This window comes from Silvibacterium sp., assembly GCF_047605705.1.
GTDB lineage: Bacteria > Acidobacteriota > Terriglobia > Terriglobales > Acidobacteriaceae > Silvibacterium.
On the sequence record NZ_JASGFD010000030.1, the window covers coordinates 1 to 57,671 of the forward strand.

The window sequence follows — 57,671 nt, forward strand, 5'->3', positions numbered from 1 at the left end:
GCTGCTACCATCCTCCGCCTCAGCGGAGGGTTACAGCGGCGGACCATCTCATTAGTCGGGATAACTAGAGCGTGGGAGAATCGTCACCCAGCATTGCGTGGCGAACGATCTTGATCGGCGCTCCGCCCTGCTTCATGAAATCGTCATGAAATTTCTGGAGTGAGAACGCCGCGCCTTCCTTCTTCTCCACATCTGCACGCAGCTTCAGGATCTGCAGCTTGCCAAGCGTGTAGTAAAGATACGTCGGGTCAGAGGTGCCGCGCTTGGTCTCCACATCGCCGATCGAGCGCGACTGGTAGCCTTCCTTCACGAAGAAGTCGATGGCCTGCTCCTGCGTCATCTGTCCGGTGTGCATCTTGATGCCGACGATGAAGCGCGCATCGCGCAGCAGCGCATCCTGTAGCTGGCCAAGGCGGATCAGCTTCGCTTCGCGCGCATCGGTGGCGCCCGCGCCCGGCTGGCCGTAGCCCTGGTCGAGCATCATCTGCTCGCAGTAGTGCGCCCAGCCTTCCACGTTCGTGTTCGAGGTCACCAGTTTGCGCACTTCGCTCAGGCTGCCGTGGTTCACCCACAGGAACTGTACGTAGTGGCCGGGGAAGGCCTCATGCACGCTGGTGCTGACGATGGTGCCCACGTTGAAGGCGGCCATGTAGTCGGCCGTGTGCTCCGGCGTCCAATCCTTCTCGGGCAGCGTCACGTTGAAGTACGCCGTCGTCGAGTGCTTCTCGAATGGGCCGGGCGAATCCATCGAAGCCTGCGTGGTCGCGCGCATGAAGGGCGGCGTCTCTTCGAGCGTCGGCTGCACGTCGCTGGGGATGGTGATGATGTGGTGCGAGCGGATGAAGCCGACCTCGCTGTCGAAGCGGTCATGGAAGGCCTGCAGCAGCTTGTCCGGAGCGGGATGGATCGTCGCCAGCTCGGCCAGCACTTCGCGCGGCGTCTTGTTCGGATCGACTTCCTTCGCGATCTCCTGGAATTTCGCCTGGTTCTTGTGCAGGTCGGCATACGCCACGTCGAGCAGGTGGTCGAGCGGCAGATCCACCATCTCGTCATACTGCAGCTTCTTCTGGAAGGCATCGGCGCCGATGCGGAAGTCGCCATTCGAGCGCGGCAGCAGGTCGGTCTTCACCCACTGCTCGTACTCGCCGAGCGCCGCGATCACAGCGGCATTCGTCTTGTGGAACTCGTCGATGGTGTGCTGATCCTTCGCGTCCTTGAAGGCCTCGGGCACATCGTGCTGGAAGAAGTCGATGAGGCCGGGCAGCTGTTCGAGCGCGATCTCGGTGTAGATCTTCGGCGGATTCGTGAGGTTCTTCTTCGCCTCGGCAAAGACCGCGGGCATCTTCTTTTCGCGCTCGACCAGCGACTTCAGCCGCTCGTCCTGCGAGGCGAAGTTGCGCTCCATGAGCGAGAAGGCGCTGCCGGTGATGCCGCTCGAGTAGGTGTCCGGATTCTTCTGCCACGGCTTGATGACTTCGAGCTCCAGCAGCGTACCGCGGATGTTGTTTTTCACCATCGCAAGATCGCCCTGCGTGCTCTCATCGAGCTGCGAGGCGTCGACGGCGTCGAACTTCGCCTCCCATGCATGCAGCGCAGCGGTTTCGCGTTCCACTTCGGCCTGGCTGTAGTCCTCGAGCAGCCCGTCGTACTGGTGCAGGCCCGCGGAGGTGCCGGCGGTCGGCGAGAAGTGGAAGGTCACGTCGGTGAAGTACTGGCTGGCCAGCGAACGGAAGTGCTCGGCGGCCGCCGGGGCTGGAGGAGTCGCGAGCGCGTGGAGAGCGGTTGTGGTCATCAGGCCTCCGAGCAGGACAAGCGGTGCAATGCGACGATTCATACGGTCTTCCTTGCGTGAAGTGAATATCTATGCGGTGACGGTCGTCAGTTCCAGCTGCTCGAGCAACATACGGATCTCGATCAGCACATCGTCCGGCTTCGAGCCCTCGAGCGGATACTTGAGCACGCCCTGCGGAGTAAATTGTGCGCCTCGTTTGGCTGCGCGCGCTACCAGCTTCATCAGGCGGCTGGGATCGATGGCCGCGCTCTCCTTGAAGCGGATGTGCAGCATGTCGCGCTTGCGGTCGATCTGCGCCACGCCGATCTTCTCGCAGTCGAGGCGCAGCTGCGCCGCATCGAGCAGGTGCCGCACCGAGTCGGGAATCGGCCCGTAGCGGTCTTCGAGCTCGGCACGCGTGTCGGAGAGCGCGCCCTCGTTCTCCAGCCCGGCGATGATCTTGTACATGCGCAGGCGCTGGTTCTCTTCCTCGATGTAGCTCTCGTCGATGCGCAGGCCGATGCCGAGCGAAAGCTGCGTGGGTGCGCGTTCGGCGCGCTCCTCGCCCTTGAGTTTGCTCACCGCCTCTTCGAGCATCGTGGTGTAAAGCTCGAAGCCGACCGACTCGATGTGGCCGCTCTGCTCGCCGCCCAGCATGTTGCCCGCGCCGCGCAGTTCGAGGTCGAGGGCCGCGATCTTGAAGCCTGCGCCCAGGTCGGAGAATTCTTTCAGCGCCGCAAGCCTGCGCCGCGCAATCTCCGTCAGCTCCTGCTCCGGAGGGATCAGCAGGTACGCATAGGCGCGCCTGTTCGACCGGCCTACGCGCCCCCGCAGCTGGTAAAGCTCGCTCAGCCCGTGGCGGTCGGCGCGGTTGATGATGATCGTGTTCGCCAGCGGAATATCGAGGCCGTTCTCGATGATCGAAGTCGCCACAAGAATGTCGTATTCGTGGTTCATGAAGCCGAGCATCACCTTTTCGAGCTCGCCTTCGCTCATCTGCCCGTGACCCACGGTGATGCGCGCGCCCGGCACCAGCTCCTGGATCTTCGCCGCGATTTCGTAGATGGTTTCCACGCGGTTGTGCACGAAGTAGATCTGGCCGCCGCGCTCGAGTTCGACCTCGACTGCCGAGCGGATGAGCTTCTCATCGAACTTTGCCACGATGGTCTGGATCGCCATGCGGTCCTTGGGCGGCGTCTCGATCACGCTCATGTCGCGCAGGCCCACCAGCGACATATGCAGCGTGCGCGGGATGGGCGTGGCCGACATGGTTAACACATCAATTTCCCGACGCATCTGCTTCAGTCGCTCTTTATGGCGGACGCCGAAGCGCTGCTCTTCGTCGACAACGAGCAGGCCCAGGTCCTGGAACTTGATGTCCTTCGAAAGCACGCGGTGGGTGCCGATGAGGATGTCGATCTGGCCGGCCTCGGCCTTTTCCAGAATCACTTTCTGTTCTTTCGCCGTCCGGAAGCGCGAGATCATCTCGATGTTCACCGGAAACATCTTGAAGCGCTTCTTGAATGTCTCGTAGTGTTGGAAGCTGAGCACAGTGGTTGGCGTCAGCACGGCCACCTGGCGTCCGCCCTGCACGGCCTTCATCGCCGCGCGCATGGCCACTTCCGTCTTGCCGTAGCCTACGTCGCCGCATAGCAGACGATCCATCGGCAGCGTCGACTCCATATCGCGCTTGATGTCGTTGATCGCCGAGAGCTGGTCGTCGGTCTCGTTGTAGTCGAAGGCGTCTTCGAACTCGCGCTGGAACTCGGTGTCGGGCGCGAATGCATGGCCCTGCGCGGACTTGCGCTGAGCGTAGAGCTTCAGCAGTTCGTCGGCCATATCGGCCATGGCCTTACGTACGCGCGCCTTGGTCTTTGCCCACTGCTGCGAACCGAGGCGATTGAGGATCGGCTGCGGTCCGGCGTCCGTCGAGCGGTACTTCTGGATCAGGTCGAGGCGCGTGAGCGGCACATAGAGACGCGCCTGCTCGGCGAACTCGAGGATCATGAACTCGATGGAGAGACCGTCCTGCACGATCTCCTTCAGGCCCATGTACTGCGCGATGCCGTGCTCCACGTGCACCACGTAGTCGTTGATCGTCAGGTCGCGGAAGTCGGAGACGAAGGCCGCGGTCTTCGACTTCTTCGGTGCCACGCGCGCCGTCACATCGGCGTCATCGGAGAAGTCGTTCGCGCCGAAGATGGTCAGGTTTGCGTCGACCAGACTTACGCCGTAGGAGAGGCTGGCGCGCACGATGACCGGCGCCTTCACGCTGCCTGCGAGGTAGCTCGATTCGTCGTGGATGTTCTCGCTGCCGGTGTGCTGGTGGCGGCTGCCGAGGCGATAGGGCACCTCGTACTCGCGCAGCAGGTTGGCAAGCCGCTCGACCTCGCCCTGGTTGGGCGCGACCAGCAGCGTGCGCTGCTCCTGCTGCATCAGCTGCTTCACCTGCTCCACAAACGCGGGGATCGACCCATGGAAGCGCAGCGTGGGCCGCGAATGGAAGGCGATCTCGCCGAGCGTGTTGTCTTCGTCCAGCACATCCACCGCGCCCAACTGGTCGAGCTCAAGGCCGGGATGCGATTGCAGCTTGGCTTCGAGCAGCTCAGGCCGCTCGTAGATATCTTCCGGGAGGATCAGCGAGCCGATGCTCGCGCGCTCGTGGCGCTGCTCGATCTTGTTCCACCAGCGGTCGAGCTGGTTCTTCACCATCGCCGGCTCGTCCACGAAGAGCAGGCTCTTGGGCAGCAGATCGATCAGCGTGCCCTTGGCTCCGGCCACGCTGGCGAAGAACTCCCATCCGGGGAAGACGCTCACGCCGCCTGCGGCCATTGCCTGTTCCACAAGATCAGCGTCGTCTCCCGCCTCAATGCGCGCGCCGCTCAGCCGCGTGTGGACTGAGGCCAGCAGGCGCTCGGTCACCGGCGTCTCGGTCAGCGGCAGCAGCCGGGCTTCTTCGAGTGCGGAGGAAGACCGCTGTGTTTCCGGATCGAACTTCTTGATGGTCTCGATCTCGTCGCCGAAAAACTCGATGCGCACCGGCCGGTCGGCCTCTGGGGAATAGACGTCGAGGATGCCGCCGCGCCGCGTGTACTGCCCGGGCATCTCGACGATGTCCATGGCCGTGTAGCCCACGCTTTGCAGGTGCTGGATCAGCGTTTCCACGTCGACCTCTTCCCCGCGGCGCAGTGTCTGCGCCAGCCCACCGTAGAACGGGGCGGGGAAGAGCTTCATCGCGGCGGCTTCCACCGGTGCGATCACGATGGAGGCCGCGCCGGTCGCCATCTTCCACAGCGTGGCGGCGCGCGCTTCCTGGATTTCCGGATGCGGCGAGAGATTCTCGAAGGGCAGCACGTCATGCGCCGGCAGTTTGAGCACGCGGTTCGGCGCGATCGCGCCGGTCAGATCGCAGCCCGCCTGCAATGCGACCTGCAGGGCGTCGGCAGCTTTATTGTCCGGGACCACGATGACGATCGGGACGTTGGCCGCGCGAGCGAAGAGCGGGATGTAGAGGGCGCGGGCCGAGGAAGTCAGCCCCGAGACACGACGACGCCCACGGCCGAGGGCCAGATGCCGTCGCGCCTGTTCGAACGCAGGAGAAGTCTCCAGGTCCGCAAGTAATTCACGGACAAAAGGGAGGATCATGCGGCTTCAGTTTACCAGCCACTGCGCGTGGGGCGGCTCGCCTACGGCCCTCGCTCCTTCTGGTCGCGGGACTTGCCGCCGACGGTGGCCCATACAAGCCTGTCGTTGGCTTGTGTGGGGAAGCGTGCATCCTGGATTCATCGCAGAGGACACACAGGGCACAGAGGTTCTTCGCGCTGCGGGATGCCTTTCTAACGTAAAGATGCAAAGCCGATCCTTGCTTCCCGCCCAAAGCGAAGCTTGGACGGGCCACCCGCATTCTTTCCAGAAGAGAGAACCGCAGCTCCCTCCACTGCGCTCACTTCGTTCGGAATGACAGCTTTTAGAAAAGAGGAAAGATAAGGAAGAGCCCGGCACGGGACGAGTGGCCGTTTCCTGCACCCCATCCCCTGCACTCTGTCCTAATCCCCCAGCTTCAGCACCAGCAGGGTCATGTCGTCGTGCTGGGGAGCGCCGCGGGTGAAGGCGTCGGCATCGTGGAAGAGGTGGTCGAGGATCTCCCCGGCACTCTTGTCCCAGCAGCAATCGGCGGCTTCGATCAGCCGGTCCTCGCCCCATTCCTCGTCCTCGGGGGTCATCGCCTCGCTGATACCGTCGGTGTAGAGCAGGACCAGGTCGCCGGGTTCGAGCGTCACGGTCTGCTCGGTATACGGCGCGAAGGGCAGCAGGCCCACCACCGGGCCACCAGCTTCGAGGCGGATGACCGTATGCGCGCCGTTCGCCTCGGGATTGCGCCGGATAATCAGCGGCGGATTGTGTCCGGCGTTCACGCACTCGAGCCTGCGCGTCGCGGGATCATAGGCGGCGAAGAAGAATGTCGCGTAGCGGTTCGAGGCCGATGCTTCGTAGACCAGCCGGTTCACCTTGTCCATCAGCCGGGCGAAGTCGCGCGGATTGTCTAGCGTTACTCCGCGCAGGCTGGCGCGGAGGCTCGCCATCAGCAGCGCCGCGGCGATGCCCTTGCCGCTCACGTCGCCGATCGCAAGACCCGTGCGGCCGTCCGAGAGCGGGAAGACGTCGTAGTAGTCGCCGCCCACGCCGAGCGCCGGGCGGCAGTGTCCGGCCAGGGTCGCGCCGGGCAGCTCCGGCATGGTCTGCGGAAAGAGCCGCTCCTGCACCTCGCGGGCGATCTCGATTTCGCGGTTCACGCGCTCGCGCTGCGCGGCCTCGGTAGCCAGCGAGCGGGCCAGTTCCGAAATCTCGATGGCGAGGCCGGTCTGCGTGGCCACGGCCTGCAGCAGATGCATATCGGTGCGCGTATAGGCGGCCTCGGAGCGTTTGGGGCCCAGCGCCATGACGCCCATCAGGCGGTTGCGGCCGGGCAGCGGCAGCAGCAGCTCGGCGTTCATCCCGTTCAGGGCGTCGCGCTCGGCCATGCCCGCCATCAGGTACCAGGCGTCGGGATCATCGCGATAGAGTCGCGCCGGTTCGTTCGTCGAGGCGAGATAGCGCACGCTCGAGGCCTGCGGTGAAAGCGCGAGCGCGCCAGAGGTGGAGATGCCGATCGACTGCTGCAGCTCGAAGAGCTCGCCGCGCCGCAGCAGGACGGCCACCTGGCCCACGTGCAGGGTCTCGGCGATCTTGCGGGCTACGGTTTCAAGCAGCGGGCCGGTCTCGGTAAAACGCCGCACCTGGTCGGAGAGCTCGTTGAGCACCACCTCGGCGTTGTAGGCCTCGCGGAAAAACCTGCGGTCCAGCCACGCCTGCGCGCGGTCGCGGAGGACGAAGCGCAGGAAGAGGATGAGCCCGAGGAAGATGAAGACCCCGATCAGGTCCGCGGGCTGCGGCTGTTTCTTGTAGAAGACAGGCACCAGCAGCCAGGTGACCGCCAGCGAGATGAGCACGATGCGCAGCACCAGCAGGAAGGCCTTCGCCAGCAGGTACCGTGTGCCCGCGCGCAGGATCACCCGCACGTCCATGGCGCGCTGTACCAGCACCACGTAGGCCAGGGTGAAGGGCGCGACCATGAAGACGGCAACCCCCGCAAAGCGTACCCAGAAGGTCGTCAGCGAGGGGTTATTGCTGTCGGCTATCCCGAAATGCGGCAGCAGAACCAGCACCAGCAGCAGCGCGAACAGGCCCGTGCCCATGCCGGTGATCATGACCCGCAGGCGGCGGCGCGCATCCGCGGTGGAGGCCGAGCGCAGCTTGTCCAGCGCGAAGACCAGGAACAGGATCACGCAGGCAAGCAGGAGGAAGTTCATCGCTCGGACCACGCTGATGGCCAGGCGCAGATGCAGGAGCGGGCCCACGAAGTATTCGTGCAGCAGGGCCGGATAGTAGAAGGCTGCAAACGCCGTGATGGGCGCGACGATGATCCACTTCAGCCAGGGCAGCCGCTCGTCGATCCGGGAGCGCTCCGGAAAGTAGATGCCGAAGAGCAGCAGTGCGGGGGGCGCGCCCAGCTGCGGCACCATCGCCCAAAGGCTGCGCAGGATGATCCCCAGCCCGTAGGCGTGCGTCACCGATTCGAGCATGGTGCTGGGGAAGCTGAGCATCAGCAGCACCAGCCATGCATTCTTGTCCTGCGGCTTGGCCATCGCCACCCAGCAGCCGATCCCCAGGCATACCAGCGGCAGCGCCAGGTTGAGGAGAACCTCGCGCAGGAATAGAACCCAGTTGGCCACGCCGGGATTTTCCCGTTCGAGCGGGGTGAAGGCCAGTGTCGCCATGCTGTGCGAGCCGTCCGTCCGGTCGAACTCGACGTCCAGTGTGTCGCCCGGCCGCGCTGTTTCCTCGATCTCCGTCCATTGCGAGAGTCCGGAGTAAGGTGCGCCGTTAAAACCGGTGATCCTGAGCCCGATTCGGAGCCCGGCCGACTGCGCTTCCGGCCGCACAGAATCAATCAGCAGCGAGTCGTCATCGAAGTCGAGCGGCTGGGCCACGTGACGGTCGCGGTGGAGCCGGTATTCCCACGAATCGGAAGCGAACGCGAGCCAATACCCGAGCCCGGCGAGAACGAACAGCGCGATCAGCACCCGCAGCACGGCAGGGGAGAGGCGTGATGAGCGGGGTGGACGTCGCTTGGGCATCAGGTTTGGGGTCCATAGTATCGTGCCGGGGGCGGCCGAGAGTCAGCGGGCAGTGAAGTTGTAGATTCCGGGCAGACACAACTGCAAGGAAGCGGATACATTGGGAGCGCTCCGGAGCTCTGCCATGCGAACACCCCTGATCTCGCTCACGCTGTTTCTCTCCTCGTTTTCGTCGTTCGTTGCGATGGCGCCGGCGCAGAATTCCGCCCGTCCGGCGATCACCGGAATCTCGCACATCGCGGTCTATGCTTCCAACCCGGCCAGCGCCGAAAGGTTCTACGTCCACGACATCGGCCTGGAGAAGCGGGGCGATCCTGAAAATCCTGCGGGCGCGCGTTATTACGTCAATGCCACGCAGTTTGTCGAAGTGCTGCCCCTGCCTGCGGGGAGCGGCAACTCCCGGCTCGATCACCTTGCCTATAACGTCGCCGACGCCGAGGCGCTGCGCGGCTATCTTGCGGCGCACGGCGTTCATGTTCCGTCCTCGGTCGAGAAGGCTTCGGACGGCAGCCTCTGGCTCGACGTGAAGGACCCCGAAGGCAACACCGTGCAGTTCGTGCAGCCGCCGGATGCGTCCCGCGATGTTGCCGGTGATGCCGGCTCCAACCCTATCGGGCGGCGCATCATCCACGTCGGCATGCTGGTGCACAGCCGTGGCGCGGAGGATGCTTTCTATCGTGGCTTGCTCGGGTTTCGCCCGTACTGGTTCGGCGGCATGAAGCCCGGCACCGTGGACTGGGTCTCGCAGGAGGTGCCGGATGGCCATGACTGGCTGGAGTACATGCTCACCAGCGGACCATCGGGCAGCGGCATTCAGGATGTCTCGCAGAAGCAGCTTGGCGTGCTGAATCACTTCTCCATCGGCGTTGTGAACATGGAAAAGGCCGTGACCACTCTCGATGCCGGAGACCGCATTCACGGGGAACATAGCCCGATGCAGCTCGGCAAGGACGGCAAATGGCAGTTCAACCTCTTCGATCCTGATGGCACCCGCGTCGAGCTGATGGAGTATGAGCCGGTCGAAAAGCCCTGCCGCTCACCCTTCACCGCGCCGAACCCGCCGGTTCCCGCGGAGTAGCGCCGATGCTTTCGCGGAGGCTTTTTCTGGAGGCGGGCGCGCGGTATGGCCTGGGAGCGGGAGTGGGCGTAGGAATGGGCGCGTGGCCGGGCCCGGGTGAGGCGCAGCCCGGCGTCGCCCGCCCTGTGCTGGCCGGGCGTATCCGCCAGTCCGTCTGCCGGTGGTGCTATGCGCAGCTTTCCGTCGACGAGCTCTCGGCCATGGCCGTCCGCCTCGGTCTTCTCGGCGTCGATCTGCTGGAGCTGGAGGAGTACGAGATTCCGCGCCGCCACGGCCTCATCTGCACCATGGGCTATGCCGGTGGAGGCACCATCTCCGATGCCCTGAACCGCGTGGAGAATCATGCGGCCATCGAGGCCGCTTTCCGGAAAAACATCCCGCTTGCCGCGAAGGCCGGTGTCCCGAACGTCATCACCTTCTCCGGCAATCGACGGGGCATGTCCGACGAGCAGGGAGCGGCGAACACCGTTCTCGGCCTCAACCGCGTAAAGGCAATCGCCGAGGACCATGGCGTCACCATCTGCCTCGAGCTGCTCAACAGCAAGATCAATCATCCCGACTACATGGCGGACCGCACCGCGTGGGGCGTCCGCGTGATGGAGGAGGTCGCCTCCCCGCGGGTGAAATTGCTCTACGACATCTACCACATGCAAATCATGGAAGGAGACCTGATCGATACCATCCGCAACAGCATCGGATCGATCGGCCACTTCCACACCGGCGGCGTTCCCGGCCGCCACGAGATCGGCCCCGAGCAGGAGATTCAGTATGAGGCCGTCATGCGGGCCATCGCGGCCACCGGCTTCCAGGGCTACGTGGCGCACGAGTTCCAGCCCACCGGCGATGCGGAGACGGCTCTGCGCCAGGCCGTGGCGATCTGCAATGTTTAGCCGTACGTTTGCACCCTGTATATGGCATTCTGGGAAGAACTCCCGGTACGCGGTTATTTCTTAGAGGGAACGGAATCGGAGGCAGGATGCGGAAGGTTGCTCGGCTTGCAGGAATCATGGGAATGGCGGCGATGCTGTCGATGGGCGCGGGTTACGCGCATGCGCAGTTCGTACCGGGCCAGCAGGCGCAGATCTATCCCGATCCCTCCGGCGCGTCGAGCGAGCTCGCAGCCGCCATCAAGAAGGCGCATGCCGAGCACAAGAACATCATCCTCGACTTCGGCGGCAACTGGTGCGGCGACTGCAAGGTGCTGAACATCTACTTCCACCAGGAGCCGAACCTCTCGCTGCTCGATAAGAACTTCGTGCTGGTCGACGTGAACGTGGGCCACTTCGACGCCAATACCGATATCGCCGAGCGTTACGAGATCCCTCTCCACAAGGGCGTGCCCGCGCTGGCGGTTCTCGATGAGAACGGCAAGCTGCTCTATAGCCAGAAGAACGGTGAGTTCGAGTCCATGCGCCGTATGGATCCGTCTTCGGTGACCGAGTTCCTCAACCAATGGAAACCCAAGCGGTAGCTTCCAGCCGATTGCGAAACAGCGATTTCACGCCGGTAAAGCTCTTTCACCACCTGCGCCGGGCAGCGTGGAGCGCGTTTTCCCATAGCGCCTTCACGAACGCCAAGGCCGCGGCCTATTCGGCGATCCTGAGCCTTTTTCCGGCGATGCTGGTGCTTACCACCCTGCTCGCGCTCAGTCCGGAGACGGACAGCTTCCGGGGCGACCTGCGCCAGGGGCTCTCCGAGCTGCTGCCCGCCGACACCATGAGCCTGGTGCAGTCGTACTTCCAGTCGAACCATGCGCGTTCGATCCGGCTGGTATGGACCTCGTCGACGGTGATGCTGGGCGCCTCCATGGGCATGATGCTCTCGCTGATGGAGTCTTTCCGCCGCGCCTACCGGCTGCCGCGCAACGAGTGGGGCTTCTGGCATGAGCGGCTGGTCGCCGCGGCGCTGGTTCCGGCCACGCTCGTGCCCATGATCTTCGCCTCCGGACTGGTAGCCTTCGGCCATCTCATCGAACTGTGGATGATCGACAACGCCGATCACACCTTCCAGTTCTACGTGATCCTGGCCGGCCGGATCCTGCGCTGGGCGATCGCGCTGGCCACCAGCATCATGGTGCTGGGCGTCATTTATCACTTCGGCACGCCGCGCCGCCGGCGCTGGCGGCACGTCGTCCCCGGGGCGATGCTGGCCACCTTCACCTGGTTCCTGGCCACGCTGGTCTATGGCTGGTACCTGACCCGCTACGCGGACTACTCGGTGGTCTACGGATCACTGGGGGCCGGGGTGGCGACGCTGGTCTGGCTCTACATGGTGTCGTTCATCATCCTGCTCGGAGCCGAGTTCAACGCCCAGATTTATCCGCTGGTCCCGCCCCGGGATGGCGAAGCTTAACCGGCCGTTCTTAACCCATCGGCGATGCATTGTTAAAATAGACAGGGTTTCGCCCGCTGCAAGGGTGAAAGCGTAATCGGGATTAGAAATCAACAAACACACATTGCAGTTGGGGGATGGATGAACACTTCAGTAACGGGGTTGGGTCTGCCGCTTGAAGGGCAGCCGCGACGCGCGAAGATCGTCGGTACGCTTGGACCGGCCTCGAATCAGGAATCGGTTTTTCGGGGACTGGTGCGGGCAGGCCTGGACGTCGCCCGCCTCAACTTCTCGCACGGCATTCACTCGGAGAAGCAGGCCCTGATCGACATGGTTCGCAAGGTCGCCGCCGAGGAAGGCCGCTCGATCTGCATCCTGGCCGATCTGCAGGGTCCGAAGATCCGCACCGGCAAGCTTGAGAACCGCACGCCGATCACCCTGGTGGCCGGCCAGCCGCTGACGATCACCCCCCGCAACATCCCCGGCAACACGCAGGTGATCTCGACGACCTTTGTGACGCTGGCCGAGAACCTCGAAGCCGGCGCCCGCATTCTGCTTTCCGATGGCCTCATCGAGCTGCACGTGACCGCGGTCAAGGGGGAGGACGTGGAATGTACCGTCATCAACGGCGGCGTGCTCGGTGAGAACAAGGGCATCAACCTGCCCGGCATCCCCGTGAAGGTGCCGGCGCTGACCGAAAAGGACGCGGAAGACCTCGACTTCGCCATCAAGGCCGGTGTCGACGCCATCGCCGTCTCCTTCGTGCGTACCGCGGAAGACGTTCGCCTGGTCAAGGACCGCATCGCCGGACTCGGCTCCGACGCCTGGGTTGTCGCCAAGCTCGAGAAGCCGCAGGCCATCGATAATCTCGACGAGATCATGGAAGTGACCGACGGCATCATGGTCGCCCGCGGCGATCTGGGCGTGGAAGTTCCGCCCGAGAAGGTGCCCGCGATCCAGAAGCTCATCATCCGCAAGGCCTCGTCCTGGCGCAAGCCGGTCATCACCGCGACGCAGATGCTCGAGTCGATGATCGAGAATCCGCGCCCGACCCGCGCCGAAGCCAGCGACGTCGCCAACGCGATCTATGACGGCACCGATGCCGTGATGCTCTCGGCCGAGAGCGCCGCCGGCAAGTACCCGGTCGAAGCGGTCAAGATGATGGCCAAGATCATCGTCGAGACCGAATCGCACCTGAACGACATCCCGGCACACCAGAGCCGTCCTGAAAACGTGCGCCTGACGGTCTCCGAGACCATCTGCGAATCGATGGCTCACGCCGCCCAGGATCTCGACGTGCGCGCGATCGCCGTCTTCACCGAGACCGGCACCACCGCCCGCCAGCTCTCGAAGTATCACCCGGTTCCGCCGATCTTCGCGCTCTCGAGCACGGAGACGGTCATCAACCGCATGAACCTGCTCTGGGGTACCACCCCGCTGCTGTGCGACAAGGCCGCGACCACCGAAGAGATGGTGGCCATGGCCGAGCGCCTGCTCGAGGAGAAGGGCTACGCGCGCTGCCAGGACATCATCGGCATCGTCGCCGGCACCCGCACCAAGACCGGCTCGACCAACTTCCTCCGCCTGCACGTCCTGGGCGACCAGGTAGCTCAGGAAGCTGAAGAGCTGGCAACGGCCTCGGCAAAGTAGTTCGGTTCCTAAGGCATGACAGGAAAGGCGGCTTCGGCCGCCTTTCCGCATTTGTCACGGATCTGAGGGTGGCCCATTCAAGCTCGATTTTGACTTGAGTGGGGGACGTGGATGCCTGCTCGAGCCCCGCATGGGATAAAACAGAAGTCTTCAGCTTTTGTAGGAGAACGATGGGCCGCATTCGCATTCTTTCCGACCAGGTCGCCAACCAGATCGCCGCGGGCGAGGTGGTCGACCGACCCGCCTCCGTCGTCAAGGAGCTGCTCGAGAACGCGCTCGACGCCGGGGCCACGAAGATCCGCGTCGAGGTCGAGGGCGGGGGACGCAAGCTCATCCGCATCGTCGACAATGGCCACGGTATGGAGCGCGACGACGCGCTGCTGGCCTTCGAGCGCCACGCGACGTCGAAAATTCGCACCTCCGACGACCTGCTTTCGATCTCTACGCTTGGCTTCCGCGGCGAGGCGCTGCCGTCCATCGCCTCCATCGCGCGTCTCGAGCTCGAAACCCGCGCCGCCGATGAGGCGCACGGCACCCGGCTCGAGATCGTCGGCGGCAAGCTGATCCGCGTCGAAGACGCCGGTTTGCCCGCCGGAACCACCTTCACCATCCGCGATCTCTTCTTCAATACGCCCGCGCGCCGCAAGTTTCTGCGCAGCGAGAATACCGAACTCTCGCACGTGACCGCGCTGGTGACGCATTACGCCCTCGTCCATCCGGACAAGCACTTCGAGCTGCACTCCGCGAGCCATGCCCTGCTGATCGCGCCGCCGGTGGCGAAGCCCTCCGAGCGCATCTTCCAGATCTTCGGCCGCGATATGCTCGACCAGCTTATGCCCACCGCTGCCGAACGCTCCTTCGATCGCGCGGGCCTGCCCGAGCCGCCGCCGTGGCGTCGCGACGAGGACTGGACGCCGCCCGATCCCGGCATGCTGCGTATGACCGGCTTCGTCTCGAAGCCTGAGCTGCAGAAGCTCAATCGCAACTCCATCTATGTCTTCGTGAACCAGCGGCTGGTGCGCGACCGCCTCATCCTGCACGCGGTCAGTGACGCCTACCGTAACGTCATTCCGCCTACGTCCTTCCCGGTCGTGCTGCTCTTCCTCGAGATGCCGCCGCACGAGGTTGACGTGAACGTTCACCCGGCGAAGACCGAGGTGCGCTTCCGCCAGCAGGCGGCTATCCACGACTTTGTGCGTGATTCCATCCGCACCACGCTGATGCAAGCGCGTCCGGCGGCCAGCTTCCTCTCCGCGCTTACTGCGAATCCGCACGCCTCGCCCTCGTTCCTGCCGGCGACGTCGCCCTTGCCCGGCAGTCCCGAAGACGGAAATACAGGAGACGGTAGCGAGCCGCAGGCGAATGACGACACTCTGCGTGCCGAGAGTGTTCCGTTTCAGCTCACAGAACCGGAGCTGCCGGCTCAGCCAGTCCATCTACCCTTCGCGCAGGCCGAGAAGGTGGTGATCGCTGCGCTGACGGAAACGAGCGCGTATGCGGTCTCCCCGGCGCTGGCGGATGCTGCGAAGACGCAGATCCGGACACAGCGCCACAGCTGCGAGCTGCCCCCGATTGACGATCTAGGCGAAGGCGAGCCGGTCGCCAGCCTGCATTCGCTGGCTTCGCTCAAGCCGCTCGGCCAGCTGCGCGAGTCCTTCATCGTCGCCATGAACGACGAGGGGCTCTGGATCATCGACCAGCACGTTGCCCATGAGCGCGTGCTCTTCGAGAAGATCCTGCGCGAGCGCGAGGTGGAGAAGGTCGAGCGCCAGCGCCTGCTCATGCCCCTGCTCATCGATCTCCAGCCGCACCAGATGGTCCTGTTTTCGACCATCGCCGAGGAGCTGGAGCGCAATGGCTTCGAGGCGGAGCCCTTTGGCCCGCAGACCATCGCCATCAAGGCCGCGCCTATCGGTCTCGAGGGCAAAAAGCTCGAGAGAATGCTGGCCGAGGTGCTGGAACAGGCCGGGGAGCGCGATCAGCGCGAGAATCTCGACGCCATGCGCACCCGGATCGCCGCTTCCATCGCCTGCCACGCCGCCATCAAGGTGAACATGCCGCTGGACATCCAGCGAATGGAGTGGCTGCTGGCCGAACTGGCCAAAACGGAGCATCCGACCAGCTGCCCGCATGGCCGCCCCATTGCTTTGCGATATTCTTGGAAAGACATCCAGCGGGCTTTCCAGCGTATTTAGAGCCAGACCAGATCGGCTCCATCGCGCATCCCGCTCGACTCAGAAGAAGGTCCTCTTTGACATCCGAACAGCTTCAGGCGGCCCGGCGCGAACGTTGGCGCCAGTCCGCAAACCCGTTATTGACCGCAGAAGATGCCCGCGCGTGGCTCGACTGGGCCGGTCTCTGCCTTTATCTCCCGCGCCGCGTACATTTTCAGGCTCCCGCTCCCTCCTTCGTCGAGGCGACCATGGGCGAGCCGAATGAGACGCCCGGCCGCGAAGCCATCGAGAACGCTGCCGCGCTCATGCGCCGCCTCGTCGCCGATGGTCACGCTGTCCCTCTGAACCTGTTCGGTGGACCCTCCGAGACGCCCGATTTCCTGGCCTCGAAGGAGACCTTCCCCTACGTCTACAGCCTCCGTGGCACCCGCGACTGGAAGTCCGAGCCGGGCGGCCTGACGCCGCCGATGATGATCGGCCTCTGGAAGCTGCTCGAGAAGGACCAGACCCTGACGGTGGAAGAGCTGCAGGGCGCCATGGGCCGCCAGATCACCGAATCCGCCGTGCTGCGCGGATTGCTCGATCTGTGGGGAAGCCTGCGCGTTCTGCCGACCTACAAGACCGAGGAAGAGACCGGCTGGAGCCAGACCCAGAAAAAGTTTAAGGACCAGCTCGCCGCCTCCGGCCGCCTCTCGCAGACCGCCGCGCTCTCGGCCATGGTGTCCATCTATCTCGAGCAGGTCATCGCCGCCGAGGACGAGGAGATCGAAATCTTCCTCTCGCCCCTGACCGCTCGCTCGAAGGTCCGCGAGACCGTGAACGGCCTCACCGCAACCCGCCAGCTCTCGATGGCCCCGGCCGGCACGCAGTCGGTGCTCTACATCGCCGGCACGCTGCCCGAGTTCCCGGATGTCGAGCCTGCGGCGGAAGTGAAGGCCGAAGGCGCTGCCGAGGGTGCTGAAGGCGCGGAAAAGCCCGCCCGCAAGTTCGAAGGCAAGCGCGAATTCAAGCCGCGCGATGGCAAGTCCGGCGGCTTCGACCGCAAGCCTGCCTTCCGCCGCGATGCCGATGGTGGCAAGCGTCCGCCGCGCCGCGCCGGTTTCGGCGAAGCCGAGCCCTGGAAAAATCGCGAAGAAGGTCAGAACCGCGAAGCCGAGGGTGGCGAGCAAGCTGGTGAGCGCTCCTTCCGTCCCCGCCGCGAGGGCGAAGGCTTTGCCGCAAGAAAGAGCTTCGGCGACCGCAAGCCTGGCGGCTTCGGGCCGCGCAAGCCCGGTTTCGGCAGCCGTCCTGCATTTGGCGACCGTCCCAGGTTTGGGGATCGCCCCGGCGCCGGGGATCGTCCCCGTTTCGGCGGCAAGCCTGGGTTTGATCGCAAGCCCGGCGGCTTCCAGCGCCGCGAGGATGGGGACCGTCCAAGCTTCCGCCGTGAAGGCGAAGAGGGTGGCGAGCGCCGTGGCGGCTTCCAGCGTAAGCCCGGCTTCGGTGGCCGTCCTGCATTCGGCGATCGTCCCAAGTTTGGCGACCGTCCGAAGTTCGGTGGCAAGCCTGGTTTCGATCGCAAGCCCGGCGGCTTCCAGAAGCGCGATGGCGGCGATGGTGAGAAGCGTCCGTTCTTCCGCGATCGTGGCGACCGCCCGCAGTTTGGTGGCAAGCCCGGCTTTGACCGTAAGCCCGGAGGCTTCGGCGACCGTCCGAAGTTCGGTGGCAAGCCTGGGTTTGATCGCAAGCCCGGTGGCTTCCAGAAGCGAGAAGGCGGCGATGGCGAAAAGCGTCCGTTCTTCCGCGATCGTGGCGACCGGCCCCAGTTTGGCGACCGTCCGAAGTTTGACCGCAAGCCCGGTGGCTTCGGCGATCGTCCCAAGTTCGGTGGTAAGCCTGGTTTCGATCGCAAGCCCGGTGGTTTTCAGAAGCGTGAAGGCGGCGATGGCGAGAAGCGTCCGTTCTTCCGTGACCGTGGCGACCGTCCCCAGTTTGGCGACCGTCCGAAGTTTGACCGCAAGCCCGGTGGTTTCGGCGACCGTCCGAAGTTCGGTGGCAAGCCTGGTTTTGATCGCAAGCCCGGCGGTTTCCAGAAGCGCGAAGGCGGCGATGGCGAGAAGCGTCCCTTCTTCCGCGATCGTGGCGAGGGCCGTCCGCCCCGCCGTGAAGGTGGAGAAGGTGGCGAGCGCGGCGGCTTCAAGCCCCGTGGCGAAGGCCGTCCCTCCTTCGGTGGCAAGCCGGGTGGTTTCAAGTCGGGTCCGCGTGCGGGCGGCCGGCCGGGTGGCTTTAAGCCCGGCGGCAAGCCAGGTTTCGGCGCGAAGCCCGGTGGTTTCAAGTCCCGTCCCGGCGGTAAACCGGGTGGCGGCTTCAAGGGCAAGCCGGGTGGCTTCAAGCCGCGTCTGGGTGGTTTCAAGCCCCGCCGTGAGGGCGGGGAATGAGCCGTCGCCTCATCGTTGCCATTGATGGACCGGCGGGCGCGGGCAAAAGCACCGTCGCCCGCCACCTGGCCGCGCACTTCGAGCTGCTGAATCTGGAGACGGGCGCAATGTATCGCGCCTTCGCTCTCAAGGCTCTGCGGACCGGCACGTCTCTTGACGAGGCCGCGGCGCTGGAAACGCTGGCCTCCGGCACGCGGATCGGCCTCGAGCCGACGCCTGCCGGCAATCGCGTTCTGCTCGATGGAGAAGACGTCACTGGGCAGGTGCGCGAGCCAGAGGTCACGCAGGCGGCCTCGAAGGTCAGCGTCCATCCTGCCATCCGCACCTGGATGGTCGAGCTTCAAAGGCAATTGGGCTCTGCCGGTGGCGTGGTGATGGAAGGCCGCGATATCGGGACGGTAGTGTTCCCGGATGCCGACCTCAAGTTCTTCCTCGATGCTTCACCGGAGGCTCGCAGCCAGCGTCGCTACGAGCAGACAGGTGGCGCGACCGCGAGTGAAGTGACGCCTGAGGCTGTGCTGAAGGAGCTGCGCGAGCGCGATCAGCGTGACCGCAACCGCGCTGAGTCGCCGCTGCGTCCCGCAGACGATGCGATCCTCGTCGACTCCACCAGCCTCACCCTCGACCAGGTGCTCGCCCGCATCGAGTCGATTGTGCAGAAACGCGTCGCCGATCTGGCGAAGGTGTAAGCAGGTGGGTAGGAAGTAGAGAGGCCGCATCGTTCGCGATGCGGCTTTTTTCTATGCGGAGAGCATCTCGATCTGCCGCCGGCTCTCTGCGGCTCCGGCTTCTATGCCGCAACCTTTGTACAGCGCGCCTGCCTCGCTCCATAGCGATGCGGCTTCGCTTCTCTGGCCCATATTCGTTTTGAGCAGGGCATAGCCGCGCAGCAGATTTGCGAGGTCGAGGGGCGGAGTGTCCGGGTTCGAGCGATAGAGCGCCAGTGCTTCCGCGTAAGAGGCTTCCGCTGCGGCAGTATCGTCGCGGTGCCGCAGCACATCCGCCAGGTGCCGTATCGTGTGCGCCAGCCGCAGGGGTTCGTCGATCTGGCGCAGAAGAGCAGAGGCCTCTTCGTAACATCGTTGCGCGTGCTCGTTCCGTCCCTCATCGCGCTCGATCTGGGCAAGGCCATTCAGGGAGCGAGCCAGATCCTTCTGCGTGTGCGGACTGACCCGGCTGAGGGCCACGGCCTGGGCGAAGCATTGGCGGGCATCCTCGAGACGGTCATCGCGCCGCGCCTCGTAGCCGTTCGTCATCAGTTCTTCGACGCTCGCCATGGCCGGCATTCTTGCACGATTTGTAATGCGCTCTCAAGCCCTGAAACGTCTGCAAGGAGTGGTTCGTGCTTCCCCACTCAAGCCAACACCGGGCCTGGGTGGGCCATTGTCGACAAACTGCGAATCCCACGTCTCAAGGTCGAGACGTGGGGCACCCGGGGTTCTTTCGTCGACAAAGACAAACTGTCATTCCGACCGAAGCGGCCGCAGGACGGAAAACGTCTCGCTCCGGTCGGAATGACAGATGCCTTTTCGCGGCCAGCGGGAGCGGAGGCCGAAGGCGGATCGCCCTGCGCGCAGCAGTTATTGCACCTGCCTGACCAGCACTGAGACGCCGTACGCGGCACCGCCTGCGATCGCCGAGGTCTCGGCTGAGACGGTCACCGGTTGCCCGGCTTCGATGTGCAGTGTGCACGGGCCGGCGAACTGCTGCGTCGAGCCTGCTGTCAAAGATACGGCCGCGCTGGTCGCGCAGCTCTGCATGCCTGCGCCCGGAGCGGTGACGACGGAGACCCGCACGGCATCGAGACGGCCGGATGCACCCACGGTCGAGGCCCGAGCATTCAGCGTGATCTCATAGGTCCCGGTGCGCGGCACGGTGCAGACAGGCTGCTTCGCCAGCGGGGACGTAAGGCCGTCGCGATCGAAGCTGCATGCCGTGGCATTGCCGATGGCTTTGCCATTCGATGCTCCCTGCAACGGGCTGCCGTTCAGGCGGACATGCCCCTGCCCATTTTCATCGGTCACGGAGAAGGTGCTGACCCATGCCTTGCCATCCCAGCGGTCGAACTGCCATCCCGCTGTCGCGCCGGGGCTGCCTGTCAGGCAGAAGCGGTGCGCCGCGTGCGGACTTTGCGGCGTGCCCGTGTCGAACCAGCAGGAGGAGCTCGCGAACTGGTGACCCTTTGCCGAATCGCTGCCCGGGTTCGTACCCAGCTCGCCATCGATGGTGGAGACCGCCTGCTCATAGAAGCCGTGATAGGTGTTGATCCACCCGGCCGCATCGGGGCGCGAGAGCACGACCTGCGCGGTGTCGCCGTTGGGATAGGTTGCCGCATGCACGAGTGGCAGCAGGCCCGTCTCGCCTTCCACGCCATGCAGCACGGAGCTGGTCTGCAGGCGGAAGGCTGCCCCTTCCGGCGCGCTCAGGATGTTGAGGACCGCGCTGGAGTGCGCCTTGATGAACCCCATGCCCAGCGGCTCCGGACCGCCGGTGAAGAAGGTATTGCCGATCAGGGTGAGCAACGCCTGCCCGGGCGCTGTGGCTGAGTTCGTCTTCTTTGCGCCGCTGAAGAAATAGCCATCGGGAATCACGCCCGCGATGATGCTGCCGCAGGTGTTCACGCCGCTGTCGTCGCACTGCGCGGCGTAGCCCTTGCCGCCGGGGACGATGCCGCTGAAGTGATTGGTCAGCAGCGTCAGGCCGCTGCCATAGTTCAGCGTGTTGTCGATCATGTGCACGATCGAGCCGGCCGGCCAGGTGACTCCCGCAGGTGCGGTCGAGGCCAGCGGCCCCGTGGCGATATGGCGCTGGGCAAAGTACATGCGGCCGTCGCCTGCCATGCCTGCCACGCATGCCTTTTCGTACTGGCCGCGCGCCACTCCCGGCACGGCGGACGACGGCGAGGAATCGCCCCAGACAAAGTCCGACGGCATGATCCATTCCTGCTCGTAGCAGGTGTCGCCGAGGAAACGCTTCACATCGCCGGGCTCCGAGGCATAGTCGGGGAACCAGCTCGTATCCTCCACAGCGGCGGAGCATCCGGAGGCGCAGTCGGCTGCGAGAGGCGCGGAGAGCTTGGTCGAGGGATAGACACCGCCCACGATCACGCCTGCGTTCAGCACCGGGCGATCCGCGTGCGGAAAGTCCTCGAAATAGAAGTTGGCGATGGTATTCGCCTCCGAGATGGCGACGTGGAAGGCGGGCTGATACTCGAGCGTCTTAATCGATCCACCGTAAAAGGCGACATCGGCGCCGCTCATCCACACCGCGCCATGCGGATCCGGGCGGATCGGCGTGGGGTGGCTGGCGTTCGGCTCGGGAAAGCGGCCGTCGACGCAGTTCACGTTGAAGCAGTAGCCATCGGCGGCGATGCCGGGGTCTTCGATGTTGGTCTTGTAGAAGTGATCTTCGTTGGTGTTGACCGTCATCACGATCGGCCAGCGCACCGCGTCGATCTCGAGGTTGTTGGACTCGATGCGTTCGGAAGAGCCGAGTAGCGCCAGTCCGCGTCCGCCGGAGTTGTACAGCTTTATGTTGCTGAGCCGGTAGCCGGGCGCGTCGATCACCTCGAGCAGCGTGCCGGTGTTTTCGTGGCCGCTGCCCGCGATCATCAGGCCGTCGATGCCGCCCGAGCAGAGGAATGGGTCCGGGCTGCCGTGTGCGGGCGGATAGACGGTGATGGCGTTCGTGCGTACACCCGGGGCCAGCGTGAGCGCCGAAGCCGTAGGGCCGTCAGTGAGCACCTGCAGGCTGTAGGGCAGGCGCAGGCTCTTTGTCAGGCGATAGTTCCCGGCCGGCAGATAGACCGAGGCGAGCTGGCCGCCGATCGTCCGCGCATCGGCGTAGTCGATGGCCGCCTGGAGCGCGCAGGTCGAGTCCTGTATGCCGGTTGGGTCGGCGGCGTTCGGGCAGGAGGATCCGAAGTCGCGGTGCAGCACATTCACGCGGGGAAATTTGCTGATCGGGGCGGAATCGGACTGAATCCGGGCCTGCGACAGTGCAATTTGCGCACCGTCCGGAGATTGCGCGAGCAGGGTTGCGGGCGCGAGGAGCGCGGCCAGAAGCAGCACGGCCAGAAGCAGCCCCGGGATGGCCGGACGAAGAAGGCGCATGGAGTGAATCCTCCTGCCCAGTGTAGGTGCGGGTGACATCTGTCAGACGCTTTTCATGACCAGACTCTCTGCCGCCTGGAGGCTCTTCGGGGCGATGCTGAAGGCAGATCAGGAGGGCATGGCAATGGACAGGATCCATGAAGTTCCGCTGGCAGAGCAGGAGGAGGGGCTGTTGAACCGGCTGGCTTACGCGGTGGGCGTGGCGCTGATCGCCGTCGGCGCGATAACGCCGCACGGCACGCACTGGACGGTCTGCGGGGTTGCGCTGGTGGCTTTCGGCTACGTCTTCTAAAGCGCCGCGCCCGCCCGGCTGAGGGCGGCGCGGGCGCAGGATGTCCGGAGTCAGTGCAACAGGCGGCTTAAGGGGGTCAGAACCGCATCCAAACTTTGCGTCGGCAGTGAAAAAGGAGAAGATCGAATGTTCTCAGTACGTTGGAAGACCCCGCAAACGGCAGGATTGCAGAAAACGCGGCTGCGCGCCGGAGGCGTGATGCTGGCCGCCATGCTGGTCCTGACTGTAGGCCTGTCCGGCTGCCACAAGAACGATGCAGCAAAAAGCAGCCCGGCTCAGCCCACCGGCGCGGCTCAGGACTCTGTGGCCCAGCAGGAGGCCAGCAATACGCTGGCAACTCCCGGGCAAAATGCAGCTCCGGCTGCGCAGGCGGGTCAGCCTGCTCCTGCGGCGTCGGCTGCTCCTGCTCAGCCGGTGCCCGCTCCACCTGCCGCCTCAGCGGCCGCTCCCTCGCCCGCACCCGCGAATCCTGCCGTAGCCCAGCAGCAGGCTCCGCCGCCGCCGGCCCCGGCTCCCGTGCCGGTGGTGAGCGTGGCCGCCGGAACCCCGCTGCGTATCCGCCTCGACCAGACCATTGATGTGAAGCACGCCCATGCCGGCGACCATTTCCACGGTGTGATCGCTGAGCCGGTCATCGTGGACGGCGCAACCCTCATCCCCACCGGCTCGCTGGCCAGCGGTGAGATCCTCGAAGCCCATCGCCGCGGCCACTTCAAGGGCCGCTCCGTGCTTGAACTGACGCTGGTCGGCATCGACGTCAACGGCCACCACTATCGCATCGCCACGGCCACGGATGTGCGCACCAAGAAGGGCAAGGGCAAGCGGAGCGCGGCCTTTATCGGCGGCGGCGCGGGCCTGGGCATGCTGGTGGGCGGCGTAGCCACCGGCGGCGTCGGTCTCCTGGTGGGCGGATTGGCTGGCGGTGGAGCCGGAACCCTCGGCGCGGCCTTCACCGGAAACCGGGATATCAAGATCCCGGCCGAGACGGTCATGACTTTTCGTCTGGCGCATTCCATCCAATTGCAGTGAGCGGAGTCTAACTCTCAGAGCGGCCACCGGGACAACAATGGCGGTGGCCGCTTCATCCCGCAGCCGGAAGTCGCATCGCGTCAGATACAATGAGAATCTGGCGCAGGCGTCTGTCGGCCGGAATGTTTCTTGAGAGAACTGAGAATCCGAAGAATGAATTGGCAGTGGTTGAGGCGTAGCAACTGCGCGCGATCCGGAAAGCGGCACGCGGGCCTGGCTTTGGCGGCATGGATGATCTCAACCGGACTGGGTCTGGGCTTTACGGCTCAGGCGCATGCCGAGACACGGCTTCAGGTCTCTTCGGCCCGGGAAACCGACGACAGCGGCAAGTCCAAGCTGGTCTATACGGCACGCGTGGCTGAGGCCACCGGAGACAGCGTCTCCGGCGGCACCGTGAGCTTCGAAACGGCCAAGGGCTCGCTCGGCTCGGCGGTTGTGACCGATGGCGAGGCGTCCATCAAGGTCGATAGCCTGCCCCCGAAGACCACCAGCATCAACGCGGTGTACCACGACTCCACCGGCGCGGCTGTCTCCTCGCAGAGCATCTCCGTGTCGCCGGCCGACTCCTCCGGAGTTGCCGACTTCACCGTGACCGCCAGCCCCTCGTCGTTGTCGACGACCGCCGGCGATTATGTCACCACCACGGTGACCGTCACCCCCGAGAATGGCTTCTCCGAGATCGTGACGCTCTCCTGCTCCGGCCAGCCTGCGACGACGACCTGCACCTTCAGCCCGTCGACGGTCACGCCGACTGGCACGACGGCTGTGACCAGCACGCTGCAGATCCAGACCACCGCGGCTTCGGGCAATTTGTCCCGCCTCGGTGCCCCTGGTTCGTCGCAGCGCACGGTCTGGGCTTTTGCCGGGCCTGGAATCCTGGCACTGGCCGGTCTTGGCGCGCTGCGCCGCCGCAATGCCGGGTTCTTCCGCATGGTGGGCGTTTTCGCTCTGCTCGCAGCCGGCTCCTTCGGCCTGACTGCCTGCTCGGCTCGCTATGCCTATCTGAATAAGGGACCGTCGCCCACCGGTGGTACCGCAGCCGGTACCTACACCATCGCCATCGAGGCCGTCGGCAACAACGACAGCACGGTGACCACGCACTCCGTGGACGTGACTCTGACGGTGAAGTAGCGCTCGGCAGTAAAACAGCCTGAAAACAGAAAGCGGCTCCGGATTTCCGGAGCCGCTTTGCTTTTGTTTTGCTTCCGCTTACGCCAGCTTCGAGCATACGTGGGGCGCCCTAAGAACACTGCAATCCCACGTCTCAACGTCGAGACGTGGGGCACCCAGCTGCTGCGCGCAAGGCGATTCGCCTTCGGCCTCCGCTCCCTTTGGTCGCGCTCCGGCTTACGCTTCTATTTGAGCCTTGAGCCCTGTTTACGGCAGCCGGCAGACTTGTGCGGCGATGTTCCGGTAGGGGCAGTCGAAGCCGGTCGGGGTGTGGATCGGCAGCAGCAGCCACTGCACGCCGAAAGGCCGCAGCCGTGCGAGGCGCTCGGCGTCGGTCATGCTCTCGATGCCTTCCTGGGCCGCGTACTGGCGATGCCAGGAGTCGGCGAGTTCGGGGAAGACGACCGCCACGCCCTCATCCTTGTAGTCGGCGAGGAGGCTGCGCCGGGCCGCGGCGCGGAAGCTCTGGGTGTCTTCTCCGGGCAGGAGGACGAGATCGGGATCGGAGGCGAAGACCGCATCCCTGGGCGTGTTGTGCGCGATCCAAAGGAAGGCCTGCGACCAGGGGTTGCGCGGCTTCAGGCCCGGCCATTCGATGTGCGCAGAGAAGGGCATGGTGCTGCGCTGGCTTTGATAGAAGATCGAAGCCACCACGGCGACCAGGATGAAGGCCATGGCCCGTGCCCGGCGTCCATGCACGGACGAAAAGCTCACGTGGCCCAGCAGCCCGCCCAGGAGCAGCACTCCGATGGCGTACAGCAGGTGGAAGCTGCGCAGCGGCTGGAGCCGGACCAGCAGCATGGATCCCGCCGGGTGCACGAAGAGCACGCTGAGAGCGACAAATGTAACCGCGCTGAGCACGGCGGTGCCGCAGAGGCGGCGAATGCCGGGTGATACCTGAGAATTGCGGGCGGCCAACAGGAAGAGAATCACGGGCATTACCAGACCCAGCCATTCCCACGGCTCCCAGCGGGATGGCAGCAGGTAGACACGGCTGCCCACGGCCTGGTGATAGGCGGCTGTGGCATGGGTGCGAAGGCTGATGAGGAACAGGATCAAGGCGCCTGTCACGTATTCCGCCGCCAGCAGGATCGCTCCGCGCGGGAAACCGAGCTCGACCAGCGCGAGCAGGGCGAGGAACGTGACCGCATACAGGCCCATCAGCGGATGCAGCAGAATGGCCAGCACCAGCAGCAGCGCCGCTCGTCCCCAGCGATGCCCGAGGATCGCCGCCAGCGCGAAGAGGCTGAGCGGAGTCGAAAACGAACGCGCCGTGACGTAGGGGTCCATCAGGAACAGCGAGGTGCCCGCAATGGGAAGCGTGAAGCATGCAGCGGCCAGCGCAGTGGCGCACCACACTTCCGCTGTGCGTGCGAAGAGCCGCTGTGCGACCGCACGGCAGGCCAGCAGGAAGAGCACGATCGAGACCAGGTGGGTCACGAGCAGGAGCAGCGGCAGCGGCAGGTGTGTCCATGCGGCCAGCGCGGCCAGCACATGCGCGAAGAGCGAGAGATGCGTGTGCGCGGCGACGAACTGCGCGTCGGGGCGATACAGCTCCGGGTGCATCAGGTGCAGGATGCCGGCGTCATAGATGCCGGCATCGTCCGCCCAGGGATGCCAGCCATGAACCAGGAGGACAGCGAGCGTCAGCAGGGCAATGCCGGCCCAGATAGCAACGGGACGCGGAGCGACCTTCGCATGAAATGCCTGACGGGGCCGGGCAACAGCGGGTGGAGCGGGAGCGGAGGCGATCAGAAGAGAAATCAAGGAAGCCCGAAAAAGTGAAAACTTATTCTAACCCGCACTGACTGGGGGACCTCCGGGCGGACTGACTTTTAGACGCGATGGCAGGGGGCTTTGGACGCAGCGGGCCCAAAAGGGGTCCGCACCAAATTTGCCTTCGAAGTGTCATTCCGACCGAAGCGACCACAGGGAGCGCAGTGGAGGAACCTGCAGTGAGTCCGCTCGCTCCAGAAGCCCTTGATAAGCGAACGAAACTGCAGGCTCCTCCACCGCGCAAGACGGTAAAACGGTCTCGCTTCGCTCGGAATGACTGGCTTCTTTTAAGAATCCTGCCCAGTGCAGGCATGCCGAAGACAGCCAGGGAACGATTCCAGGGAAAACAGCCCAAAAGAAAAGCCCGGCCTCCGCGAGGGAGACCGGGCCGGTGTGTGCGTTCCGGTTAGAACTTCTCGGGAAGCTGTGCCGTGCTCCAGCCGCCGCCGAGCGCCTTGATGAGCGACACGCTCGCCGCGAACTGCCGGGTCACGATGTCGGTCTGGGTGCGCTCGTTCGAAAGCTGCGTGGTCTGGGCGGTCAGTACTTCGAGGTAGGTCGTTACGCCGCCCTTGTAGCGATTCGTGCTGAGCTGCAGCGAGTGCCGCGAGGAGTCGACGGCGCGGGTCTGCGCCTCCGCCTCGTCGTTCAGGATGCGCAGCGCCGCCAGCTCGTCTTCTACTTCCTGGAAGGCGTTGAGCACCGTCTGACGATAGGTCGCGGTCTGCTGGTCGTAGGCGTCACGCGCCGACTGCGTCAGCGCATGGCGCCGTCCGCCGTCGAAGAGCAGTTCCGTCGCCGAGGCGCCCAGCGACCAGAGCGCGCTCGGTCCTTGCAGCCAGTTGCCCGGCCGCGTGCTCTCAAATCCGCCCGCGCCGTTCAGCTGGATCGTCGGATAGTAGGCCGAGATGGCGATGCCGATCTGCGCGTTCGCCGCGTCGGTCCGGCGCTCCGCGGCGGAGATATCCGGACGCCGTTCCAGCAGCTCTGTCGGCACGCCGGTGGGAACCACGGGCAGCGTCAGGTCGAGCGGCGAGAAGGGCAGGGTAAAGGTGGAAGCGGAGACGCCGATCAGCGTGGCGATCGCGTGCTCATACTGCGCCCGCGCCACGCCGATGTCGATGTCCTGCGCCTTGACCGTGTCGAGCTGCGTCTGCGCCTGCGCCACGTCCACGTCCGTCGCCACGCCGCCCTTGAAGCGGACCTGCGTCAGCTTCAGGTAGTCGGTGTCGGCGTTCACGGTGTTGTCGAGCAGCCGCTTCTGCGAATCCAGGCCACGCAGCTCGAAGTAGTCCATCGCCAGCTCCGAGCGCAGGCTCAGCTCGGTGTTGGCCAGGTCCGCAGCCGAGGCCTGCGCGGTCGCCCGCTGCTCCTCGACGGTGCGCCGCACCTGCCCCCAGAGATCCGGCTCCCAGCTCGCCTGGCCCGCAATGGTGAAGGTGTTGTACTGGTAGCTCGTCTGGCCGGGAACGGTGTTGGGCTGGTGGTAGGACTCTTTCGTGCGCGAGACCGACGGTCCGGCGCTCAGCGTCGGATAGTACGCGGCCCGGGCCACGCTCACCTGCTGGCGCGCCTGCTGGTACTGCTCATAGGCGGCCTTGAGCGTCTGGTTCGAGACGGCAACCTTCTCCTCGAGCCCGTTCAGCTGGGAGTCGTTATAGATTTCCCACCATTTGCCCTTCGCCATGGCGTCGGCAGGGGTGGCCTGTTTCCAGTCGCCGCCCGGGGGATTCGGCGGCGGCGTTTCTTTATAGGCCGCAGGCGCCGGAGGCGCGGAGGGCCGCTGATAGTTCGGGCCCACCGAGCAGCCGGCCAGCGCCATGAGCGCCAGGCTGGCTGCGGTGAGCAGGCCGCGGGATGGAATGGATGCGGGGTTGCGCATGACTACTTCCCGCCTCCCTGGCCACCGGTCTGGCTGCTGGTTTGGCCCTGGCCCGGGTTCTGCTGCTGCTGTTGCGGGCCCTGTTTCTGCTGCTGCACCTGTACCGTCTCACCGTCGATCAGTGAGTCCGGCGGGTTCTGGATCACTTCGCTGTCCGCCTCCAGCCCCGAGATGATCTGCACCGTCTTGCCGTCGTCCTGGCCGATCACGACCGGCACCAGCTTGGCCTTGTTGCCCTGCACGATGCCCACACGCAGGCCCTCGGAGCGGAACATCAGTGTCGAAACCGGTACGACCTGGGCCTTCTGCGCGGCCGGGATCTTGAAGTGGACCTGCGCGTAGCCGCCCGGATAGAGCGTGCCCTTGCGGTTGTCCACGTCCACTTCCACCAGCAGCGTACGGGTGGTCAGGTCGATGGCCCGCGCGGTGCGCACGATCTTGCCTTCGAAGTTCTGGCCGGGAAATTCGGTGAGCGTCAGCGTCGCTTCCACGCCGGGCTTCATCGCAGGCTGGTAGACCTGCGGCACGTTCACGTAGACGCGCAGGATGTGCTCATCCGATAGGTGGAAGAGCTGGCTGCCGGGCGTGGTGCCTGCGCCCTCGTTGATCAGCGAGCCGGTATCCACGTTGCGCAGCGTGACCGTGCCGGAGAACGGCGCGTAGACCTTCTCGAAGCCGACCAGCTGCTCATAGTGCTGCACATTGGCCTGTGCCGACTCCACCTGCGTGTTGGTCGACTTCTCCTGCGTGGTGAAGGTGTCCGTATCCTGCGCGGAGACGGCGTTGGCCTTGAGCAGGTCCTGGTAGCGGGCCGACTGCACCTTGGCGTTGCCGGCGTTCGCCTGCGCGGTGGCCAGCTCGGCCTTGGCCTGCGCCAGCTCCTGATCCACTTCCGGGCTGTCGATGATCGCCAGCAGCTGTCCCTGCTTCACGTGAGCGCCGATGTCGAAGTACCACTTCTGCAGGTAGCCGTTGGTGCGCGCGTAGATCGGCGCATCCACGTAAGCCTGCATGTTGCCGGGCAGGATGACTTCGTTGATCGGCTTGCCGGGCTGCGGCTTATCGACCAGCACGCTCGGCGCAGCCAGGTCCGTGGTCTCCTTCTGCAGCTCCTTTTCCGCATGGAGCCGCGGCAGGATACCGGTGACGACGAGGACGGCGGCCACAACAAGAAGAATGAAGAGCAGCAACAACGCCTTACCGCCGGAAAGCGGGGGCCGGGAATGTTCTGTAGTATTCGCAGGTTGATTCATCACTGGTTCTCCGCCGTCTCGGGCTTCTTGGAATGTTCGCGCGCTTCGCGCTCGCGCTTTTTCTTCTCCGCGCGGCCATGCAGGACGCTGAAGAAGGTAGGTACGAAGAAAAGGGTCGATACCGTGGCAAAGAGCAGACCGCCGATGACGGCGCGTCCCAGCGGCGCATTCTGCTCGCCGCCGTCGCCCAGTCCCAGCGCCATGGGCACCATGCCGATGATCATGGCCAGTGCCGTCATGATGACCGGGCGGAAGCGCACGAAGCCGGCGCTCAGTGCCGCGGCTCGCGCATCCCCGACCGTCTCCTCCAGCTGCTCGCGGGCAAAGCTGATGACCAGGATCGAGTTCGAAGTCGCCACGCCCATGCACATGATGGCGCCGGTCAGAGCCGGCACGCTGATGTGCGTGTGCGTGAGGAACAGCATCCAGACGATACCTGCAATCGCCGCGGGCAGACCCGAGATGATGATGAACGGATCCATCCACGACTGGAAGTTCACCACGATCAGCAGGTAGACCAGCAGGATCGAGAAGACCAGTCCGGCCATCAGGCCGAAGAACGAGGTCTTCATCGTCTGCACCTGGCCGCGTACTGCGATTGTCGAGCCGCGCGGCACCTTGCTCTTGTTGTTCGCCAGGATTTTCTCGATCTGCTTATCCACGCTGGCAAGGTCGGTGTTCACGACGTTGCCGTAGATATCGAGCACCGGGGCGATGTTGTAGTGCGTGACCGTGGCCATTTCGTTGCCCGGATTGATGGTAGCCACGTTGCCCAGCACCTGTCCCGGATTGGCCGCGGTCGGGGCGGTCGTCGAAGCTTCAATGACCCCGTTCGGCTGCGGCGCAGGGGAGGCCGAGGTCGTGGAGGCTCCAAGCACGGGAATGTTCCTGAAGTCGTTCATCGAATCCAGGTTGTACTGAGGCGACTGCACGGCAATTTCATAGCTGGCCCCGGTGGTCGGGTCCATCCAGAAACTGGGCGCGGTCTGGAAGCTGCCGCTGGTGGCCGTCAGCAGGCTGTTGGTGACGTTCTGCTCCTGGAGGCCAAGCTGCTGGGCCTTCGTGCGGTTGACATTGACCGTGAGCACCGGCTGATCGAAGGGCTGCTGGATGCGCATGTCCGCGGTGCCCGGCACCTGCTTGATCTGGTTAAGCAGCTGCAGCGCCAGAGCATGGTTGGCCTGCAGATTCTTGCCCGTGACCTGGATATCGATCGGCGCGGGCAGACCGAAGTTCAGGATCTGCGTCGTCATGTCCACCGGCAGCGTGTAGAAGGTGACGCCGGGGAAGCGACGGTTCAGGATCTTGCGCAGCTTCTGCACGTAATCGTCGGTCGGATGATGCTTCTCGGTCAGCGAAACCGAGATGTCCGCATCTTCCGGACCGATGACCGCGTCGTTCGCGTACGAAGTGTTGATACCGCTGTAGGGCAGGCCGATGTTGTCAATGATGGTGACCAGTTCGCTCTTCGGCACCACCTCGCGGATCGTGCGGTCCACCTGGTCGCAGAGGTCCGCCACGTTTTCGATACGCGTGCCGGTCTGGGCGCGGACGTGGAACTCGAACTGGCCGCTATCGACCGACGGGAAGAAGTCTTCACCGAGGAACGGGTAGAGTCCTGCCGCTGACACGATCGCCAGGATCAGGAAGACGATAAGGAAGATCGCCGAGTGGCCGAGGCAGAACTCGAGGATGCCGCGATAGCCGACGCGCAGCTTCTCGAAGTAGTGCTCAAAGCCGAGCTGCAGGCGCACCAGAGGATTGCGGCTGCTCTTCTTGCTCTCGGCCTCATGCTCGTCGTGCTCCTTGAGCAGGTACTTGGCCATCGTCGGCACAACCGTACGCGAGAGCAGGTAGCTGGCCATCATGGCGAAGCAGACCGCCTCGGCCAGCGGCACGAAGAGGTACTTCGATACGCCGGTGAGGAAGAACATCGGCACGAAGACGATGCAGATGGAGATGGTGGCGACCAGCGCCGGAACCGCGATCTGCGCCGCGCCATCGAGAATCGCCTGCTCGATCGCCTTGCCTTCTTCGAGGTTGCGGTTGATGTTCTCGATTTCGACCGTCGCGTCGTCGACCAGGATGCCGACGGCCAGCGCCAGGCCGCCGAGGGTCATCAGGTTGATCGTCTCGCCGAGCGCCGCCAGCAGCAGCAGCGAGGAGAGAATCGAGAGCGGAATCGAGACGGCGATGATCAGCGTCGAGCGCCAGCTGCCGAGGAAGAGCAGGATCATGACCGCCGTGAGGCAGGCGGCGATGATCGCCTCACGCACCACGCCGAAGACGGCCGCGCGGACGAAGATCGACTGGTCGCCCAGCGGGGTGATCTTCAGTGCCGCGGGGAACTGCGGCTGAATGTCCACCAGCTTCTCGCGGATGCCCTTCACGATGGCCAGCGTCGAGTTGTTGCCGGTCTTGATGATCGAGAGCAGCGAGGCTCTCTGTCCATCGACGCGCACGATGTTGGTCTGCGGCGGGAAGCCGTCGCGCACGTGGCCGATGTCGTGCATGTAGACCATCGCGCCATTCACCGAGCGAATGGGCAGATCGTTCAGCTCCGAGATCGCCAGCGGTGCAGCATTGGTCTCGATCTGGTATTCGAAGGTGCCGATCTTGATGGTGCCTGAGGGCAGAATGATGTTCTGCTGGCCCATTGCGGTGGAGACGTCACCCGGTGTGACGCCCTTGGCCTGCATCAGCTGCTCGTTGAGATCGACCTGGATCTGGCGCTGCTTGCCACCGTACGGATACGGAATACCCGCGCCGGGAATGGTGACCAGCTGCACGCGGATGAAGTTCAGGCCGAAGTCGTTCAGCTGCTGTTCGCTGAGTCCCTGGCCGGAGAGGCCGAGCTGCAGGATCGGCACGCTCGAAGCCGAGTACTGCAGCACCAGCGGCGGCGTCGTGCCGCTCGGCAGCTGTTTCAGCTGCGTCTGGCTGATCGCGGTGATCTGCGCCACGGCATTGCCGATGTCCACGCCCGGCTGGAAGTAGACCTTGATCACGCCGATGCCGTACATGGAGTTCGACTCGGTGTGCTCGATGTCGTTGACCGTCGTCGTCAGCGTGCGCTCGCTCTGGTACACGATGCGGTTGGCCATCTGCTCGGCCGACAAACCGGTGTACTGCCACACGATCGAGACGACCGGGATATTGATGTTGGGGAAAATATCCGTTGGCGTGTTGAAAACCGCCAGCGGCCCGAGAATCATCAGCAGAAGCGCAAGGACAGCAAAGGTGTAAGGCCGTCGTAGCGCGAGGCGAACAATCCACATAACGTTTCAGCGACTCCGAGATCGGTGAAGCGGACATTCCAGGCAGGGCGCGCAGCGGTTGCGGCGACGGCTGCCTCTGGTCCGCGAAGGACTACGCAAGCTGAAGAGACGTTTCCTCTGAGGACGGCAGCGGTGGACGCCACGTCCCTTATCGGAATTGCCCTCCAGTACGTTCGCGATGCAAGCCAACAGGCTGAAGCCGCGGCAGGCACGGGAACATGCCTGACCCGCTCCGGCCGGAGCAAACAACAAGACCCGAAGCCGGAAAGGTGAGAGCCGGATGCCCCGGGCAGGGATAGCACCAAAATACAACTAGACGAAGAAGGGGAAGCGAAAGACGCCCATTCGTCTCTGCCGCCGTGGCAGCGGAAGAAGGCGCAGCAACGGTAGAGATTTGGATGACGGGGTGTGGACGAGCGATGCGGAGATTCTGACGAAAATGGCTCTGCGGCGATATTTCAGGAAGTAGTTCTAGCCCACGTCTCAAATCGAGACGTGGGGCACCCGGGGTTCTTTTCGTCTTAACAATAAGGTTGTCGTTCCGACCGGAAAGGCAGATGGCCGTGGAGTGGAGGCACCTGCAGTTCTCCCTGAACAAGCGAAGATGCGGGTGCCCCATCCAAGCTTTGCTTGGGTGGGAGGGTAAGGCCATCCGCAGTTTTCCCTATCCAGCGAAGAACCGCAGGTTCCTCCACTGCGCGAGACGAAAGACGCCTCGCTTCGGTCGGAATGACAAATCTGCTTGGAGTTAGTGCTTCCCCACTCAAGCCAACTGCAGGCTTGAATGGGCCACCGTCCAAGTTGATGCTCTATCTGAGCCCTGTCAAAGATTGAGCTTTTTGAAAATACGTTCGGGGATACTTCGGATGATGAACATGATAAGCGCCCAGAAAGGCGGCAGATAGACCACATCCCTGCGCTTCTCCACGGCCTTCAGAATGCCGTGCGCCACGGCCGCAGGAGACGCAAAGAGCGGCGAAGGCGGCAGGTGCGCCGTCATCGGCGTCCGCACAAAGCCTGGCTTGATCGTGAGCACCTGCACTCCGGCGCGGTCGATGCGGTTGCGCACGCCGTCGAGGAAGATGGTAAGCCCGCCTTTGGATGCGCCGTAGACGTAATTGCTCTTGCGTCCGCGGTCACCGGCCACCGATGAAATCACCGCCAACGTGCCCTGCTTCGATTGCTCGAAGTAGTTCGCCAGCCAGGTAATCATCGAGACCGGAGCCATGAAGTTCGTGCCCAGAATCGCCTCGGCCACGGGATAGCTGGCCTCGGCTTCCGGCTGCTCGCCGAGGATGCCGTGCGCCAGCAGCGCCAGCTCGATGGTGCCGAGGTTGAGAGCGGCAGAAGCCAGCATCGCCGGGTGCGCCACTGTGTCGTCAAGGTCCATCACATGCGTCGCCACGGAGGCTGCTCCACGCGTGCGCAGATCGGCGGCCACTGCTTCGAGGCGTTCGGCGTTGCGGGCCACGAGAAAGAAGCTCACGCCGCGTCCGGTCCCTGCTTCCACAAAGGCGCGCAGTGTCGCTTCGGCAATGGCCGAGGTTGCGCCCAGCGCGAGAATGCGCGTGGGCAGCGGGCGTGCATTCGATTTAGCCATCGATCGGTCTCCGTCCGGTCACGCGCTGCCAGAAGGCCGAGTCGAACGCGGGGTCAATGTAGGGCAGGAACTCCTGCCACTGCGGATAGAAGGCCTGGTACTGGGCCGCGGTCATGCGGGCGTCCTTGGCCGAGTACATGCGGCCACCATAATCGAGCGTGATCGCCGCCAGCCGGTCGAGCAGATCGAAGCTCACATCCTGGCGGATGGGGAAGTCGAGCGCCAGCATCACGCCCGGCGCGGGGAAGCTCATCAGGCCTGGCGAAGGGATATCGCCGAAGAACTTGATGACCGCAAGGAAGGAGGCCAGCCCGGAGCGCGTGATCGCCTTCAGGATCTCGGCCATGCCTTCCTTGCCGGCCTCGAAAGGAATCACATTCTGGAACTGCAGCAGCCCGGCCTTGCCGTACATCTTGTTCCAGTGCAGCACCGAGTCCAGAGGGTAGAAATACGGCTCGTAGTCGACCACCGACGTCTGCTGCTTCTTGAGCTGCTTGTTGTAGTACGCGGTGTTGAAGGCCGCCATCGAGAACTTGTTCAGCGCGATTTCCGGCAGGTCGAGGGGGAAAGCCAGCCACGGCTCCTTGCTCTTGGCGAGCGAGCCGGGAATCGTCGCGTGCTCGCCCTGCATGAAGATGCCGCGCGCAAAGTTCTTGCCTGTCGCCACGCAGTCGATCCACGCCACCGTGTACTCGCTCTGCGAGCTCTCGGCGAGCGCGAAGAACTCGTCGAGGCCTACGAACTTGTCGCCCTGGTAGTCGATCATGCGCGAGACGATCGGACGCAGCCGGATCTCAGCCCAGGTGATGAGGCCGGTCAGGCCCATGCCGCCGACGGTCGCCCGGAACCACTCCGCATTCTCCGTGGGGCTGCACAGGATCCGCGTGCCGTCCGAGCGCACCAGTTCGAAGCGCGGGACGTGACATCCAAAACTCCCGGCGGTGTGGTGGTTCTTGCCGTGGATGTCGTTGGCGATCGCGCCCCCGACCGTCACGTACTTTGTGCCCGGCGTGACCGGCAGGAAGAAGCCGCGCGGCACTGCGAAGTCGAGGATCTCGGCCAGAGTAATGCCGGCCTCGCAGCGCAGCAGGCCGCTTTGCGGGTCGAAGGCGATCAGCCGGTCCATGCCGCGGGTGTGCAGCAGCGTGCCGCCTTCGAGCAGACAGACATCACCGTAGCTGCGCCCGGCGCCGACCGGCAGCATGTGCCCGGTGGTCTGCTGGCGAAGGGGAAAATCGCCGCGCCAGTGCAGCGGCACCAGCGTGGCGTCGAGACGAGGGTACCGTCCCCAGCTCTCGAAGCTGGGTTTGGATTTCGATCTGGCCATAAATGTCCGGAGAACAGGGCTCCTGTTTCTGAGGTTACACGGAGGAAGAGGTCGGTTTATATGGCGGCCAGCACGGCGATCACCGCGATGCATGCGCCGATCAGCAGACTCATCCTGTCGGTGACGGCAAAGATCACCGGGTCTTCATCGAGTTCACCACGTGAGGCCAGCAGCCACACCCGGCTCAGCCACAGGATCATCAGCGGCGTCATCAGCCACATCCGCGTGGGGTGGTGATAGAGATCCATGATGTCCGGGCTGTTGATGTAGAGCGCGAAGACCACCACCGCCGCGTAGGCGCTGGCCGTGCCGAAGGAGCGCAGCTGCTCGATATCCGAGAGCAGGTAGCCGCGGCCGTTTGAAAGCGCCTGGCCACTGGCCTTCACGTTCTGCAGTTCGGCAAAGCGCTTGACCATCGCCAGCGAGAGGAAGAGGAAGACCGAGAGTGCCGCGAGCCATGGCGAGAAGGTCACGCTGGTCGCCGCGCCGCCCGCGAGCATGCGCAGCGTGTAGAGGCCGGAGAGCAGCACGACGTCGATCAGCATCACCCGCTTCAGGTGCAGCGAATAGGCGAGTGTCGTCACCAGGTAAGTGACGAGCCAGCCGAGGAAGCCGATGGGGAGCATCGCGGCTCCGGCAAAGGCGAGCGCGAGAAATGTCGCCGAGATGAGCACGCCGCTCTTCGGCGAAAGATCGCCCGAGGCAAATGGCCGCCGCCGCTTCTTGGGGTGCTTCCGGTCAGCCTCGATATCCAGCAGGTCGTTGACGATGTAGGTTGCCGAGGCGCAGAGGCTGAAGCTCAGGAAAGCAATGAGCGCCTGGCCGACGAGCCGCAGGCTCAGCATGTGCGCCAGCAGCAGCGGCACGAAGATGAGGACGTTCTTCGCCCACTGGTGCAGGCGGATGGTCTTGAGCAGGACTTTGCCCATCGGGGCGCGGTCATCGAACTGCCGTGCGACGGAGACCTTGTGGCGGCGCAGCAGCCCGCGCAGGGCGCGGTCGGGGTTCGCCGTCATTGGCTCGGCGGAGTGCTGCAGCAGCGGCAGGTCCGGCCGCGCGTTGCCGATGTAGTCGAAGCCCTCGGCGGCGAACTTCTGCTGCAGGCTGCCGAGCTTGTTGTGCCCGGTCAGGTTCGTGGTTCCGTCGCTGGCCAGTACTTCGTCGAAGATGGCGAGATGATCGGAGATGCGCCGCGCCAGCGTGGCGTCGGCGCCGGTGGTCAGGTAGAGCCTGCGCCCCTCGCGATGCTGCTCCATCAGGTACTCGAGCAGCTTGCGGTTATAGGGCAGATGCGTAGGGTCGAGCTGGACGAAGCTTCCGACTTTGGACTTGAGTGCTGCCTTGCCGCCGGAGATCCAGAGCGGAGCCTGCAGCGCCTTCAGCGGATAGGTGCGGGCGAGCAGCAGCAGCGAGTCGACGAGGGTGTCGCTCTTGACGAGGGTGCCGTCCAGGTCCACGCACAGCGCGCGGCCGGATGCGGCGGCAGTTTCATCGGGGGCCACAGCCTGCGATACCATTGGCTCTCCTAAGGCGCAACAGTCAGCAGCTCCGTTCTCATACGGGCGGCTTACTCAATCGGGCGAGTGAAGGGGCCGGTCGTGTGTGCGCCGGCCCCTTTCAGCGAATTATGGTTGCCTGCAGCCCGTTCCGGCCACCCTAGTGGGTAAGGATCGGCTCCAGCGCTGCGGCCGAGTGATCCCTGCGGTGTTCCGGGAAGTAGGCATTCAGTATGTACTGTTCGATCATGCGCTGCGTATTAAAGTACGAGCCGTTCAGCGCGATCGTCGAACGCATGATCCGTTTCCACTGATTCTGGTCGCCATAGTATAGCGGCAGAATCACCTGCTCGAGGTGCTCGTAGAGCGAGGTCGCCTCGCCGGCATCGTCATCGTGGTCGGCGATGGCCCAGCCGGTTACGCCCTCGATCCAGCCCTCGATCCACCACCCGTCCAGGATGCTCAGGCTGGGCACGCCGTTCAGCGCCGCCTTCATGCCGCTGGTGCCCGAAGCCTCATAGGGGCGTTTCGGCGTATTCAGCCACAGGTCCACGCCGCCGGTCAGCAGAGCGCCCAGCTGCCACTCGTAGTTCTCGAGATAGACGATGCGCAGGTCGGCGTTGCCCAGCTCCTTCGCCAGCTCGATCACGCGCCGGATCTTGGCCTTGCCGGGTTCGTCGGCAGGATGCGCCTTGCCGCTGTAGATCACCTGCAGGCCGCCGTGCTCGTGGGCCATCTTCACCAGCCGTTCGGGATCGGTGAAGAGCAGGTCGCAACGCTTGTAGGTGGCCGCGCGCCGCGCAAAGCCGATGGTAAAGATATCCGGCCGCAGCTCGACGCCGGTGCGCTCGTTTACTGCTGCAATCAGAGCCAGCTTCGACTCGCGGTGCGCCTGCTCGATCTCCTCTTCCGGGATGTCGATGGCGTAGCGCAGCGAAATATTGTCCTGCCGCCAGCGCGGCATATGGCGGTCGAAGGCTGCCTGGATGGCGGGCGAGGTCCAGGTCGCCGCGTGTACGCCGTTGGTGATCGCGTCGATCCGGTATTCGGGGAACATGGCGCGCGAGACCTTGCCATGCTGCATGGCCACGCCGTTCACGTAACGCGCAAAGCGCAGCGCGATGTACGTCATGTTCAGCAGCCCGTCGTGGAAGCAGCCCAGCCGCTCGAAGGTCCGTGTGCGCTCCGGCCCCAGGATGCGGTTCGACTGGTCGGCGGAGAAGCGGTCGTGTCCGGCGGGCACAGGCGTGTGCGTGGTGAAGACGCAGCGGCGGCGCACCGCATCCACGGTGGACTCGTCGGCGCTGTCCAGCGGCGAACCGAAGAGCTGCTTCTCGAGCAGCGCAATGGTCAGCAGCGCCGCGTGGCCTTCGTTCATGTGATACACAATCGGCCGATAATCGAGCGCCTCCAGAATGCGGGCGCCTCCGATGCCGAGCACAGCCTCCTGGCGCAGCCGGTAATCGCCGTCGCCGCCGTAAAGATGGTCGGTGAGAATGCGGTCCTTCGGATCGTTGCGCTCGAGGTTGGTATCGAGGAAGTAGATCGGGATGGTGTGGCCGGTTACGCCGATCACGTCATGCCGCCAGGCGCGGATGGTCACCGGCCGGTCTTCGACGACGATGGTCACGGTAGGCCCTTCGGCCGTCAGCTGGGACTCAATATCCCAGGGCTGCGTCTCTTCGGTCTGCACGCCATCGGCGTCGAGGTGCTGCCGGAAGTAGCCCTTGCGGTGAGCCAGGGTGAGCGCCACCAGGGGCAGGCTCAGGTCTGCGGCCGAGCGCAGGGTATCGCCGGCAAGCACGCCCAGGCCGCCGCTGTAGGTCGGCATCGAGGGATCGACGGCGATTTCCATCGAAAAGTAGGCAACGACGCTGCGTTCCTGTGCAGACGCCAGTTCGGCCATTTGCTGAAGCTGATTGAATCGCATGTGTGGAAAGCATCTCCGCGAACAGAGTAGGGGCCACTCCGCGGAAAGCTGTCCGGCGGCCCGAATGCGGACCATGCACTGCCGGCAGGTAGCCGAGGAGGCCGCGTTTTTCGCCAGCGCTAACGGAGCGCCGGTTGGACGCTGGCGCATGTCCACGTGCCGCGGCCAGCTCCGATTAGCCAGATTCTAGCAAGCCGGTTCCGGAATCCCGAGTGAAAAGCGGAAGACAGGGACGCTGGAAAGGTACGACTTTCGCGGTAGTTTGTGCGGAAGGGATGGTTTGTTGCGCCGGGGGAGTCTTTCCTCTTTACAGCAAACTGTCATTCCGACCGGAGCGGCCGCAGGCCGCGCAGCGGAGGAACCTGCGGTTCTCTTTGCATATGCGAGGATATCGGTGCCCCAGCCAGGCTTCGCTTGAGTTGGGAGGATAAACCGCCTGCAGTTTCTTCGATCCAGCGGAGAACTGCGGGTCCTCCACTTCGCGAGACAAAAAGCGTCTCGCTTCGGTCGGAATGACAGATCTGCTTTGGAATTAGTGCTTCCCCACTCAAGCCAACTGCGGGCTTGCATGGGCCACCATCGGAATCGAGCAAGCCCACGTCTCAGAGTCGAGACGTGGGGCACCCGGGTTCTTTTCTACACGAAAAAGAATTGTCATTCCGACCCGAGCGGCCGCAGGCCGCGCAGCGGAGGAACCTGCGGTTCTCTTTGCCCTACTCCGCGATGCGGTGTACGCCGTCCGAGGCGTGGCAGCGATAGATATCCGCCGAGATGCCTGTCGCCGCGTGATACCCCTTGCGCAGGTTCTCGATGAAGGTCGTCGCATGCGCCTCTTCGACGAGGTTCACGGTGCATCCGCCGAAGCCGCCGCCGGTCAGGCGTGCGCCGATGACACCCGCCTCCTTCGACGCCAGATCGACGAGGATATCGGCCTCCGGGCAGCTGCCCTCGAAGTCGTCGCGATAGCTGGCGTGGGCCTCGTACATCAGGCGGCCGAGCGTCTTCAGGTCGCCGGCCTCGAGCGCCGCCGCTGCGGCTACCGTGCGGTCGTCCTCGGTAATGACGTGGCGTGTGCGCTTGAGCACGTCGGGCGGCATCTCGCTGCCCCACTTGGCCAGGTCGTCCACGGTCGCGTCGCGCAGAAACTTGATCTCCGGCCGGTGCGCATGCAGGATGCGGGTGCCTTCTTCCACCTCGGCGCGGCGCGTGTTGTATTCGCCACCCGCGTGCGAGTGCTTCACCATGGTGTTCGAGATCACGATCGCGATATTGGCCGGGATCGGCGCAAGCTTGTAGTCGAGCGAACGGCAGTCGAGCAGCAGCGCGTGATTTTCCTTACCGCAGCAGGCGATGAACTGGTCCATGATGCCGGTCGACGCGCCGACATAGACATTCTCCGCGCGGCGGCAGAGCTGGGCCATCTCGGGCAGGGGAATCTCCTTGCCGGTAAGGCTCAGCAGCGCGCTGATCGTCGCCACCTCGACGGATGCGGACGAGCTCAAGCCTGCGCCCAGCGGCACATCGCCCTTGAGCGTGAGGCTAAATGCGGGTACGTCGATACCCTTTTCGCGCAGCGCCCACAGCACGCCGAGCGGGTAATCGCTCCAGTGGTGCCGCGCCTTCTCCGGAAGCTGCTGGAGCGAATGCGTGACTGTCTCATTAAAGTTCTGCGAGGCGATGACGACCTGCCCATCGGTGCGCGGCGAGATGGCGGCGATCGTCTCGAAATCGATGGCCGCGGGCATGACGAAGCCCTCGGCATAGTCGGTGTGCTCACCGATAATATTGACGCGGCCCGGCGCGGAGAACAGCGCGGGCGCCTGCTGGAAGGCCTGGAGATGGGCTTCCCTGGTACCGTTTACATCTAGCATCGAACAAGCCTTTCTAAGCTCTGCGGATTAACGATAACACTATGACGAAACCGGGGCACGCGGCGATCGCTCCCCGCGTGCCAAAGATGGGACGTTCACTTGCCGGAAGCGCGAATGGTCATCCACCAGCTCGCCGCTTCGCCGGGAGCCAGTGTGCGTTGCTGGCCGGACTCGATTGCCTGCGCCAGCGAGTCCATCGGCGCGGTGCAGGGCTCGATGGCGATGGCGTTCTGCCGGTTGGCAGCGCCCTCGGGCCAGCCGCCATAGCAGAGCCAGAGACCGAGATAAGGAGTCAGCGCCGGATCGAACCCGATCTCGAGCCGGATTCCGTGCTGCCTGCGCTCGAGCACGCACCAGCCCTCGGCCGGAGCCGCGGTAAAAAGCTTGTCGCCGTAGCCGCTGGTCACAGGAGCAGCCACGTCGAGCCGCGCGGTCGAGCCGTTCGCCAGCGATGCCTCCGGCCAGGCGAGTTTCGAGCCCGAAGCGCCGAGCCGCCCGCCGCCCGAGCCCTCGAGCGTGACTTCCTTCACCGATTCCGGCAGCGTCAGCACGTCCCCGGCGTCGACCGTATATAGAGGATGCGCGCACCAGGCCCAGGGCAGCGGCTGCGAGGTCACGTTCTCGACGCGGTACTCGATGCGCAGCTCGTTTCCTGTGAGCGTGAAGGTGCGGTCGAAGCGCAGCGGCAGCACGGAGCCGGTCGCGGTCAGCGTGGCCGAGGTTGCGGAGGACGCGGTGACTGCGCAGGGCAGCCGCCAGTACTCGCCGTGATCCGGCACAAAGACGCCGTCGGGCAGGATGCAGGCTGCGACGGAGGGCAGGCACTCGTCGATGCCGCTCGCGTCACTCTCCTCGAAGCCCATGAACAGGTCGCGCTCGGCGTAAGGCTTCAGCGGCTGCTGCAGCAGTTCCACGCCGCCGAGTTGCAGCTGGCCGACCTTGCCGCCGAGGGCGGGGTAAATCGTGGCAGTAAAAGAGCCGGCCTCAAGGGTCAGCGTTTCGAATGCAGGGTGGTTCTGAGCCAAAGGGGAATTGCCTCGTCCGGATCTCGCTTCCCAGGCCTGCCCGCGTATAGAGCGGACAGGATAGAAGGTCGCTACCGGCAACTGTAGCAGAGCGAGCCACGCAGACGCGTGAACGCGAGGCCGCGGCGCTGGAGCTGCGATAAGGCCGGATGCCGGGTGCCCCACCTTTCGATTCTGAGAGGTGGGAAGAAGAACCCTCTACGCGGAACTCGGTTGTATCGACATATTCTGGATGCCTGCCTCTTGCAGGATGTTTCGAAGAAGTTTGTCATTCCTCCACTCCGTTCCCTGCGGTCGCTTCGATCGGAATGACAACTTCGAGGTTAGAAGTAGAGCCGCCAAACAAATAAGTCGATACGGCCTAGTCTCGTTGTCCGCCATAGGCGGCGACGAGACGTATGCCAGCCTGGTTCACCAGCTTTGGAAAGACAAAGACTTCACCCCATCCGATAGGGGTTACGTCGCGATAGATATGCATGCCATCGATCTCGTAGCCGGGATGAAGCTGCTTCCGCAACGAGGCGCGGGCATTCGGATTTGCCCCGTGCTCCAGGAGCAGTTTCGTAAATGGAGCATCGGCAGGCTCTCCGCGGTGATTCATCCAGAAGTTCGTTTGCGAGACGATCGTGGAGAACAGGGGCGTGTGTCCTCCGAAGCCTTCCGCGTCTACCGCTGCCGGAGCATCGGCATCCATGCCCTGGGCGAGCAGCCATTCGGCAATTTCCAGTTCGCCGTAGTCCGCGCACATGTGCAGCAAGGTAGCTCCGGCCAGCGGCGTGCCGTAGGTCATCTCAACCTCGTCGGAGCATCCCAGCTCCGGCGGGTAGATCTCGGCAAACGAAAACCTGCGGCGGAGCAATCCGGGGTCGAGCCGCAGATGCCGCTCGAGCAGGTCGATGCGCCCGCGATGAAGCGCCATCGCCGGCGTGTCCGGCAGGGCAAAACCATGATCGTGATAAAGCTCGAGAATGCGATGCTTTGCGCTCGGATTGCGGCTATCCGTCCCGAGCACTGTGCCTATCGGCGCGAGGAGGTTTCCTGTTTCGTCGGAGGCGCGCGCGCCCAGTTGAAAAAGCAGTTCCGTCCCCGCCACATTCAGCGTGTAAGCCGCGCCATCCAGCGATTCGTGCAAGGGACGTGGATTGTCCATCATTCCGTGCAGGCGACGCGCGGTTTCCACCTGCCCCTGCAGGCAGGCGCGTCCGAATGCATGCTGCCAGTCCTTCGCTCCAAGGGAGGAGAGCATTTCGATGATGGCGTCCTGACCGAGATTCGCGGCGTAGGACATCGGTGGTCCCCAGTTTCCTTTGACGCCACGCGCATCCTCCACGAGCAATCGCGGATCACGCAGCACCAGTGCGCGGACGGCTTCCACATCGCCTCGCCAGATCGCATCGGTCATGCGGCACGCAACCACCAGGCGCGGCCAGTCGGGCAGACCATAACTCTTCGCAAGGACGAATTGAGCGTCTGCCAGCTTGGGAGTTGCTGGCTTTGCCGCGGAGGTGTGTTCTTCGAACTCGGCGATCGCTGCGGGCTCGTTGCGTCGGAACGCGCGCAGCAGATCTTTTGCCTGATGCCTGAGTTGTTCGAGGTTGGGGCGGACGGGAACGTGACGGCTTGCCATAACGGACCTCCTTCGAGTCATGCCGTGGGTCCGCTGCCAGGCGAAAGGAGATTCGTTGAAACCGGATTTTGCACTTCGGCAGGTGGACTCGGTCCTCTCCGCGGACGGGTGGCGCCCTGTGCGCCGGTGCCAGTGTAGGCCCGCAGTGGTTCGAAAGCCAACAAATCCTGCAGCGGATGTCATGGCTTACACTCAAGCCACATGCGGAACCAGGGCTATGCCTGTACCGAAATCATCAGCAGCAAGCATCATGGGCAAACCCTGCTTTCGTACCTTGCAGGCCATTACCCGCACTCCACCGCGCAGGTCTGGCAGCAGAATCTGGACAACCGCGAAGTCACTCTCGACGGCGTGATTGCCACCGGAAGAGAATCACTGCGTTCAGGACAAACCCTTGTCTGGAACCGCCCGCCCTGGGTCGAGCCGGAGACGCCTCAGCACTTCGAAGTCCTGTTTGAAGACGCCTATCTGTTGGCTGTGAACAAGCCTGGCGGGCTGCCCACTCTCCCCGGCGGCGGCTTTATGGAGAACACGCTGATCCGCCTGGTGCAAAAGCAAACTCCCAGTGCAAATCCTGTCCACCGGTTGGGCCGAGCTACGACTGGCATCGTCCTCTTTGCCAAAACACCGCAGGCGGCCTCGCAGCTCTCTGCAGACTGGAACACGCCTAAAATTCAAAAGATCTACCGGGCGCTGGCCCAGGGCGTAGCGCAGCAGGACACCTACGAGATCCTCACGCCCATCGGCCTCGTACCGCATCCGCGTATCGGTTCTGTGTGGGCCGCCAGCCCAGATGGCAAGCCGTCAAAGTCATTGGCGAAGGTAATCTCACGCACGGCAGACAGCACGACCTTCGAAGTCAGCCTCTATTCGGGCCGCCCTCATCAGATCCGGATCCATCTGGCGTCCATTGGCCATCCCCTGGTTGGCGATCCTTTATACGGATTTACTGGCCTGCCTCTTGAGAATCTCCCCGGTCTGCCGGGCGATGGAGGATATCTCCTGCATGCACAGTTTCTGAACTTTCATCACCCCGTCACCCGGGAGCCAATCCATCTCGAGGCAGCTTTGCCGCCGGGATTCGCAGTACCGCAGTAGCTTGATGGTGGAGACGAAAGAGAGTATCTGCGCCCCGATTTCTAGGTGTGAAAACGGCTCTTTTTAACTCCGGGTTATGCGACGAGAAAGCCATCCGGACCAGCCCCGTAAAGCTGTCGCAATACGGGAAATAAGCATTTTTACTGGCCTTTAAGATTTTCCGGAGGCTCTTGCGTTCTCTGCTACACTGGGGGCGCGTTAGTTTCGAACCGGTCGAGAGTAGTCCTGTCCAACTAGCATGACCACTGTCAAAGGCTCCGATTCACTCCAGCGCAATTCACTCCAGGAATAAGCATCAGATGGAACAAGGTACTGTGAAGTGGTTTAACGACGCTAAGGGCTACGGCTTCATCTCTCGCCAGAATGGGGAAGACGTTTTCGTGCATTACTCTGCCATCAATTCGAATGGCTTCAAGAGTCTGCAGGAAGGCCAAGCCGTGCAGTTCAACGTCGTGAAGGGGCCGAAGGGCTGGCAGGCAGCAGACGTCCAGCCTTTGTAAATTGACGCAGACAGTGGATACACGGTTAGCAGGAAAGATATAGCTGACGAGTAACAAGGCGAGCTCTGGCTCGCCTTGTCACTTCCAGGTACATTCAGCGCGACCACTGCTGGAGCCGGTCACCCTCGCGGGTGAGACCCAAGTTGCTCCAGGGCATCGCAGGCGGACTTCACGCCATCTTCCTGGTTCACCTGCCGCGCCACCTCGATGGCGCGCCCTGCATAGTGTGTGTCCTCAAGCAGCATGCGGATGTGCCGCGCCGCGGCTTCGGGCGTATAGTCCTGCCGCCGGATCACTCGCGCCACGCCCAGTTGCCGCACGCGCCGCGCATTGTCCGGCTGGTCATGGCTGTAGGGCATTACCAGCATGGGGCGTCCCGCGCGCAGCGCCTGCGCCGTTGTGCCCACCCCGCCCTGGTGAATGATCGCCGAGGCGCGCGGGAAGAGCTGTGAATACGGCGCGTAGGTCGCGATCGTGATCTCGGGTGGGAGCGCCTGCTTGGGCCGGTTTGCCGGATCGCTGCCCGTGAGCAGCACCGCCCGCATACCCAGCTGCTTCGCGGCCGCTGCGCTCACTTCATAGAAGTCACCGGCCGCCATTACCGCGGCCGAGCCCAGGGTAAAGACGAGCGGCGGCGGTCCCGCTGCGAGAAACGCTTCAAGTGAGGGCGGCAGGTTGGTGTTGCCCGCGTCCCCGTCATAAAACGCAAAGCCGGTGATCTCGGTGTGCGCCGGCCAATCCGGCTGCGGATCGCCCAGCACGCGGGAGAACATCGCCAGCGTGAGCCGGGGCGAGAATTTTGCATCGAAGATCGGATCGGGGCCGCGCCTGAGTCCCAGCTCCTGCCGCAATTCATAGATCGGCTTCGGCCAGCTTCGCGTCACCACGCGCGCGAATCGTGGAATCGCATGGCCCACCGCAGGGATCGCCGACTGTACTTTGGCCAGCGTCGGATAGGGCGGCAGGACCGGCGGATCGTATCCCGAGAAGAACGAGAGCGGCGCCAATACATAGGAGGCCCACGGAATGCCGGTGACCTCGGCGACGATGGGCCCGGCATATGCCAGTTCGCCCGTCACCAGCAGGTCAGCGCCGCCCTCGGCTTCAACCGCGGCCATCAGGTCCTCGTAGCTGTCGCGGATCGAGGGGAAGAGAAACTCGCGCAGGCCGCGCTCGGTGCCCTTCTTGATGTCCCAGATCATCTCGACCATCCGCTTGTCGTTCGGATCCTGGTTGGGTCTTACCGGTGCGAAGCCGATGCCCAGCGGTTCGATCTTGTCGCGGAACATCGCCGGCACGGCCAGCACCGGAGTGTGGCCGCGCCGCTTGAGTTCGAGGCTGAGAGCTACCAGCGGGTTGATATCGCCGAAGGTCCCAAAGGTGGAGAAGACAATGCGCATGCTTGAAAGGCGTATTCAGTTAAAAGCTTGCCTCAAATATGTGAAACCTTTGTTCAAGCTGCCACTGTTGCTGCGCTTTTTCGCTTTTTGAGAGGAAATCGGCGCATGCTCCGTGGGGCGTTTCCTCGCCTAGCTGTCCCGTGCAGGCCGCCACCGGCCGGTCAAGCGTCTCCGGTAGCGTTTTCTGCCACAGGCTTTCGCCCGGCAGGAAGCTGTGCTCGATGCTGGTGCGCGCCATCTGTTTCAGATCATCGTAGGTGAGCGGATACGTAACCGCCGCGCGCACAAATTCATGCGTCAGGTCGATCCGCGAGACGCCTTCATCGTCGGTGGAGAGTGCGACCGGCACGCCGTACTTGCGATAGAGCTGGAGCGGATGGTCCTCGCCCTTGATGTTCAGGATCACGTCGTTGCTGGTCAGGTTGATCTCGACCATCACGTGCTTCGCCGCCAGCTCCTTCAGCAGGTCATAAGGACGGTCCTCATACATCACATCCACGCCGTGGCCGATGCGCTCCGCGCCTGCAACCTCCACCGCCTCGCGGATGTGGAAGGTCAGCCCGTCCGGCGTCACCATGCCCGGCGCGAGTTCGCCCGCATGCAGGCTCAGGTGACTGCCCGGGTAGAGCGGGCGCAGCGCAGCCAGCATGTGCATCTGTGCGTTGTAGTGGGTCATGGCAGCGTAGTTGTCTTCCGGCTGTACGAAGTTCATGCCCACCCAGCGGGGATCGCTGGCCATTACTTCGAAGCCCTGCACCACCTGCGCAAAGACAACCGCCGGCGGCAGCGCGCGGAGGATCTGGTAGATGTAGCGGATCTCCACCTTGCAGGCAGGCTGCGCGTCGGCCTGGCCGCAGTGCTCGATCCTCCGGCGATCGGCCTCGGCCGCGTCGAGATCGGAGCGGATGCCGGCGAGATTGCTGCGCACGCCGCCGTCGACCATTCGCTGGCGCAGCGCGGCGTAATCCGGATGCTCAGCCTCGAGCTCTTTCGCCAGCGGTGCGGCCAGCTGCGCTGTGGCTGAGAAGTCCGGAGTGTCCATCAATTCGAGATACTGCTCGTTCTGCGCAGCGGCGCGTGTCGCTACCTCGTCCAGCCATTCGCCCAGATGTCTGCGGCTTGTGCCGCGGAAGGCGTCAAAGGTGTCGAAGAACTGGTCATGGCCGGAGTCGGCGGTGCGCGGAACGAAGGTGCGCATCGAGAAGGCGTCGATTAGCGCGTCGTAGAGGTGCTGATTCGCCGGAACCGAGGCTGCCGGCACCTGACCCTCGGCGCAGGTGGTGTCGTGGATGGGAGCCGCGAAGGCCAGCTTCTGCGGATCGACACAGAGATGATCCTCGCCCGCATCGCGAATCCAGGTTTCGGCATAGATCGCGCCGGCGAGGTGGTTATGCAGGTCGCCGCCCTTGGGCATGCGGTAGAGGAAGGCGTGCAGCGCGAGCGGACCGTCCGCCTTCGCCTGCTCGAAGGCGCGTGCCGCATGCTGCGTGGCTGCGCTCGTATCGTGAGCCGTGGCCGGATGTTCGGCGGCCAGGGCGCAGGGACAGGCGATTGCGAAAAGAAGCGAGGCAGCAAGGGTAAGGCGGGCGTGCATGACGATCGATCCTCCGAAAATGTGCGGCGGTACAGGAACCCGCGTGAATCCATCAAAAACTGGCTCCGCAGGCTTCGAATCAAAAGGTCTCGGACTGCTTCCTCTCTTACGGAGATCGGCGTCGATCCGCAGCCGGACAGGTTGCCCTAAGTGTAGGACAGGAGCGCAGTTGGGGCATCGCGGAAAAAGCGGCGAGGCGGTCTGCGGGACGCTCCGCTTTTGCTATACTGATGCAGGCAGCCTGATTGCCGCAGCCGTGGAGCACCAACCCGGCAGCCGCAGGCCACCCGTGCGATCCGCCCGGATCGCCCTTGGAACTCCCAAGGCCAGATAGCTCAGTGGTAGAGCGCGGCCCTGAAAAGGCCGGCGTCGGCGGTTCGATCCCGTCTCTGGCCACCATCACTGATAGACACACCCTCGTTTCCGCTAAAAAATTCAACGTTTCCGGAGACTTCAAGGACCGGGCCTTCGGGTGTGCTCTTTGGTGTAAGTACAAGGCGTTCAATATACTTAGCCAGAGCCTGCCGCGCAAAGTCCACATCTCCATGCAGCAGGGTGCTGATTTCGGCAGTCTGTCCGTAGAGATATTGCCGCAGATCCTCAATGGAAAGTGCAAAATCATGCGGTTGATTCATCTCGGCCAAGCGGTTGTCGAGTTTGGCAATTTCCCCCTCCAAGGAAGCCAGCTGGCTCAGGAGAGCCGGTGAGTGCCCGAAGGACGCAATCGCTTCGGTCACATTAGAGACTTTTACTTTGAGATCCTGCCGTTTTGCCTGAAGAGCCACGATTCCATCAGAGGCACTTTCAGCCTGTTCCCTGATCTGGCGCAGACGCTGCTGGAGTTGCTCCTGGAATGCATCCAAGGCAAAGTCGACCATCGCCGGTTGTAGAATCCTGCTGGTCAGCCCGGTGAGAAGTTGGTTTTCCAGGCGATCCTTGCGAATCATCACACTGTTCGAGCACACGCCACGACCCTTATGGCTAGGGCAGCCGTACTTCACATAACTCCTGCGACCGTTACCGGAGACGATCGTCATTCGTGAGCCACACTCGCCGCAGATCAGGAATCCGCTGAACAGGTGTCGAGGTCCCCGCCCTCTCCGTGCCTGACCGCCTAGACTGGTAGCTGTCCACCTGTTGCTCATTCGCTCGATCTGGGCCTCGACAGATTCCCATAGCTCATCGGAAACAATCCGCCATTCTGGTATTTCTACTCTTCTCCAGTCCGACTCCGGACGCGGGCGGCTGGTTTTGCGGCCCGTCTCTGGATTACGTTCTTTCTTAGTTCGGTTCCAAACGAAAACACCGCGATAGCGCTCATTGCGCAGCATCTCTCGTATCGAAGATGGGCACCATGCTCGGATCTGTCTGTTGCGAGGTGGCTGGGGAGCCGTCACTTCTTCGGCGTTCAACGCCTTCGCAATGGCCGCAAGACTGTTGCCGTCGGCATACATACTGAAAATCCGAATGACAATAGGAGCCTCGATCTCGTCGCGCTCTAATTTCACGCCGCTGACAGCTGCGCGCCCATACTTACCCATTCTGGTTGGATCTTCGACCGGAGTATTTCGGTATCCAAAAATCTTCCCTCCAGGATTCATGCCATTTAGAGCGCGCCCTTCCTGACCACGGTGAACCTTCTCCGCAACGCTCACAAGAAACTGTTCATCCATCATGCCGTGGAGAGTCAACAGAGGTCGCGATGCTTTCTCTCTGCAATCGAGGTTTTGTGCCACGGCATATATGAACATGCCGTGATAGAGCAAAATGTCATTCATGCTCAGGACGTCGGGGAGATAACGGGACAGCCGCGAGGTGTCATCAACCAACAGGCAATCGAATGGCTTGGGCTTCATTTTGGCAGCAGTCATCAAAGCATTCAAAGCGTCCCGTCCAGCTACAGTGGCTGCGGAGCGAGCTTCGTCGTAACGGATGAATTCATCGACTACTGTCCATCCACGCTTCGCCGCAAAATCTCTGCAACGACGGACTTGGTCATCGATTGAGGTTGGCCGCTGCAGATCGGAAGAAAATCGAGCATAGATTGCGCACCGCATAGTTGCTCCCTTTGGCGTCGAGTCTAACTCTGCTGGACCCTGTGTGCGTAATTAGATCGTGGGTCTCCCCCAGGCAACTCGGGAGCGACTCGTGGTACGGTCATTGCCGGAAATTACCACTGCTACCTTTGCAGTTCGGTGCAGATGGCTTCACGCGATCCCGAATGTAGGCTTCTACCAGAGCCGGAACAAACCAGTCGTTGATGAATCTTTTCAAGGCAATGTCTGCATTGCTCGTCTCAGCTCCGCAAACTACGATTCTCGGCTCGCTCGTTTTCGATTCATGCGCATGCGTCCTCTGCGTAGCAAAGGATTTTCCATCCGCTACAGCTGGGATCTGGTCATCGACATCATCTTTCGTCGCTGCAATTTGCGCCATAGTCAACCCAACTCGTGGCACGTGATGCAGGTGCCCATGCTTGTCAAGCTAGAGGTGGCCTAAGCATTTGCCCATTGCAGAATTCGTAGGGGGGTGTGCAGGTTCTGCACATCGTCTGGTTGAGCGGTCGATAGAGGCTGCTACTGTCCGATTTGCATCGATGACACTCACAATTCGCGGTCTTCGCTGAATCGGGCACGCGCTCGGGGTTTTACCGGCGTCCTGCGGCGCGGCGGGCCTCTGCTTCGCTGCGCGTCCTGCGGATTTCGGCTTTCAGAAAATCTTTTGCAAAGAGCGCAAAACATTTCCCGAACCTTCCGAAAAAGCATCCCTTGACCTTGGAAGCCTGACCCACTCGCGTCGCTTCGCGCAGGTGTGCCCCGACTCATCGGGAGACCACACAAAACGGAGTGACATCATGAACACGAATACGATCCAGCAGCAGCTTCCAGTCAACTCAATCCTCAACGGCAATTGCATCGAGAAGATGCGCGAAATGCCCGCCAACAGCGTGGACTTCATCCTGACCGATCCGCCATACCTCGTAAACTTCCGCGATCGCACAGGTCGCACATTGCAGAACGATGTCAATGCGAACTGGCTCAAGCCTGCAATGAAGGAAGCATATCGGGTGCTCAAGCAGAACCGTCTGATGCTTTGCTTCTATGGCTGGCCGCGTGCGGAAGAGTTTCTCGCAGCGTGGAGAGAAGCGGGTTTCCGGCCTGTCGGACATCTGGTATTTCGCAAGTCCTACACGACGAAATCAACCGAGTTCCTGAAGTATCAGCATGAGCAGGCATATCTGTTGGCAAAGGGCCGTCCGGCAATGATAGGCGGCCCGGTTGCGGATGTGCAGCGGCTGCTTTATACGGGCAACAAGCTTCATCCCACACAGAAAGCGGTGATGTCGATGGTGCCGATTATTCGCGCTTACTCGCTTCCAGGCGATGTGGTGCTGGATGCGTTCTGCGGCAGCGGATCAACGTGTGCTGCTGCATTGCTGACGGGTCGCAAGTACATCGGCATAGAACTCGATTCCGAGTATTTCAATCAGGCATCGGCTCGGTTATTGCGTGTCAAGGAGAGGATCGCAGCGAAGCGGTCCCTCTCCCTCATTCCCGCGTGCGGTTCATGATGCGTGCGTGCCCCGCGCGTCAAGGCGAGCTTTGCTCGATGCTGTGATTTTCACTGCCTTGACTCACGCAGTCCCGCACGTTTTTTTTCTGTTCATCGCGGGAATGAGGATGTCTGTGCATTCTGCACCGCCATTCTCATCGCTCTCCCCACGCATTCGTCACTGTGGCATCCGCGACTGATTCTCTCTGCTGGCGATGCAGTTTCTGCCGCATATTCATTGACTTTTCCGCTCCTCGGGAACGATGTGCAGAACCTGCACACCCCCTACGGATTTTGCAATGGGCATCCGCCCCTTTCCGTCCTACCTTCGCTCCAGAACGTTGCAGCCGGGAGTGGCCACTCGCTGGAAAAAGCATTGAAAGGAGCACATGAGAATCCCTATTCCCATTCGATTTCCCTGTTTCCGGCGATGGAGCACCCATGCCCGGAGACTCACCATTCCTTCGCTGTTGTTCCTCGCGGCCTTGCCCGTCTACGCGCAATCGACGAGTGATCCGTGGGACAACGCAGTGACCGTACTCAAGACCGCATTCACCGGAACCATCGCCACGGCCCTCAGCCTGGTTGCCATCGTCGTGGGCGGACTGTTGTTCGCCTACGGCGAAGGCCAGTCCAAGAAGACCCTCGCCGGGATCATCTTCGGCGTGGGCATGGCCGTTGGCGCGGTCAATTTCATGGCTTGGCTTTTTCCGAGCTAGAGAGGGGGTGATCCGATGTCTCGGTCAGCGGAAGCACGCGTGAATCCTGTGTTCAAGGCCATGAACCGTCCGCTGACTGTCCTGGGAGCGGAGCGACGGTTATTCTTCGTCGCTCTGGTCTCGGGAGGCGCGATCTTCTCGCTGCTTCATTCACTCTTCGGCGGCATCGGCCTGTTCATTGTGGGCGTGATTATCGCCCGCATTGCGACGAAGCACGATGTGGAGATTCTGCGGGTGCTCTTCAACAGCAGCAAGTTCCGCCGACGCTACGACCCCATGAAAAGCGATCTGCTCGAAATCACGATCAGGGAGAACCATGCTCAGGATTGATCACATTACAAAGGACTGGAGAGAAGCTGGCTCATTTCCCGCGCAGATTAACCTGTACGGCTTTTGGGACGAGCACGCATTCCTTACTAAATCCGGCGACCTCGGCAGTGTGCTGAAGATCGGCGGCATCGACTACGAAAGCCTCGATCACGCCGGACGTGACTATTCGGTGAAGCGGCTCGAAGCGGCGCTGCGCTCTCTCGACGATAGGTGCCGCCTCTATCAAATCCTGTTCAAGCACAACCGGCCTGCCATACCTCACGCGGAGTATGAGAACCCGCTGGTCCGCGCCGCCGTAGAACAGCGCGCGGCATTCCTCGAATCGAAGGCGGACCGGCTCTACAGTATCGAAATCTTCTGGGTGGTCATGGTGGATGGCAGCTACCAGAAGACCGGCCTGCTGCACGCACTCGCCACACTGCCGAAACAGCCGCGCTCGTCGCTGCGCGACATCCGCGCTCTGCTTTCCGGCAATAAGGAACGCAAGCTGCTCTACGAGCAGATCGAACGCGACCGGCTGCGGTTGCAGCAGAAGGTCCAGAGTTTGAGTGGGCAGCTTAACGACCTCATGACGGTCATGCTGCCAGGGGCGGAAGAGACGTTTCGCATACTGCGCCGTCTCGTCAACTTCCGCCCCTCGAAGATCGAACATGCACGCTTGTACAGCGCACGGCACATCGACTCGCAGCTATGCGATTCGGAGCTGGAAGCCCACCGTGGCTACCTGCGCATGGACGACGACTATCTGCGTATCCTCACCCTGAAAGAGCTTCCCGCCGAGACGCGTCCATTGATCCTCAATGGCCTGCTCGACGTTCCCGCGAACTTCCATGCCGTCACCGAATGGCATCCGGTCGATAATGCGCGGGCGCGCAAAGAGATCGCCTCGCACCGCCGCCATCACCACAATTCAAAAACCAGTTTCGTCTCGAACCTTCAGGATCGCCAGAACACCGGCCCGAAGGATGAGCTTGTCGATGATTCCAAAGAAGCGGCCATCATGCAGCTTGGCGCCGCCCTCACCGCGCTCGGCATGGAAGGCAAGAGCTTCGGCGAGTTCACGCTGTCGGTCGTGATTTACGACGAGGATCGCGTGAAGGTGGAACACGCGGTCGCCGAGTTTCAGAAGCTGTTCACGCAGCATGACGGCCTGCTGTATGAGGAACGCTTCAACCTGCTCAATGCCTTCTTTGCGACCGTTCCAGGCAACAAGCAGTTCAACCTGCGCAAGCAGTGGGCACTCAATTCCAACTATGCCGACCTGTCGTTCCTGTTCACCATCGATACCGGCGCAAAGTGGAACCCACAACTCGACCAGGAATATCTCTCTGTCCTTGAGTCCACACACGGCACGCCCTACTACCTGAATTTGCATTGGGGCGATGTGCCCAATGCCTTCATCCTCGGCGCCATCGGTAGTGGGAAATCGTTCACGACCAACTTCCTCATCCAGTCGGCACAGAAATACAATCCGCTGACCTTCGTCTTCGACCTCGGCGCCAGCTACGAGATGCTGACGCGCTCCTTCGGCGGGAGCTACCTCAACGTCGGTCTGAAAGACCCCGGCTTCACGATCAATCCCTTCTCGCTGGAGCCGACACATGAGAACCAGAATTTTCTCTACTTGTTTCTACGCGTGTTGATCGAAGCCGGTGGACGCTATGAGCTGACGCCTGAAGACGAAAAGGCGCTCTTCGCCGGCATCGAGCGCGCGTACAAGCTGCCCCGCGAGATCAGGACGCTGACCAACTTCGCGTCCATCCTCGGGCCGTTGGGCGAGCGTCTGCACCGCTGGCTGCTGGCGGGCCAGTTCGGGTATCTCTTCGACAACGTCGAAGATACCCTCACCTTCTCGCGCTTCCAGACCTTCAACTTCGACGGTTGGGACAAGTATCCCGACGTGCTGGAGCCAATGCTGTTCTATCTTCTCCAACGCGCGGCTTCGGAGATTGAGAAGAAGCAGAACATCGGCACCTTCAAGCTGTTCATCATCGACGAGGCGTGGATTTTCTTCAAGCGGCAGATCATCCATGACTGGGTCATGCGGGCCGAGAAGACGTGGCGGAAGCTCAACGCTTCCATGATCCTGACCACGCAGTCGATGATCGAGCTGGTCTCGAACAATCTCCTGCAGCTTGTCAACGAGTCCTGTCCGAGCCGCATCTTCCTCGCCAATCCAGGCATCGACCGCAAGCTCTACGCCGAAGCCTTCCAGTTGAACGACACCGATCTCGAACTGCTGGAGTCGCTCGTGCCCAAGCGCGACCTGCTCTTCAAGCAGCCGCAGTATGCGAAGAAGCTGCGCCTCTCGGTCGATCCCCTGAGCTACTGGATGGCGACCAACACGCCTCGCGACAACGTGCTCCGGCAGGAATACTTCGCCCGCTTCGGGCCGGAGGAAGGCTTGCTCCGGCTCGCTCACGATTACCCCAATCCACTCAACCGCTGAAGGAGAACTATGCGTCCATCACCCATCGTCCCGTTACTGCTCGGCCTTGCCGCGACCGTCGCGCACGGCCAGCAGGCCGCCCGCATCGTGAAGTACCACGCCAACGACATCGTGAATGTCCACGCGAAGATGCGCTACACCACACTGATCGAGCTGCCCTCTACGGAGAAGATTCTCGAAGTCGCCACCGGCGATAAAGACTTCTGGATCATCAACACGGTTGGCAATTACTGCTTTCTGCATCCGGCAAAGGAAGGCATTCACTCCAACCTTAATCTCATTACCGACAAGGGCAGCGTGTATAGCTTCACCCTGGACGATGTTGAGTCTTCCAACCCCGACCTGAAGGTGGTCATCGAGCCGAGCGATCCGTCCTCCATCGCTGCGGCCAACGGAGCGGACAAGCTGGTTCCAGCGTCCGCTGTCACTGCCGCCGAGCAGCAGGCGCAGCTTGCGCAGCACCGCGCGTCGCAAGCCGTCGAAGAGTTCCGCGCAGACTACCCCACCGCCGCGCTCCAGTTCGACTACGCCTACAAAAACGCATCGCCCTTCGATATCTCCGCGATCTATCACGACGACAAGTTCACCTACATCAAGTCGTCGGCCTCGGAAAAGTTTTCCATCTATGAGCTGAAGGACAAGAAGCCCGATCTCATCACCTTCCAGTTGAAGGACGGCACCTACATCCTGCCCACCGTGGTCGATAAGGGTTATCTCCAGATCGGCAAGCACAAGCTCTCGTTCGAGCGGAAAGCGAAGTAGGTGCGCCGATGGCTGACGAGAAACCCATTTCAGAGGTTCAACAGGATTCGCCGACCGCGCAGGTCACCCACGCGCAGTTGCGGGACAAGCGCGTCATCCCTGCGGGTGTCGTGCCGAAGCAAGCCCAGGGCTACGTTGTCGCGGGGCTTGCCGTGCTGATCCTGATGGCCGTGATGTTCTCGAAGAACCACGCCAGGCCCGCACCGAAAGAAACGCCGTCCTCTCCACTGGCAATGTCCACGGACGTGAACCAGCGGAAGATCCACGAACTGGAGCAGGACCTGAGCAACAATCAGCGGCAGAGCCAGCTTCAGGCGACAGCACAGCGCGCAGACGCTACACCGCCGCTTGGAGCTACGCCAGGCGTCACGAACCCGGCTCAGCCGGGCCAGCCGGTGGCGCAGCCTGTTCAACCTGCGGAGCCGCCCCGCGACCCGGTCGCGGATGCGGAAAAAGCGCTGGCGTTCAAGGCCCGCTTCGCCTCGAACCTGGTCTCTCCCGATGACGCTGCTGCGCACCCATCGGTCGAGACGGCGGTCGCCACGGACAACACCGCGCCTCGCTCTCCGAGCTTGCCGCAGGTCCCCGCGGCGCAGGCTGCACCTGCTGCGTCGACAGGCAGCAACAAGCGCGCGCCGGAGGTGAACGTCAACGCCGCGCATGGCCAGCCCTATGTCGTCTTCGAGGGAACGAGCATCGACACAGTTCTCGTGAATCGTCTGGATGGCGAGTTTGCCGGACCGCTGAAGGTGATGGTGACCAACCCTATCTACAGTCAGGACCGCCAGCACATGCTCATCCCCGAAGGCACGTTCATCCTCGGCGACGCGCAGAAGGTCGGCGGTCTCGGCCAGAAGCGCCTCGCCGTGACCTTCCATCGGATGCTGATGCCCGATGGCTACTCCGTCGATCTCGACCAGTTCCACGGTCTCGATCAGGCCGGAGCCACGGGCCTCAAGGACAAGGTCAACAACCACTACGTCGAAATCTTCGGCGCGTCGATTGCGCTCGGCGTGATCTCCGGCGCCGCCGAAGCTACCAGCTTCAACGAAGGCTACAACGAGACCGGAAGCGAAGCCTACAGGCAAGGCATCGCCTCCAGCCTCGCGCAGTCCGGCGCCAACGTGCTCGACCGCTTCATCAATATCCCGCCCACCATCACCATCCGCGAAGGACACCGGATCAAGGTCTACATCACCCAGGACATGCTCCTGCCCGCCTACGAGAACCACGAGATGCCGGGGGTGATGTGATGCGCCTCGTTGCGCTCGCGCTTCTCGGCTTGCTCGTGGTTGGCTGCGCCTCCCCCTCGCCGCCGCAGAAGCCTTCTCCCTATCGCTACACAACCAGCGCGCCGTTGCTTCCGCTCGGCACTCCACAAAAGGACACGCTATGACACTCCGCAGATTGTTACTCCCCATCCTTGTTCTTACGTTCGCGCTCGCGCCGATGGCGCACGCGCAGTTCGGCTCCGGCATCGTCTACGACCCCACGCAGTCCG

40 protein-coding genes, 1 tRNA gene and 1 pseudogene (1 of these 42 running past the window's edge) are annotated in these 57,671 nt (G+C 63.1%); 22 read left to right on the top strand and 20 right to left on the bottom strand.

The window, feature by feature from the left end; all coding sequences use genetic code 11:
• Nucleotides 1-64 precede the first annotated feature (64 nt).
• From QM649_RS12055 to QM649_RS12065, 3 genes are all read right to left on the bottom strand, one after another.
• Nucleotides 65-1,834 carry a DUF885 domain-containing protein gene (locus QM649_RS12055; protein ID WP_415199293.1) on the bottom strand — a complete coding sequence of 590 codons (1,770 nt, stop codon included), beginning with the start codon at nt 1,832-1,834 and terminating at the stop codon, nt 65-67.
• A gap of 27 nt (nt 1,835-1,861) precedes the next feature.
• The gene (mfd, locus tag QM649_RS12060; RefSeq protein ID WP_415199294.1) at nt 1,862-5,416 is read right to left on the bottom strand and encodes a transcription-repair coupling factor; all 3,555 of its coding nucleotides are present in this window, start codon (nt 5,414-5,416) and stop codon (nt 1,862-1,864) included.
• A gap of 401 nt (nt 5,417-5,817) precedes the next feature.
• Nucleotides 5,818-8,448, bottom strand: a complete 2,631-nt coding sequence (locus tag QM649_RS12065; protein ID WP_415199295.1) for a PP2C family protein-serine/threonine phosphatase — start codon at nt 8,446-8,448, stop codon at nt 5,818-5,820.
• Between the two features lie 124 nt (nt 8,449-8,572).
• Here QM649_RS12065 and QM649_RS12070 point away from each other — a divergent pair, with 124 nt between their 5' ends.
• The 8 genes from QM649_RS12070 to cmk all read left to right on the top strand — a co-directional run bounded on the left by QM649_RS12070 (nt 8,573) and on the right by cmk (nt 18,787).
• Nucleotides 8,573-9,526 carry a VOC family protein gene (locus tag QM649_RS12070; RefSeq protein ID WP_415199296.1) on the top strand — a complete coding sequence of 318 codons (954 nt, stop codon included), beginning with the start codon at nt 8,573-8,575 and terminating at the stop codon, nt 9,524-9,526.
• A 5-nt stretch (nt 9,527-9,531) separates the two neighbouring features.
• A complete protein-coding gene (locus QM649_RS12075) occupies nt 9,532-10,416 on the top strand; it encodes a hydroxypyruvate isomerase family protein (protein WP_415199297.1) in 885 nt (294 codons plus the stop codon).
• 122 nt (nt 10,417-10,538) lie between these two features.
• Complete coding sequence (locus QM649_RS12080) at nt 10,539-10,997, top strand: thioredoxin family protein (protein WP_415199298.1); 459 nt, start codon at nt 10,539-10,541, stop codon at nt 10,995-10,997.
• Nucleotides 10,998-11,008: 11 nt separating this feature from the next.
• Complete coding sequence (locus QM649_RS12085; RefSeq protein WP_415199299.1) at nt 11,009-11,878, top strand: YihY/virulence factor BrkB family protein; 870 nt, start codon at nt 11,009-11,011, stop codon at nt 11,876-11,878.
• Between the two features lie 120 nt (nt 11,879-11,998).
• Nucleotides 11,999-13,507 carry a pyruvate kinase gene (gene pyk, locus QM649_RS12090; RefSeq protein WP_415199300.1) on the top strand — a complete coding sequence of 503 codons (1,509 nt, stop codon included), beginning with the start codon at nt 11,999-12,001 and terminating at the stop codon, nt 13,505-13,507.
• 170 nt (nt 13,508-13,677) lie between these two features.
• The gene (gene mutL, locus QM649_RS12095; RefSeq protein WP_415199301.1) at nt 13,678-15,702 is read left to right on the top strand and encodes a DNA mismatch repair endonuclease MutL; all 2,025 of its coding nucleotides are present in this window, start codon (nt 13,678-13,680) and stop codon (nt 15,700-15,702) included.
• A gap of 56 nt (nt 15,703-15,758) precedes the next feature.
• A complete protein-coding gene (locus QM649_RS12100; RefSeq protein ID WP_415199302.1) occupies nt 15,759-18,098 on the top strand; it encodes a hypothetical protein in 2,340 nt (779 codons plus the stop codon).
• A complete protein-coding gene (gene cmk / locus QM649_RS12105) occupies nt 18,095-18,787 on the top strand; it encodes a (d)CMP kinase (protein ID WP_415199303.1) in 693 nt (230 codons plus the stop codon). The genes QM649_RS12100 and cmk overlap by 4 nt, the downstream gene beginning before the upstream one ends.
• A 51-nt stretch (nt 18,788-18,838) precedes the next feature.
• On the opposite strand, the gene QM649_RS12110 is transcribed toward cmk, so the two are convergent.
• Together QM649_RS12110 and QM649_RS12115 are read right to left on the bottom strand one after the other, a co-directional pair.
• Nucleotides 18,839-19,375, bottom strand: a complete 537-nt coding sequence (locus QM649_RS12110) for a tetratricopeptide repeat protein (protein ID WP_415199304.1) — start codon at nt 19,373-19,375, stop codon at nt 18,839-18,841.
• A gap of 303 nt (nt 19,376-19,678) precedes the next feature.
• The gene (locus tag QM649_RS12115) at nt 19,679-22,210 is read right to left on the bottom strand and encodes a glycosyl hydrolase family 28-related protein (RefSeq protein WP_415199305.1); all 2,532 of its coding nucleotides are present in this window, start codon (nt 22,208-22,210) and stop codon (nt 19,679-19,681) included.
• 55 nt (nt 22,211-22,265) lie between these two features.
• On the opposite strand from QM649_RS12115, the gene QM649_RS12120 reads away from it, so the two are divergent.
• The 3 genes from QM649_RS12120 to QM649_RS12130 all read left to right on the top strand — a co-directional run bounded on the left by QM649_RS12120 (nt 22,266) and on the right by QM649_RS12130 (nt 24,662).
• The gene (locus QM649_RS12120; protein ID WP_415199306.1) at nt 22,266-22,502 is read left to right on the top strand and encodes a hypothetical protein; all 237 of its coding nucleotides are present in this window, start codon (nt 22,266-22,268) and stop codon (nt 22,500-22,502) included.
• A gap of 126 nt (nt 22,503-22,628) precedes the next feature.
• Nucleotides 22,629-23,531 carry a hypothetical protein gene (locus QM649_RS12125; RefSeq protein ID WP_415199307.1) on the top strand — a complete coding sequence of 301 codons (903 nt, stop codon included), beginning with the start codon at nt 22,629-22,631 and terminating at the stop codon, nt 23,529-23,531.
• 231 nt (nt 23,532-23,762) lie between these two features.
• Nucleotides 23,763-24,662: a hypothetical protein gene (locus QM649_RS12130; protein ID WP_415199308.1), complete on the top strand. Its 900-nt coding sequence runs from the start codon at nt 23,763-23,765 to the stop codon at nt 24,660-24,662.
• Nucleotides 24,663-24,908: 246 nt separating this feature from the next.
• On the opposite strand, the gene QM649_RS12135 is transcribed toward QM649_RS12130, so the two are convergent.
• The 11 genes from QM649_RS12135 to QM649_RS12185 all read right to left on the bottom strand — a co-directional run bounded on the left by QM649_RS12135 (nt 24,909) and on the right by QM649_RS12185 (nt 43,766).
• Nucleotides 24,909-26,468 carry a DUF6798 domain-containing protein gene (locus tag QM649_RS12135; protein WP_415199309.1) on the bottom strand — a complete coding sequence of 520 codons (1,560 nt, stop codon included), beginning with the start codon at nt 26,466-26,468 and terminating at the stop codon, nt 24,909-24,911.
• Nucleotides 26,469-26,883: 415 nt separating this feature from the next.
• Nucleotides 26,884-28,359 (bottom strand): efflux transporter outer membrane subunit, encoded by a 1,476-nt coding sequence (locus QM649_RS12140; protein ID WP_415199310.1) that lies wholly within the window; start codon nt 28,357-28,359, stop codon nt 26,884-26,886.
• A gap of 2 nt (nt 28,360-28,361) precedes the next feature.
• Entirely contained in the window at nt 28,362-29,612 is a 1,251-nt protein-coding gene (locus tag QM649_RS12145) for an efflux RND transporter periplasmic adaptor subunit (RefSeq protein WP_415199311.1), read from the bottom strand.
• A complete protein-coding gene (locus tag QM649_RS12150) occupies nt 29,612-32,890 on the bottom strand; it encodes an efflux RND transporter permease subunit (protein ID WP_415199312.1) in 3,279 nt (1,092 codons plus the stop codon). Before QM649_RS12150 ends, QM649_RS12145 begins: the two co-directional genes overlap by 1 nt.
• An 823-nt stretch (nt 32,891-33,713) precedes the next feature.
• A complete protein-coding gene (locus tag QM649_RS12155) occupies nt 33,714-34,490 on the bottom strand; it encodes an SDR family oxidoreductase (RefSeq protein WP_415199313.1) in 777 nt (258 codons plus the stop codon).
• Entirely contained in the window at nt 34,483-35,817 is a 1,335-nt protein-coding gene (locus QM649_RS12160) for an FAD-binding oxidoreductase (protein ID WP_415199314.1), read from the bottom strand. The genes QM649_RS12155 and QM649_RS12160 overlap by 8 nt, the downstream gene beginning before the upstream one ends.
• Before the next feature lie 56 nt (nt 35,818-35,873).
• Complete coding sequence (locus QM649_RS12165; protein WP_415199315.1) at nt 35,874-37,334, bottom strand: UbiA family prenyltransferase; 1,461 nt, start codon at nt 37,332-37,334, stop codon at nt 35,874-35,876.
• A gap of 139 nt (nt 37,335-37,473) precedes the next feature.
• Nucleotides 37,474-39,243, bottom strand: coding sequence for an alpha-glucan family phosphorylase (gene glgP, locus QM649_RS12170; RefSeq protein WP_415199316.1), 1,770 nt, complete (start codon nt 39,241-39,243; stop codon nt 37,474-37,476).
• Nucleotides 39,244-39,956: 713 nt separating this feature from the next.
• The gene (galK, locus tag QM649_RS12175; protein ID WP_415199317.1) at nt 39,957-41,114 is read right to left on the bottom strand and encodes a galactokinase; all 1,158 of its coding nucleotides are present in this window, start codon (nt 41,112-41,114) and stop codon (nt 39,957-39,959) included.
• Between the two features lie 95 nt (nt 41,115-41,209).
• Nucleotides 41,210-42,139, bottom strand: coding sequence for a hypothetical protein (locus QM649_RS12180; protein WP_415199318.1), 930 nt, complete (start codon nt 42,137-42,139; stop codon nt 41,210-41,212).
• Nucleotides 42,140-42,500: 361 nt separating this feature from the next.
• The gene (locus QM649_RS12185; RefSeq protein WP_415199319.1) at nt 42,501-43,766 is read right to left on the bottom strand and encodes an ankyrin repeat domain-containing protein; all 1,266 of its coding nucleotides are present in this window, start codon (nt 43,764-43,766) and stop codon (nt 42,501-42,503) included.
• Between the two features lie 201 nt (nt 43,767-43,967).
• Here QM649_RS12185 and QM649_RS12190 point away from each other — a divergent pair, with 201 nt between their 5' ends.
• Entirely contained in the window at nt 43,968-44,864 is an 897-nt protein-coding gene (locus QM649_RS12190; protein ID WP_415199320.1) for an RluA family pseudouridine synthase, read from the top strand.
• A gap of 299 nt (nt 44,865-45,163) precedes the next feature.
• A complete protein-coding gene (locus tag QM649_RS12195) occupies nt 45,164-45,364 on the top strand; it encodes a cold-shock protein (protein WP_129207301.1) in 201 nt (66 codons plus the stop codon).
• Nucleotides 45,365-45,483: 119 nt separating this feature from the next.
• On the opposite strand, the gene QM649_RS12200 is transcribed toward QM649_RS12195, so the two are convergent.
• Together QM649_RS12200 and QM649_RS12205 are read right to left on the bottom strand one after the other, a co-directional pair.
• A complete protein-coding gene (locus QM649_RS12200; protein WP_415199321.1) occupies nt 45,484-46,764 on the bottom strand; it encodes a glycosyltransferase in 1,281 nt (426 codons plus the stop codon).
• Between the two features lie 19 nt (nt 46,765-46,783).
• A complete protein-coding gene (locus tag QM649_RS12205) occupies nt 46,784-48,358 on the bottom strand; it encodes an adenosine deaminase family protein (protein WP_415199322.1) in 1,575 nt (524 codons plus the stop codon).
• Nucleotides 48,359-48,682: 324 nt separating this feature from the next.
• On the opposite strand from QM649_RS12205, the gene QM649_RS12210 reads away from it, so the two are divergent.
• Both QM649_RS12210 and QM649_RS12215 read left to right on the top strand, forming a co-directional pair.
• Nucleotides 48,683-48,757, top strand: a tRNA-Phe gene (locus QM649_RS12210).
• A gap of 308 nt (nt 48,758-49,065) precedes the next feature.
• Nucleotides 49,066-49,248, top strand: coding sequence for a hypothetical protein (locus QM649_RS12215; RefSeq protein ID WP_415199323.1), 183 nt, complete (start codon nt 49,066-49,068; stop codon nt 49,246-49,248).
• 30 nt (nt 49,249-49,278) lie between these two features.
• Here QM649_RS12215 and QM649_RS12220 read toward each other — a convergent pair.
• Nucleotides 49,279-50,415: pseudogene (locus QM649_RS12220) on the bottom strand (recombinase family protein); the annotation flags it as partial.
• Nucleotides 50,416-50,515: 100 nt separating this feature from the next.
• Nucleotides 50,516-50,794, bottom strand: coding sequence for a hypothetical protein (locus QM649_RS12225; RefSeq protein ID WP_415199324.1), 279 nt, complete (start codon nt 50,792-50,794; stop codon nt 50,516-50,518).
• Nucleotides 50,795-51,212: 418 nt separating this feature from the next.
• Here QM649_RS12225 and QM649_RS12230 point away from each other — a divergent pair, with 418 nt between their 5' ends.
• The 7 genes from QM649_RS12230 to QM649_RS12260 form a co-directional block, all read left to right on the top strand.
• A complete protein-coding gene (locus QM649_RS12230) occupies nt 51,213-51,929 on the top strand; it encodes a DNA methyltransferase (protein WP_415199325.1) in 717 nt (238 codons plus the stop codon).
• A 370-nt stretch (nt 51,930-52,299) separates the two neighbouring features.
• On the top strand, nt 52,300-52,629 hold the full coding sequence (locus tag QM649_RS12235) for a TrbC/VirB2 family protein (RefSeq protein WP_415199326.1): 330 nt from the start codon (nt 52,300-52,302) through the stop codon (nt 52,627-52,629).
• A 39-nt stretch (nt 52,630-52,668) separates the two neighbouring features.
• A complete protein-coding gene (locus QM649_RS12240) occupies nt 52,669-52,959 on the top strand; it encodes a VirB3 family type IV secretion system protein (RefSeq protein ID WP_415199327.1) in 291 nt (96 codons plus the stop codon).
• Nucleotides 52,946-55,408 carry a VirB4 family type IV secretion system protein gene (locus QM649_RS12245; RefSeq protein ID WP_415199328.1) on the top strand — a complete coding sequence of 821 codons (2,463 nt, stop codon included), beginning with the start codon at nt 52,946-52,948 and terminating at the stop codon, nt 55,406-55,408. Before QM649_RS12240 ends, QM649_RS12245 begins: the two co-directional genes overlap by 14 nt.
• 9 nt (nt 55,409-55,417) lie before the next feature.
• Complete coding sequence (locus tag QM649_RS12250) at nt 55,418-56,170, top strand: TrbG/VirB9 family P-type conjugative transfer protein (RefSeq protein WP_415199329.1); 753 nt, start codon at nt 55,418-55,420, stop codon at nt 56,168-56,170.
• Between the two features lie 8 nt (nt 56,171-56,178).
• On the top strand, nt 56,179-57,423 hold the full coding sequence (locus QM649_RS12255; RefSeq protein ID WP_415199330.1) for a TrbI/VirB10 family protein: 1,245 nt from the start codon (nt 56,179-56,181) through the stop codon (nt 57,421-57,423).
• 139 nt (nt 57,424-57,562) lie between these two features.
• Nucleotides 57,563-57,671: the start of a hypothetical protein gene (locus QM649_RS12260; RefSeq protein ID WP_415199331.1), read on the top strand. The gene runs 737 nt beyond the window's last position; the window shows 109 of its 846 coding nt (coding positions 1-109); it begins with the start codon at nt 57,563-57,565; its stop codon lies beyond the right edge, outside the window.

Bases quoted from the DNA above. Each gene is read 5' to 3' on its own strand.
- QM649_RS12150 (WP_415199312.1), bottom strand. From the start codon at position 32,890: ATGTGGATTGTTCGCCTCGCGCTACGACGGCCTTACACCTTTGCTGTC.
- QM649_RS12160 (WP_415199314.1), bottom strand. From the start codon at position 35,817: ATGGCCAGATCGAAATCCAAACCCAGCTTCGAGAGCTGGGGACGGTAC.
- QM649_RS12065 (WP_415199295.1), bottom strand. From the start codon at position 8,448: ATGCCCAAGCGACGTCCACCCCGCTCATCACGCCTCTCCCCTGCCGTG.
- QM649_RS12070 (WP_415199296.1), top strand. From the start codon at position 8,573: ATGCGAACACCCCTGATCTCGCTCACGCTGTTTCTCTCCTCGTTTTCG.
- QM649_RS12120 (WP_415199306.1), top strand. From the start codon at position 22,266: ATGACCAGACTCTCTGCCGCCTGGAGGCTCTTCGGGGCGATGCTGAAG.
- QM649_RS12205 (WP_415199322.1), bottom strand. From the start codon at position 48,358: ATGCACGCCCGCCTTACCCTTGCTGCCTCGCTTCTTTTCGCAATCGCC.
- QM649_RS12185 (WP_415199319.1), bottom strand. From the start codon at position 43,766: ATGGCAAGCCGTCACGTTCCCGTCCGCCCCAACCTCGAACAACTCAGG.
- cmk (WP_415199303.1), top strand. From the start codon at position 18,095: ATGAGCCGTCGCCTCATCGTTGCCATTGATGGACCGGCGGGCGCGGGC.
- QM649_RS12155 (WP_415199313.1), bottom strand. From the start codon at position 34,490: ATGGCTAAATCGAATGCACGCCCGCTGCCCACGCGCATTCTCGCGCTG.
- QM649_RS12200 (WP_415199321.1), bottom strand. From the start codon at position 46,764: ATGCGCATTGTCTTCTCCACCTTTGGGACCTTCGGCGATATCAACCCG.
- galK (WP_415199317.1), bottom strand. From the start codon at position 41,114: ATGCTAGATGTAAACGGTACCAGGGAAGCCCATCTCCAGGCCTTCCAG.
- glgP (WP_415199316.1), bottom strand. From the start codon at position 39,243: ATGCGATTCAATCAGCTTCAGCAAATGGCCGAACTGGCGTCTGCACAG.
- QM649_RS12230 (WP_415199325.1), top strand. From the start codon at position 51,213: ATGAACACGAATACGATCCAGCAGCAGCTTCCAGTCAACTCAATCCTC.
- QM649_RS12250 (WP_415199329.1), top strand. From the start codon at position 55,418: ATGCGTCCATCACCCATCGTCCCGTTACTGCTCGGCCTTGCCGCGACC.
- QM649_RS12235 (WP_415199326.1), top strand. From the start codon at position 52,300: ATGAGAATCCCTATTCCCATTCGATTTCCCTGTTTCCGGCGATGGAGC.
- QM649_RS12245 (WP_415199328.1), top strand. From the start codon at position 52,946: ATGCTCAGGATTGATCACATTACAAAGGACTGGAGAGAAGCTGGCTCA.
- QM649_RS12125 (WP_415199307.1), top strand. From the start codon at position 22,629: ATGTTCTCAGTACGTTGGAAGACCCCGCAAACGGCAGGATTGCAGAAA.
- QM649_RS12255 (WP_415199330.1), top strand. From the start codon at position 56,179: ATGGCTGACGAGAAACCCATTTCAGAGGTTCAACAGGATTCGCCGACC.
- QM649_RS12110 (WP_415199304.1), bottom strand. From the start codon at position 19,375: ATGGCGAGCGTCGAAGAACTGATGACGAACGGCTACGAGGCGCGGCGC.
- mutL (WP_415199301.1), top strand. From the start codon at position 13,678: ATGGGCCGCATTCGCATTCTTTCCGACCAGGTCGCCAACCAGATCGCC.
- QM649_RS12190 (WP_415199320.1), top strand. From the start codon at position 43,968: ATGCGGAACCAGGGCTATGCCTGTACCGAAATCATCAGCAGCAAGCAT.
- QM649_RS12225 (WP_415199324.1), bottom strand. From the start codon at position 50,794: ATGGCGCAAATTGCAGCGACGAAAGATGATGTCGATGACCAGATCCCA.
- QM649_RS12075 (WP_415199297.1), top strand. From the start codon at position 9,532: ATGCTTTCGCGGAGGCTTTTTCTGGAGGCGGGCGCGCGGTATGGCCTG.
- QM649_RS12055 (WP_415199293.1), bottom strand. From the start codon at position 1,834: ATGAATCGTCGCATTGCACCGCTTGTCCTGCTCGGAGGCCTGATGACC.
- QM649_RS12140 (WP_415199310.1), bottom strand. From the start codon at position 28,359: ATGCGCAACCCCGCATCCATTCCATCCCGCGGCCTGCTCACCGCAGCC.
- QM649_RS12195 (WP_129207301.1), top strand. From the start codon at position 45,164: ATGGAACAAGGTACTGTGAAGTGGTTTAACGACGCTAAGGGCTACGGC.
- pyk (WP_415199300.1), top strand. From the start codon at position 11,999: ATGAACACTTCAGTAACGGGGTTGGGTCTGCCGCTTGAAGGGCAGCCG.
- mfd (WP_415199294.1), bottom strand. From the start codon at position 5,416: ATGATCCTCCCTTTTGTCCGTGAATTACTTGCGGACCTGGAGACTTCT.
- QM649_RS12115 (WP_415199305.1), bottom strand. From the start codon at position 22,210: ATGCGCCTTCTTCGTCCGGCCATCCCGGGGCTGCTTCTGGCCGTGCTG.
- QM649_RS12130 (WP_415199308.1), top strand. From the start codon at position 23,763: ATGATCTCAACCGGACTGGGTCTGGGCTTTACGGCTCAGGCGCATGCC.
- QM649_RS12145 (WP_415199311.1), bottom strand. From the start codon at position 29,612: ATGAATCAACCTGCGAATACTACAGAACATTCCCGGCCCCCGCTTTCC.
- QM649_RS12165 (WP_415199315.1), bottom strand. From the start codon at position 37,334: ATGGTATCGCAGGCTGTGGCCCCCGATGAAACTGCCGCCGCATCCGGC.
- QM649_RS12080 (WP_415199298.1), top strand. From the start codon at position 10,539: ATGGCGGCGATGCTGTCGATGGGCGCGGGTTACGCGCATGCGCAGTTC.